General features: G+C 40.0%; 51 protein-coding genes and 2 tRNA genes (1 of these 53 running past the window's edge). 46 read left to right on the top strand and 7 right to left on the bottom strand.

All coding sequences use genetic code 11. The features are described 5' to 3' along the window. The 7 genes from secD to BLS20_RS09780 all read left to right on the top strand — a co-directional run. Positions 1-1,202 carry the 3' portion of a protein translocase subunit SecD gene (secD, locus tag BLS20_RS09810; RefSeq protein ID WP_090174194.1) on the top strand. Its footprint begins 1,066 nt before the window's first position, so only the last 1,202 of its 2,268 coding nucleotides appear in the window; its start codon lies off the left edge, out of view; the stop codon is at positions 1,200-1,202. A 299-nt stretch (positions 1,203-1,501) separates the two neighbouring features. Further along, positions 1,502-1,846, top strand: a complete 345-nt coding sequence (locus BLS20_RS09805; RefSeq protein WP_090174193.1) for an Hpt domain-containing protein — start codon at positions 1,502-1,504, stop codon at positions 1,844-1,846. A gap of 1 nt (position 1,847) precedes the next feature. After that, positions 1,848-2,582 (top strand): hypothetical protein, encoded by a 735-nt coding sequence (locus BLS20_RS09800; RefSeq protein ID WP_090174192.1) that lies wholly within the window; start codon positions 1,848-1,850, stop codon positions 2,580-2,582. A 100-nt stretch (positions 2,583-2,682) separates the two neighbouring features. Beyond that, positions 2,683-2,913 carry an HPr family phosphocarrier protein gene (locus BLS20_RS09795; RefSeq protein WP_341443216.1) on the top strand — a complete coding sequence of 77 codons (231 nt, stop codon included), beginning with the start codon at positions 2,683-2,685 and terminating at the stop codon, positions 2,911-2,913. Positions 2,914-3,002: 89 nt separating this feature from the next. Next, the gene (locus tag BLS20_RS09790; RefSeq protein ID WP_090174191.1) at positions 3,003-5,384 is read left to right on the top strand and encodes an ATP-dependent DNA helicase; all 2,382 of its coding nucleotides are present in this window, start codon (positions 3,003-3,005) and stop codon (positions 5,382-5,384) included. Positions 5,385-5,420: 36 nt separating this feature from the next. Then, a complete protein-coding gene (locus BLS20_RS09785; RefSeq protein ID WP_090174190.1) occupies positions 5,421-9,224 on the top strand; it encodes a phosphoribosylformylglycinamidine synthase in 3,804 nt (1,267 codons plus the stop codon). Between the two features lie 205 nt (positions 9,225-9,429). After that, complete coding sequence (locus BLS20_RS09780) at positions 9,430-9,897, top strand: hypothetical protein (RefSeq protein ID WP_090174189.1); 468 nt, start codon at positions 9,430-9,432, stop codon at positions 9,895-9,897. Between the two features lie 103 nt (positions 9,898-10,000). Here the strand turns inward: BLS20_RS09780 and BLS20_RS09775 are convergent, their stop codons facing one another. Beyond that, complete coding sequence (locus BLS20_RS09775) at positions 10,001-10,804, bottom strand: glycogen debranching protein (protein ID WP_090174188.1); 804 nt, start codon at positions 10,802-10,804, stop codon at positions 10,001-10,003. Positions 10,805-10,935: 131 nt separating this feature from the next. Between BLS20_RS09775 and BLS20_RS09770 the strand changes: the two genes are divergently transcribed. From BLS20_RS09770 to BLS20_RS09710, 13 genes are all read left to right on the top strand, one after another. Then, positions 10,936-11,838, top strand: coding sequence for a LysR family transcriptional regulator (locus BLS20_RS09770; protein ID WP_090174187.1), 903 nt, complete (start codon positions 10,936-10,938; stop codon positions 11,836-11,838). 80 nt (positions 11,839-11,918) lie between these two features. Next, positions 11,919-12,707, top strand: a complete 789-nt coding sequence (locus BLS20_RS09765; RefSeq protein WP_090174186.1) for a hypothetical protein — start codon at positions 11,919-11,921, stop codon at positions 12,705-12,707. Between the two features lie 10 nt (positions 12,708-12,717). Beyond that, the gene (locus BLS20_RS09760) at positions 12,718-13,101 is read left to right on the top strand and encodes a hypothetical protein (protein WP_090174185.1); all 384 of its coding nucleotides are present in this window, start codon (positions 12,718-12,720) and stop codon (positions 13,099-13,101) included. Positions 13,102-13,440: 339 nt separating this feature from the next. Continuing rightward, positions 13,441-14,835 (top strand): GntP family permease, encoded by a 1,395-nt coding sequence (locus tag BLS20_RS09755; protein WP_090174184.1) that lies wholly within the window; start codon positions 13,441-13,443, stop codon positions 14,833-14,835. A gap of 248 nt (positions 14,836-15,083) precedes the next feature. Further along, a tRNA-Val gene (locus BLS20_RS09750) sits at positions 15,084-15,156 on the top strand. Positions 15,157-15,194: 38 nt separating this feature from the next. Continuing rightward, positions 15,195-15,268: transfer RNA gene (locus BLS20_RS09745), tRNA-Met, on the top strand. 158 nt (positions 15,269-15,426) lie between these two features. Beyond that, positions 15,427-15,624, top strand: coding sequence for a hypothetical protein (locus BLS20_RS09740; protein WP_090174183.1), 198 nt, complete (start codon positions 15,427-15,429; stop codon positions 15,622-15,624). 33 nt (positions 15,625-15,657) lie between these two features. Then, positions 15,658-17,724, top strand: a complete 2,067-nt coding sequence (locus tag BLS20_RS09735; protein ID WP_090174182.1) for an aminopeptidase — start codon at positions 15,658-15,660, stop codon at positions 17,722-17,724. Positions 17,725-17,728: 4 nt separating this feature from the next. After that, positions 17,729-18,238: a 5-(carboxyamino)imidazole ribonucleotide mutase gene (gene purE, locus BLS20_RS09730; protein WP_090174181.1), complete on the top strand. Its 510-nt coding sequence runs from the start codon at positions 17,729-17,731 to the stop codon at positions 18,236-18,238. Between the two features lie 16 nt (positions 18,239-18,254). Next, positions 18,255-19,280 carry a phosphoribosylformylglycinamidine cyclo-ligase gene (gene purM, locus BLS20_RS09725; protein WP_090174180.1) on the top strand — a complete coding sequence of 342 codons (1,026 nt, stop codon included), beginning with the start codon at positions 18,255-18,257 and terminating at the stop codon, positions 19,278-19,280. After that, positions 19,274-19,900, top strand: coding sequence for a phosphoribosylglycinamide formyltransferase (gene purN, locus BLS20_RS09720; RefSeq protein WP_090174179.1), 627 nt, complete (start codon positions 19,274-19,276; stop codon positions 19,898-19,900). Before purM ends, purN begins: the two co-directional genes overlap by 7 nt. 11 nt (positions 19,901-19,911) lie before the next feature. Then, positions 19,912-21,186: a phosphoribosylamine--glycine ligase gene (gene purD / locus BLS20_RS09715; protein ID WP_090174178.1), complete on the top strand. Its 1,275-nt coding sequence runs from the start codon at positions 19,912-19,914 to the stop codon at positions 21,184-21,186. 63 nt (positions 21,187-21,249) lie between these two features. Further along, positions 21,250-22,137: a substrate-binding domain-containing protein gene (locus tag BLS20_RS09710; RefSeq protein WP_090174177.1), complete on the top strand. Its 888-nt coding sequence runs from the start codon at positions 21,250-21,252 to the stop codon at positions 22,135-22,137. 80 nt (positions 22,138-22,217) lie between these two features. Here the strand turns inward: BLS20_RS09710 and BLS20_RS09705 are convergent, their stop codons facing one another. Continuing rightward, positions 22,218-23,075, bottom strand: coding sequence for a MerR family transcriptional regulator (locus BLS20_RS09705; protein ID WP_090174176.1), 858 nt, complete (start codon positions 23,073-23,075; stop codon positions 22,218-22,220). 191 nt (positions 23,076-23,266) lie between these two features. On the opposite strand from BLS20_RS09705, the gene BLS20_RS09700 reads away from it, so the two are divergent. Genes BLS20_RS09700 through BLS20_RS09690 form a run of 3 tightly spaced genes read left to right on the top strand, consistent with a single transcriptional unit; the run spans position 23,267 to position 24,691 of the window. Continuing rightward, a complete protein-coding gene (locus BLS20_RS09700; RefSeq protein WP_090174175.1) occupies positions 23,267-23,626 on the top strand; it encodes a hypothetical protein in 360 nt (119 codons plus the stop codon). Between the two features lie 13 nt (positions 23,627-23,639). Next, positions 23,640-24,116 (top strand): cyclic pyranopterin monophosphate synthase MoaC, encoded by a 477-nt coding sequence (gene moaC, locus BLS20_RS09695; protein ID WP_090174174.1) that lies wholly within the window; start codon positions 23,640-23,642, stop codon positions 24,114-24,116. Positions 24,117-24,139: 23 nt separating this feature from the next. After that, complete coding sequence (locus tag BLS20_RS09690; RefSeq protein WP_090174173.1) at positions 24,140-24,691, top strand: hypothetical protein; 552 nt, start codon at positions 24,140-24,142, stop codon at positions 24,689-24,691. Between the two features lie 60 nt (positions 24,692-24,751). Here BLS20_RS09690 and BLS20_RS09685 read toward each other — a convergent pair whose 3' ends face one another. Next, positions 24,752-25,681, bottom strand: coding sequence for a LysR family transcriptional regulator (locus tag BLS20_RS09685; RefSeq protein ID WP_090174172.1), 930 nt, complete (start codon positions 25,679-25,681; stop codon positions 24,752-24,754). 461 nt (positions 25,682-26,142) lie between these two features. Here BLS20_RS09685 and BLS20_RS09680 point away from each other — a divergent pair, with 461 nt between their 5' ends. The 6 genes from BLS20_RS09680 to BLS20_RS09650 all read left to right on the top strand — a co-directional run bounded on the left by BLS20_RS09680 (position 26,143) and on the right by BLS20_RS09650 (position 34,488). Further along, positions 26,143-27,702, top strand: a complete 1,560-nt coding sequence (locus BLS20_RS09680; RefSeq protein ID WP_090174171.1) for a sodium:solute symporter family protein — start codon at positions 26,143-26,145, stop codon at positions 27,700-27,702. A 970-nt stretch (positions 27,703-28,672) separates the two neighbouring features. Then, the gene (locus BLS20_RS09670) at positions 28,673-31,276 is read left to right on the top strand and encodes a molybdopterin-dependent oxidoreductase (RefSeq protein WP_090174169.1); all 2,604 of its coding nucleotides are present in this window, start codon (positions 28,673-28,675) and stop codon (positions 31,274-31,276) included. A 30-nt stretch (positions 31,277-31,306) separates the two neighbouring features. After that, complete coding sequence (locus tag BLS20_RS09665) at positions 31,307-32,149, top strand: 4Fe-4S dicluster domain-containing protein (protein ID WP_090174168.1); 843 nt, start codon at positions 31,307-31,309, stop codon at positions 32,147-32,149. Positions 32,150-32,288: 139 nt separating this feature from the next. Beyond that, a complete protein-coding gene (locus BLS20_RS09660; protein WP_090174167.1) occupies positions 32,289-32,843 on the top strand; it encodes a flavodoxin family protein in 555 nt (184 codons plus the stop codon). A gap of 268 nt (positions 32,844-33,111) precedes the next feature. Beyond that, the gene (locus tag BLS20_RS09655; RefSeq protein ID WP_176762362.1) at positions 33,112-33,804 is read left to right on the top strand and encodes a GntR family transcriptional regulator; all 693 of its coding nucleotides are present in this window, start codon (positions 33,112-33,114) and stop codon (positions 33,802-33,804) included. A gap of 12 nt (positions 33,805-33,816) precedes the next feature. Further along, positions 33,817-34,488: a hypothetical protein gene (locus BLS20_RS09650; protein ID WP_090174165.1), complete on the top strand. Its 672-nt coding sequence runs from the start codon at positions 33,817-33,819 to the stop codon at positions 34,486-34,488. Between the two features lie 288 nt (positions 34,489-34,776). Here the strand turns inward: BLS20_RS09650 and BLS20_RS09645 are convergent, their stop codons facing one another. After that, positions 34,777-35,148 (bottom strand): recombinase family protein, encoded by a 372-nt coding sequence (locus BLS20_RS09645; protein ID WP_090174164.1) that lies wholly within the window; start codon positions 35,146-35,148, stop codon positions 34,777-34,779. A gap of 390 nt (positions 35,149-35,538) precedes the next feature. On the opposite strand from BLS20_RS09645, the gene BLS20_RS09640 reads away from it, so the two are divergent. The 3 genes from BLS20_RS09640 (at position 35,539) to BLS20_RS09630 (ending at position 39,305) form a co-directional block, all read left to right on the top strand. After that, a complete protein-coding gene (locus BLS20_RS09640; protein WP_090174163.1) occupies positions 35,539-36,657 on the top strand; it encodes a sugar ABC transporter substrate-binding protein in 1,119 nt (372 codons plus the stop codon). A 97-nt stretch (positions 36,658-36,754) separates the two neighbouring features. Continuing rightward, entirely contained in the window at positions 36,755-38,308 is a 1,554-nt protein-coding gene (locus tag BLS20_RS09635; RefSeq protein WP_090174162.1) for a sugar ABC transporter ATP-binding protein, read from the top strand. A gap of 31 nt (positions 38,309-38,339) precedes the next feature. After that, positions 38,340-39,305, top strand: coding sequence for an ABC transporter permease (locus tag BLS20_RS09630; RefSeq protein WP_090174161.1), 966 nt, complete (start codon positions 38,340-38,342; stop codon positions 39,303-39,305). A 142-nt stretch (positions 39,306-39,447) separates the two neighbouring features. Here BLS20_RS09630 and BLS20_RS09625 read toward each other — a convergent pair whose 3' ends face one another. Continuing rightward, positions 39,448-40,737, bottom strand: a complete 1,290-nt coding sequence (locus BLS20_RS09625; protein ID WP_090174160.1) for a sensor domain-containing diguanylate cyclase — start codon at positions 40,735-40,737, stop codon at positions 39,448-39,450. Positions 40,738-40,771: 34 nt separating this feature from the next. Further along, entirely contained in the window at positions 40,772-42,316 is a 1,545-nt protein-coding gene (locus BLS20_RS09620; RefSeq protein WP_090174159.1) for a polysaccharide deacetylase family protein, read from the bottom strand. A gap of 143 nt (positions 42,317-42,459) precedes the next feature. On the opposite strand from BLS20_RS09620, the gene BLS20_RS09615 reads away from it, so the two are divergent. Genes BLS20_RS09615 through BLS20_RS09605 form a run of 3 tightly spaced genes read left to right on the top strand, consistent with a single transcriptional unit; the run spans position 42,460 to position 45,234 of the window. Then, the gene (locus BLS20_RS09615; RefSeq protein WP_090174158.1) at positions 42,460-43,665 is read left to right on the top strand and encodes a pyridoxal phosphate-dependent aminotransferase; all 1,206 of its coding nucleotides are present in this window, start codon (positions 42,460-42,462) and stop codon (positions 43,663-43,665) included. Beyond that, a complete protein-coding gene (gene hisC, locus BLS20_RS09610; protein WP_090174157.1) occupies positions 43,662-44,717 on the top strand; it encodes a histidinol-phosphate transaminase in 1,056 nt (351 codons plus the stop codon). Before BLS20_RS09615 ends, hisC begins: the two co-directional genes overlap by 4 nt. Before the next feature lie 10 nt (positions 44,718-44,727). Beyond that, positions 44,728-45,234 (top strand): COG2426 family protein, encoded by a 507-nt coding sequence (locus tag BLS20_RS09605; RefSeq protein ID WP_090174156.1) that lies wholly within the window; start codon positions 44,728-44,730, stop codon positions 45,232-45,234. An 86-nt stretch (positions 45,235-45,320) separates the two neighbouring features. Here the strand turns inward: BLS20_RS09605 and BLS20_RS09600 are convergent, their stop codons facing one another. Then, positions 45,321-45,563: a hypothetical protein gene (locus BLS20_RS09600; RefSeq protein ID WP_090174155.1), complete on the bottom strand. Its 243-nt coding sequence runs from the start codon at positions 45,561-45,563 to the stop codon at positions 45,321-45,323. Between the two features lie 222 nt (positions 45,564-45,785). Here BLS20_RS09600 and BLS20_RS09595 point away from each other — a divergent pair, with 222 nt between their 5' ends. The 11 genes from BLS20_RS09595 to BLS20_RS09545 all read left to right on the top strand — a co-directional run bounded on the left by BLS20_RS09595 (position 45,786) and on the right by BLS20_RS09545 (position 57,278). Further along, positions 45,786-47,228 carry an Ig-like domain-containing protein gene (locus BLS20_RS09595; RefSeq protein ID WP_090174154.1) on the top strand — a complete coding sequence of 481 codons (1,443 nt, stop codon included), beginning with the start codon at positions 45,786-45,788 and terminating at the stop codon, positions 47,226-47,228. Positions 47,229-47,261: 33 nt separating this feature from the next. After that, positions 47,262-48,110, top strand: coding sequence for a thymidylate synthase (gene thyA, locus BLS20_RS09590; RefSeq protein ID WP_090174153.1), 849 nt, complete (start codon positions 47,262-47,264; stop codon positions 48,108-48,110). Between the two features lie 12 nt (positions 48,111-48,122). After that, the gene (locus tag BLS20_RS09585; RefSeq protein ID WP_090174152.1) at positions 48,123-48,611 is read left to right on the top strand and encodes a dihydrofolate reductase; all 489 of its coding nucleotides are present in this window, start codon (positions 48,123-48,125) and stop codon (positions 48,609-48,611) included. A gap of 26 nt (positions 48,612-48,637) precedes the next feature. Beyond that, positions 48,638-49,591 (top strand): AEC family transporter, encoded by a 954-nt coding sequence (locus tag BLS20_RS09580; RefSeq protein WP_090174151.1) that lies wholly within the window; start codon positions 48,638-48,640, stop codon positions 49,589-49,591. A gap of 28 nt (positions 49,592-49,619) precedes the next feature. Further along, the gene (ilvB, locus tag BLS20_RS09575; protein WP_090174150.1) at positions 49,620-51,362 is read left to right on the top strand and encodes a biosynthetic-type acetolactate synthase large subunit; all 1,743 of its coding nucleotides are present in this window, start codon (positions 49,620-49,622) and stop codon (positions 51,360-51,362) included. 19 nt (positions 51,363-51,381) lie between these two features. Beyond that, entirely contained in the window at positions 51,382-51,879 is a 498-nt protein-coding gene (ilvN, locus tag BLS20_RS09570) for an acetolactate synthase small subunit (protein WP_090174233.1), read from the top strand. Between the two features lie 111 nt (positions 51,880-51,990). Next, positions 51,991-53,052 carry a branched-chain amino acid aminotransferase gene (locus BLS20_RS09565; protein ID WP_090174149.1) on the top strand — a complete coding sequence of 354 codons (1,062 nt, stop codon included), beginning with the start codon at positions 51,991-51,993 and terminating at the stop codon, positions 53,050-53,052. A gap of 253 nt (positions 53,053-53,305) precedes the next feature. Further along, complete coding sequence (locus BLS20_RS09560; protein ID WP_090174148.1) at positions 53,306-53,494, top strand: hypothetical protein; 189 nt, start codon at positions 53,306-53,308, stop codon at positions 53,492-53,494. A 1-nt stretch (position 53,495) separates the two neighbouring features. Continuing rightward, on the top strand, positions 53,496-55,259 hold the full coding sequence (gene recJ / locus BLS20_RS09555; RefSeq protein WP_242870573.1) for a single-stranded-DNA-specific exonuclease RecJ: 1,764 nt from the start codon (positions 53,496-53,498) through the stop codon (positions 55,257-55,259). 74 nt (positions 55,260-55,333) lie between these two features. Next, a complete protein-coding gene (locus BLS20_RS09550; RefSeq protein WP_090174147.1) occupies positions 55,334-56,302 on the top strand; it encodes a methyl-accepting chemotaxis protein in 969 nt (322 codons plus the stop codon). Continuing rightward, positions 56,295-57,278 carry a DUF1002 domain-containing protein gene (locus BLS20_RS09545; protein WP_176762361.1) on the top strand — a complete coding sequence of 328 codons (984 nt, stop codon included), beginning with the start codon at positions 56,295-56,297 and terminating at the stop codon, positions 57,276-57,278. The genes BLS20_RS09550 and BLS20_RS09545 overlap by 8 nt, the downstream gene beginning before the upstream one ends. The last annotated feature ends 393 nt before the right edge of the window (positions 57,279-57,671 follow it).

The raw sequence follows: 57,671 nt of genomic DNA, 5'->3' as shown, positions 1-57,671 counted from the left end.
CTGTGTTAGGAGCAAGAGGTTCTGGTTCCGTGCGAGGATTTGCTGCAACACTTGCGATTGGTATTGTTCTTTCTATGTTTACAGCACTGGTTATTTCTAGAATTTTGATGTTATCATTCTATGGCCTTGGGGTTAAGAATGAGCGTGCTTATCGGAAAGCGAAAGCAAGAAAGACCATTAATTTTATTGGAAAAAGAAGAATCTATTTCCTTGTTTCGATTGTGATTATCGTAATCGGATTCGGTTATATGGGTTACCAAAGCAATCAGGGCAATGGTGCACTTAATTATTCCCTTGAATTTGTTGGCGGTACCTCTACAACAGTTGAGATGGATAAGGACTATACAGTAGAAGAGTTAGAGTCTGAGGTTGTACCGGTTGTCAGTGAAGTAACCAATGACAGTGCGATTCAGACGCAAAATGTTAGCGATTCGAATGCGATTGTGATTAAGACTAGAACGCTTGACTTAGAAGAGCGTGAGGAATTGAGCACAGCGCTTCAGGAGAACTTTGGAGTAGCAGAGGAAGATATTCAATATACAAATATCAGTTCTACCATCAGTTCGGAAATGAGAAGCGATGCATTATGGGCGGTTATTATAGCTGCAATCTTAATGCTGATTTATATCTGGTTTAGATTTAAGGATATTCGATATGCTTCTTCAGCAGTACTTGCTTTGGTACATGATATTTTGATTGTACTTACCTGTTATGCGCTGACGAGAATTTCAGTCGGAAGTACATTTATTGCATGTATGTTGACGCTGATTGGTTATTCCATCAATGATACCATCGTAATCTTTGACCGATTCAGAGAGAACCTGACAAATGCAAGAGAGAAAAAGGATGCGGATGCCGTAATGGAAATTGGTAATAAGAGTATTACGCAGACGATTACGCGTTCGATTATGACTTCTTTGACTACATTTGTTATGGTATTTGTATTATATCTTCTTGGAGTGGCAACGATTAAGGATTTTGCATTGCCATTAATCGTAGGTATTATCAGTGGTACGTATTCTTCAATCGCAATTGCATCGGGACTTTGGTTCTCGTTTAAGTTGCATATCGGTAAGGAAAAGCTGGTAAGAATACCAAAAGCTGTGAAGCAACCGAAAGAGGAACAAAAAACAGAAAAAGAAGAAACGGAGCCAAAGAAAGAGCTTGTTTCTCAAAAACGTAAGAAAAAGAAAAGAAGATAAAAACGGTATGTGAGTCTTATATGCCCAATCAGGTTATCATGCAATCTGATTGGGCTTTTCTTTTAAAACACGCTGCGTAGCATGCATACTTGCGCGAAAAGAAATTGCAACAATATTAAGCCGCAAGAGACGTTCTGTTTTGGTTGAGATATTTTCAGGAAGTGTTATAATTAATAAAAAAACATGGGAAAATAGTATTAGTATTATGCATGTAAAACATGCCAGCGGAGACGACATGGATTCTATGCTGAGTTGTGCGGGATGAGACAGGAATATTTGGAGGAGATGAAGGGGTTTTTATGGACGGGTTCGTATTAAAATTGAAAAATTATGGGGCAGATGTAGAAGGTACATTGGAACGTTTTCTTGGGGATGTTGATTTGTATAAGAAATGTCTGGATGATTTTTTGGAGGATCAAACGATGTGCAAGTTAAAAGAAGCAGTTGAGGCAGGAGATACACATACTGCTTTTTTACATTCACATGCGCTAAAAGGAGTTGCCGGAAATCTCGGGCTTACGCCGCTCTATGAAAGACTGATTGAAGAAGTAGAACCGCTTAGAACAGAGAATGCTGAAGATATGATGCGATTGTATCTAGAAGTTGAGAAAGAATACGAGCGATTGAGACAGGAGGTATTGTGACATGGTGATTGTAAATGAATTTTATGATGGAATGATAGAGGAAATGCCGGCAGAAGTGCTGCATGATTTTTTTGTAAGTGAAATACGCGAATTTCTCGAGGATAAAATCAGCAGTGTTTTGGGAAAATTACTTAGTAATGATCCGGTTTCGGCTGAAGAAGTGATGACGCTTCTAGATCGCAGTTTTGATGATACGGATTTTATGAAAACATTTGTGCTGACCAGGCTACGTGATTTTTCGGCATCTTGTAAGACGAAGAATGCCTCGAATCAATGGGTGCTTGATTACTTCTATTTATGTGGTCTAAAGGAGCTGTTGCAACTAAAAAAAGTGGAAAAGGTAACGAAGACGCCGGAACTTGCAGACCGAATTAATGTAACAGTGTCGCAGATTGACACTTGGATTTCAAAACTTGAGGTACCGTCATCGGGATTATTTAAAAAGAAGACAGATACAATGGTTGAAAATATCGATGCGGATGAATTGTATAATACGATGACCAATCTTACGGCAAATGTGTTTCAGGTATATCATTCTTTGATTGCGGGAAAGGAAAAAGAACGCAATGATGTGAATTATGCGTATAAACTTTCGATTGATGAAGTGGATTTTGATGATGTTGATTTGGATGATATCAAAGACGCCGTCAAAGCGGCGAAAATCCAAAAAGGAAGTATGGCCTTAAATGTATTCGAGAATATGCTTGCATTGTTTTATATAAGGCAGTGTAGATAGTACCAGATATTGGGAGCAAAGTACATCTTGTGTGCTATATCTATGCGTAGTATAATGACCATCAAGTGAGTAGTTAATTCATTTGAAAGGAGCCATAATTGTGAACAGATGGAAGATCCGACTTGGTGCACCAGGTGATGTTGAAGAGTTTGTTGGTGCAGCCGGCAAGTGTGATTTTGATATTGACGCAGGATTTGGTCATATTATCATTGACGCGAAGTCGATTTTAGGGATGATGGGATTAGGCTATTCAAGAGTACTTGATGTGACATGCAGAGGTCAGAATGAGGAATTTGAGAAAGTTCTGAAGAAGTTTGCTGTTATGTCATAATAGAAAGCATGTTAAGGAGAATCATGGATGATTCTCCTTTTTTTATAATAGAAAGTTAGAAAGAAGTTTTCGTTCTTTGTGAGGCGGTTATGGAGAAGATTAGAATATCGGTTCGAAATTTCCTTGAGTTTTTGATGAGAAGCGGAGATATTGACCAAAGAATATCAAAATCAGGGCAGACACAGGCAATGCTTGAAGGGGCTAAGTTGCACAGAAGAATCCAAAAAAGTATGGGTTCGACCTATGAAGCAGAGGTGCCACTTAAGATAGAAGTGTGTAGAGAGGAATATATTCTTTCCTTAGAAGGAAGAGCCGACGGAATAATAAAAGAAGACCCGGTGATAATCGATGAAATTAAGGGAATGTTTTGCGATGTTATGAAAATGGAAGAACCGGTGGCAATCCACCTAGCTCAGGCAAAATGTTACGCGTATATGTATGTGAGATTATTTGACCAGGAATGCATCAAGGTGCAGATGACATATGCAAGTTTAGGAAGAGACGAAGAAGAAATTAAGTATTTTACATATACTTATTCGGCAGAGGAATTAGAATCGTGGTTTATGAATCTGGTTCTGGAATATGACCGCTGGGCAGTAGAACAGATGCACCAAAAAGAACAAAGAAGAGCATCAATCGAGAAACTGCAATTTCCGTTCCCTTATCGAGAGGGACAAAAGCAGCTTGCGGCGGCGGTTTACAGAACGCTTGAAGAGGGCGCGCAGCTATTTGTTGAGGCGCCTACCGGAGCAGGAAAGACAATGGCATGTGTTTTTCCGGCGGTAAAGGCTGTGGGAGAAGGCTATGGGGATAAGATCTTTTATTTGACAGCCAAAACGATTACAAAAAGTGTGGCAAAAGAAGCATTTTACGTATTAAAAGACCATGGATACGCAGGAAAGCTGCTTGAGATAACGGCCAAGGAGAAAATCTGTCCGATGGACGATATGCTCTGCAATCCTCAGGCGTGTATGTACGCAAAAGGTCACTTTGATCGGGTGAATGATGCCCTTTTTCATGTGTGGACAACGAAGGACGTCTTTCTTCGTAAGCAGATACAAAAGGCAGCAGAAGAATATAAAGTATGTCCTTATGAATTTCAATTAGATCTTGCGCAGTGGGCGGATGATATCGTATGCGATTATAATTATGCATTTGATCCTAATGCACATTTGAAACGATTTTTTTCAGAAGGTAGTAAGGGCGATCATCTGTTTTTGGTCGACGAAGCACACAATTTGGTGAATCGCGCCAGGGAAATGTACAGCGCGACGTTGATAAAAGAAGATTTTTTGCGTGTCAAGAAGATCTTGAATTCTCATAACAAGAAAATCACAAAGCAGTTAGAAGCTTGTAATAAGGTGCTTTTAGAATGGAAACGACAGTGTGATGGTTATATGGTACATGAGCAGATTAACGAGCTTATATTCAAGTTGCTTCGTCTTGCAAGTACGATGGATGAATTTTTAAGAGAAAGTGATGAATTTGCAGGAAAAGAAGAAGTGGTAGAATTTTATATGACACTTCGTGGGTTTATGATGATTTATGACCTTTTGGATGAAAACTACGTGATTTATTCGGAAATCACACCGGAGGATGAATTTGCATTGCATCTTTTTTGTGTAGATACAGCAAGCAATCTAAAATCCTACTTAGATCGAGGAAGAGGCGTGATATTTTTCTCGGCAACTTTTCTGCCAATTCAATATTACAAGCATCTGCTTAGCACATATGAAAATCCCTATGCAATCTATGCAAGGAGCACATTTTCAAAAGAACAAAGCTGCGTTTTGGTCGGAGCAGATGTGAGTAGTTTGTATTCACGCCGGACGAGGGAAGAGTTCGAACACTTCGCAGAATATCTAAAAGGAATGGCGCTTTCTAAACAAGGAAATTATATTGCATTTTTCCCATCTTATAAGATGATGCGTCAGGTTTACGAAGTGTTTATGAACCTTGAAGAAGCAAAGCAGGTAGAAGTGGTTGTGCAGGAGCGGCGCATGTTAGAAGCGGACAGGGAAGAGTTTTTGGAAGCGTTTGAGAAGAAAAGAAATCAATCTTTGCTTGCATTTTGTGTTTTGGGCGGAATATTTTCGGAAGGAATTGATCTAAAAGGAAGCCGTCTGATTGGAGCCGCAATTATCGGAACGGCGTTGCCTATGGTATGCAATGAACGAGATATTTTGAAAAATTATTACAGCGAACAAGGAAAAAACGGATTTGATTATGCATATACCTATGAGGGGATGACAAAGGTGCTGCAGGCGGCCGGCAGGGTGATTCGCACAAAGGAAGATTATGGGGTTATTTTGCTTTTGGATGAACGGTTTATGAGAAATGATATGCAAGGGTTATTCCCGATGGAGTGGTCGCACAGGCAGGTATGCAATCTAACAAATTTTAAAGGAAAATTAGAGAATTTTTGGAAGACTTCGTTATTGCGAATTGAAGACGAAGAAGGTATGATATAAGTAATGTGTCTTAAGACGATTAAGGAGGATAAACGAATGGGTAACGTCAGACGTATCTATGTGGAAAAGAAAACAGCCTTTGCAGTAAAGGCAAGAGAGTTGAAGGCTGAGATTCGTAATTATCTTGGAATTGAAGAAGTTACAAAGGTTCGCGAACTGATTCGTTATGATATTGAAAATGTATCGGATGAAACATATCAAAAGGCATTGGTAACGGTATTTTCTGAGCCACCGCTGGATCATGTATATGAGGAGACCTTTGATGCTGCAGGCGGCAAGGTCTTTAGTGTGGAGTATTTGCCGGGACAGTTTGATCAAAGAGCGGATTCTGCACAGCAATGTGTAAAACTGTTGGCAGAAGACGAAGAACCGGTTATTCATACAGCAACTACCTACGTGATAAAAGGGGATTTGACGGAGGAACAATTAGAGGCAATTAAGGATCATTGCATTAATCCGGTTGACTCAAGATGTGCACTCGAGGAAAAGCCGGATACTTTGGTAGTAGATTATGAAGAACCTGCGGATGTGCTGGTTTTTGATGGATTTATAAAAATGTCAGATGCGGAGCTTAAGAAGCTTTATGAGAGTCTTGGACTGGCAATGACCTTCGAAGATTTTAAGCATATTCATAATTATTTTGCCAATGATGAAAAGCGAAATCCGTCTATGACAGAGATTCGTGTGCTAGATACCTATTGGTCAGATCATTGTCGTCATACAACATTTTCAACAGAACTTTCGAGCGTGAAGTTTGGAAATGGCTATTACAAGAAACCAATTGAAGAAACCTATCAGGATTATCTGAATACCCATAAAGAATTATATAAAGGCAGAGATGATAAATTTGTCTGCCTTATGGACATCGCACTTTTGGCGATGAAGAAATTAAAAGCGGAAGGCAAAATGACCGATCAGGAAGAATCGGATGAAATTAATGCCTGCAGTATTGTAGTTCCGATTGAAGTAGATGGTAAGGAAGAAGAGTGGCTTGTAAACTTTAAGAATGAAACACATAATCATCCAACAGAAATCGAGCCGTTTGGTGGAGCTGCAACTTGTCTTGGCGGGGCAATCAGAGATCCGCTTTCCGGACGTACTTATGTCTATCAGGCGATGCGCGTTACGGGCGCAGCAGATCCGACACTTCCGGTTGAGGATACTATGAGCGGTAAGTTGCCACAAAGAAAAATCGTGACAGAAGCAGCCAGAGGATACAGTTCATATGGTAACCAGATTGGACTGGCAACCGGTTATGTTAAGGAAGTATACCATCCGGATTATGTTGCAAAGAGAATGGAAATCGGTGCTGTAATGGGCGCTGCTCCAAGACGTGCAGTGCAGCGACTGAATTCGGATCCGGGTGATATCATCATTCTTCTTGGTGGAAGAACAGGACGCGATGGTTGCGGTGGCGCAACCGGATCTTCTAAAGCGCATACGTCAGAATCGCTTGATACATGCGGTGCAGAAGTTCAAAAGGGTAATGCGCCGACAGAACGTAAGATTCAAAGATTGTTTAGACGTGAAGAAGTCAGCTTTTTGATAAAGAAATGTAATGACTTTGGCGCAGGTGGTGTTTCGGTAGCGATTGGGGAACTTGCAGATGGACTGAAGGTTAATCTGGATAAGGTTCCAAAGAAGTATGCCGGTCTTGATGGAACCGAACTTGCGATTTCTGAGTCTCAAGAGCGTATGGCGGTTGTGATTGATCCAAAAGACGTAGAGCAATTTTTGGCATATGCCAAGGAAGAGAATCTTGAGGCGACTGAGGTTGCAGTGGTAACAAAAGAACCTAGACTGATCTTGACCTGGCGTGGCAAGGAAATCGTGAATTTGAAAAGAAGTTTTCTAGATACAAATGGAGCTCATCAAGAGACCAGTGTGGAAGTTGAAATTCCAAAACAAGAAGAGAATTTCTTAAATAAGATTGCCATTAAAGAAGTTGAAGAGTCTTTAGAGGATGATGAATTCTACAGTGCCTGGATGAATACTTTGGTGGACTTAAATGTCTGCTCGCAAAAGGGACTTGTAGAACAGTTTGATGCATCAATTGGAGCCGGCAGTGTGCTTATGCCATATGGTGGTAAATATCAGATGACAGAAACACAGAGTATGGTGGCAAAAATTCCTGTTCAAAACGGTACCACAGATGCTGTTTCGATGATGGCTTATGGATTTGAACCTAAACTGTCTTCGTGGAGTCCATATCACGGCTCAGTATATGCGGTATTAGAATCTGTAGCAAGAATTGTGGCAACCGGTGGCGATTATAAGAAAATTCATTTTACCTTCCAGGAATATTTCAAACGCATGACAGAAGATCCTAAGCGTTGGAGTCAGCCATTTAGTGCACTCCTGGGTGCATATAAGGCACAGATTGGTCTTGGCCTTGCTTCTATCGGCGGTAAGGATTCCATGTCCGGAAGCTTTAATGAGATTGACGTTCCGCCTACACTTGTTTCTTTCAGTGTGGATGTTGCAAATGGCAGTGACATTATTACACCGGAACTTAAGAGAATGGATTCGGCCATTGTCTTATTTGAAATTAAGAAAGATGAATATGATCTTCCTGATTTTGAGCAGGTTAAGGATTTATATGAAACTTTTACACAGCTTGTTCGAGAAGGTGCCATTACTTCTGCTTATGCGGTTGATGCTTATGGTATTGCAGCAGCTCTTGCGAAGATGTCCTTTGGTAATAAGATTGGACTTACATTTGAGTCTGATTTGGATGCCAAGAAAACCTTTATGCCTGGATTTGGTAATCTTGTAGCAGAAGTTCCGGCAGCAAAGGTGGCCGGTCTTAAGGATGTGATTCGCCGTGCTAATTTAGAAAAATATGTTAGTGTAATTGCTCATACGAATTTTGAAAAGAATATTAAATATAAAGCAGAAGTGATTGAGCTTGAAGATGCGATAGAAGTTTGGACTTCGAGACTTGAAGGAGTTTATCCGACAAGAGAGTCACAAGTGCGCAAGCAGCTTGGAGATCCACATTTTGAAGCAGAGAAGATTTATGTATGTAAACATAAAGTGGCGAAGCCAACGGTATTTATACCGGTATTTCCTGGAACAAATTGCGAGTATGATTCTGCAAGAGCATTCAAAGAGGCCGGTGCAGATGTTATCGTTAAGGTGTTTAAGAATTTAAATGCGCAGGACATCAGAGATTCTGTTGAGGAATTTACAAAGGCAATTCGCCAGTCACAGATTTTGATGTTCCCTGGTGGATTTTCTGCCGGTGATGAACCGGAAGGTTCTGCGAAGTTCTTTGCTACAGCATTTCGTAATGAGAAGATGAAAGAAGCTGTAATGAAGCTTTTGAATGAAAGAGATGGATTGGCACTTGGAATCTGTAATGGATTCCAGGCTCTGATTAAGCTGGGGCTGGTTCCTTATGGTGAAATTCGTGCGCAGGATGAGAACTCTCCGACTTTGACTTATAATACGGTAGGTCGTCATATTTCTAAGATGGTATATACGCAGGTTGTTTCGAATAAGTCGCCATGGCTTATGAAAGCACCGCTAGGTCATACATTTGTGAATCCTGCCTCTCATGGAGAAGGTCGATTTGTTGCACCGCAAGAAGTATTGCAAAAGCTTTTTGATGAAGGTCAGATTGCTACAAGATATGTGGATGCATTCGGAAAACCGACGACAGACGAGGAATGGAATGTGAATGGTTCTTATCTGGCTGTTGAAGGAATTACTTCTCCGGATGGTAGAGTGCTTGGAAAGATGGCGCACTCAGAACGACGAGGAAAAAATGTTGCCATTAATATTTATGGAAAACAGAATATGGAATTGTTTGAGTCAGGAGTAGAATATTTCAAATAAAAACTTATTTACAGATATGATATGTGGATGCCGCTTTGTATTGTACAGGCGGCGTCTTTTTATTTATTATTATTATTATTTTTTTTTTTTTTTTTTTTGATAAAATAATAGTATCAAGTGGAAAATGATAAATAGCCTGCAAATAAAAGGGGAGGTGGGGGCACGAATCCATTTGATATTTTATAGAAAGCGGAGGAGATTAATTATGAAAAAACAAAAAACAAAGTTAGGAATTGTGTATGCCATTATTTATGTGGTGATTATTATTGCGCTAGTATATACAGATATAACGAATGCGCTGACAGAACTATTTACGTTATATGATTTTGCATTGATTCTAATTGTGACTTTTGTTGCTTTATTTGTGGGAGGCAATTTTATATCGTTTTGGAAAAGTTTTGTGCTTTTAGGGGATGCATCTGCGAGCAAAAAACAGCTGCAAGAAAGCATTGATGCAATCAGCTTTTCGATAAAGGCAGTATTGGCTTCAGGAGCATTTTTTTCAGCAGCATTTTTCTTCCTCATCTGCAATGAGGATTTTGATAATACAATTACAAGAATTGTAAATTATGGAGGCTGCGGTCGGACACTGGTTCATTCTTTTTTCCTTGTATTATTATTGCTCCCTTTGCTGTATCGATTAAAAAAACAAATGATACGAAAAGAAGAATAGTTCCTTTGAGAGGTGGCACAAATTGGAATAAAGCGTCAAGAAATGATTGCGAAAAGTTGGATGATAAAAAAGCTGTTGCACGGGTATGTGCAGCAGCTTTTTGTTAGATGTGAACAGGTCCGTTTTGGGCAACGTAATGATACTTACCATCATCGCCCATGTAGCATTCGAGATTACATGGGACATTTTGAGAAGGATCCGGATGATTTTTCCAAAGTTCATAAAGCGTTGGAAGAAAGATCGGCCATTGGCTTGCTTCGTAATCCTCATGATCAGTTGCCCAGTTGGGAGTTGGTTTAAAGTCCGGATTCTCTTTTAACATATCGAGGATGAATCCTGGTGGCATGGTGCAGCGGCTGTTGGTAACCGTTGCAGTAATATGAACGCATCCGCCCGGTACATCTTCCCACATATGAATTGTGGAATCTACAAGTTCCCCGATATCATTAAATACACCTTCGCAAATGACATGTTTTAAACAGGTCTTAAGCGGGAAAAAATCCGTAAGATGTAGTCGATGGATTTCTACTCCTTCGCCGCCAAATACCGGAATCCCCTTGCCGACAGTTTCGGCAATCATATGAACCGAATCTTCAAATCCGTATTCTTGGGGAGATTTAATCCAGGTGAATTTTTTATGAGAGCCGGGTGCCCATAAGTAATACCCTTTTTCCATATTGGCCCAAAACCAGTCAAGCATCTTTGAAGTTATACCCGGGAGAAAATGCTGCTTTTGAGAAGGGAGTTCGTAGCCCTTTGCAATAGCTTCATCGGTTAATTCGACCTTGGATAAAAGTGGATTAGGTTTGGCAGGCGGAACAAATGGTACAAGGTCAATGTTAATATTGTCTTTGGCAGGCAAATGAGTCTGCCCTGCATTAGGAATATAATTAGTATTTGTCTTCATACATCACTCTTCTTTCTTTTGATACCTAAAGTATATCGAAAGAGATGGTGCGAGGCAAGAAGGGAAAAAGTATTGGTAATATAGATACATAATCCGTATAATGTTAAGTAGGAGTATTTGGGAGGTGAATTATGACATCAAAGCAAATGGAAATCTATCTGGAAGTGGCCAGAACGGAAAGCTTTACGATTACGGCAGAACGGTTGTTTATGTCCCAGCCGACGGTGTCGAGGCAAATGGCTCTTTTGGAGGAAGAGACAGGATGTTCTTTGTTCGTTAGGGGCAGTAATTTTGTGAAACTTACTCCGGAGGGAGAAGTCTTAAGAAAGAGTTTTGAGAAAGTGCAACGGATTATGGAACGCGGCTACAAAGAGATTGCATCAATTAGGGAAGGAAATCAAGGACATTTGGTATTGGGATTCATATCAGATATAGGAGTTCCGGATAGTCTCCTAAGCGTAATAGATGTATTTGGAAAACGTTATCCGAAAGTAGATATCACTTATGTGGGAAAACCTTTTACGGATTTTGCAAATGATTTAGAGGACGGTGCAATTGATGTGCTGCTATCACATGAGATGGAATTGGTTCGAACGGAAAAGTTAAACTCCATGTACGTAGGAGAAGCTTCTTCGTTTTTGTATTACGGTATACGAAATCCATTGGCTAGAAAAAAAGATCTTAAGGTGGAAGATTTTTTTGACAATCAGATTCATTGGGCACCGGTTGCGGCAAATACGGAAAGTCAGAGAAAACATTTGAAATCAATTACATCCTATTATCAGCGAGATGAAATTGATACGCGTTATGTGGATTCCACAAATACCACACTGTTTCATATTCGAATGGGAGATGGATATGGAATTATGGATCCTTTCGTATTACCGGTTGTGCCAAAAGATGTGCTGATGATTCCTTTTGAAGAGGGGGTTGTAAAAGCAGTGCAGAAACTGTTTTGGGGTGCAAATAATACGAATCCATGCATAAAACAATTCTGCGATTGCGTAAAAGAGTATTTTCCGGCGTATGTATGATAAAAGTATAGTCGCTTATGCAATTATTAAATCCAGATAAGTTAAGGAAATCGGTATAATAATTGTGGAGGTGTATTATTATGACAATGGAAAAAATGGTGATATTTCATAATTTGCTGGATGAAAATGCGAGACCGGCGATGGAACGATGGTTTCGAAGATCTCATGTGCCGGATGTGTTAACACAATATCCGTGGACCAATCGATATCTGCTTTATCGACCGGTTCCGGCACCGAAGGAGGCAATCGATGCGGGTTTATATACGTATCGGATTCATGAAAACTGGGCATATGACTTTCATGAAAGACGTGGCTCTAAAGGCTTGATTGGAATGACGCCGGAGCCGTGTGACAATGTAATAAAGGCAGACATCGTACACATTCCGGCTGAACCAACGGAAGATTTTCTTGGAAGCGACTGGTCTTACGAGCAGCATCCGATTCTTAGATGGGTAATTGCCTATCGCTATCCGATTGGCGCTGATAAAGAGGAGTGTGATCGTTTTTTTCTTGAAACACAGGCAAAAGAAATAATGAAAATGCCGGGGCTGATTCGTTTCTTTTCTCATAAGGCGATTGAATTTGAAGGAAGTCCTCTTCCAATTACAACGGAAGATAATAAAGAAGAAGGCGGAAAAAAGCTTGCGAACTTTATGAGACATTGGGATCGATTGAGTGAACTTTGGTTTGAATGTAATGATGATTGGACAAATGCACTGATTAAGAATCCGCCGGCATTTACCAAACCAAAATGGGCTTCGTCGGATAGATTTCCGTTTCTAAAGCCGGGAGATGATTTTATTCATACCTTTATTTTGGAATCGCCGGATAATGATTTTACGAAGACATTTAGCCCGCTATATTACTAAGGAGTAAAAAATGGCAAAAAAAGATAGTAATGGAATGGAAGTTCTGATTGCGGTTTATACAACGCAGGCAGCAGATTCGTTATCTGCGGAATTGGCAGCGCAAAGAGTCCATTACCTAAGGAGAAAGATTGGATCGGGAGAACATGGTAATTTTTTGATGTCCATGCGAAACTTTGGAGAAGAGATTTTGGTAGATCGACAAGATCTTGAGACTGCAAAAGCAATTCGAGAGGAATGGATCAAGAACGTAGATCGCTTTTCTAATACCTGGGACGGTCCAAAAGAGGTAGCCTCTGTACCGGGGAAGTTTGATAAAAGAACCTTGTATGCAAGAATTGGAGCAGCGGTGGTACTTGTGATTATGGTGGTTTGGTATATAGCCACCAGAAGTTGAACTCAGTCGGGGTACAAGCTCCGACTGAGTTCAACGCTCCGCGAGGATGCGCACGGATTCGGACAGGAATTTGTCTGCTGAAGCAGACCCGAATCCGGCGCACAAGACTCGCGAGCGAGTCTTGACTTTAAAAAATGAATGCAGGTATGCGAGAAGTAAATGCAGATCTACAGAAAGTGTAAAAAAAGTATAAAGTGAATGTAAAAACAATATAAATTATTGTGAAAAAATATCAAAGAGCGTGTAAAACCGAATGAGCACATGCAATAAGTGAATCCGGTTTTGGCGCTCTTTTTTGTATAATAATTTTGGATAGTAAAAGTAAGAGGAGGTATGATTATGGCTATCGGAATTATTGGTATTATTGTTGCACTTGCAATCTTTTTGTATGGTGCATACAAAAACGTATCGGTACTGTATCTTGCACCGCTTTGTGGTGTAATCGTTGCAGTAACAAACGGACTGAATGCAACAGAGGCTTTTACCAGTTTGTTTGTAGGTGCCGTAGAAGAAAACCAGGCAACCGGTGTATGGGAAATCGGTGGATTGTGTGGAATGATTACGGCAGTATTTCCAACTGTTTTTCTAGGAGGTATCTTTGGAAAGGTATTAGGAGACAGTGGAGCGGCGCAATCCATTGCAAAGACACTCGTTAACAAGTTTGTTATGAAACAGGAAGATAAGATTAAGCAGGCGAGAAGAGCGGTTTTGATTATGCTTATCATTGAATGTATCCTAACATACGGTGGCGTAGATGGATTCGTTGCAATCTTCGCAACGTTCCCAATCGCAATGTATATGGCTCACAGAATTGATATTCCAAGACGTTATGTACCGGCAATGCTGGCGCTTAGCTGTGGTGCAAACTCAGCACCGTTCGTGCTTAGTATTAACAATATCATTTGTATGAGTATTCTTGAGACTAGCCCGGGAGCAGCACCGATTCCTGGATTTATCAGTTTTATAGTCATCGAAGTTGGAATTTACTTCATTTGCTCATCATTTGTTGTAAGAGCAATTAAGAAGGGTGAAAAATTTGAGTGGGGAACTTGTCAGCCGCTTCCGGAAGACGATAAGGTGAAACTTCCAAACTTTTGGCTGTCACTTCTTCCGCTTGTGATTGTATTCTTGCTGTTTGCAATCGTGCAGAATGCATCATTAGCACTTGTTTGTGGTATTGCCTCAGCGGTTTTGCTTCATGCACCATATTTCAAAGATCATGAAAGAAAGGGATTCTTTGGCTGGTCAGGTAAAGTGTTAGGATCACTGAATATTGGAGCGACAAATGGTGCAACTGCAATTATGACTCTTTGTTCAGCGGCGGGATTTGCAGCTGTTGTACAGCACACGGATGCATTTAACGGACTTGTTGGTACACTCTTTGGAACTGGCATGGCGCCGCTTGTTATGGGAATTGTCCTTTGTATTATCGTCGTAGCATTTACATCATCACCGCCGGCAGCACTTGGAATTGCGCTTCCGATGGTGGCAGCTGCTTATATATGGGTTGAGGTGCCGGCCGTAAATCCGGCGGCATTGGCTCGTGTGTCCGCAATCGCAGTATCGACATTTGAGACGCTTCCTGTTAACGGATTGATTCTTCTTACGACAGGGCTGGCGCAGGTTAAAATCAAGGATGCATATGGTCCTATGTTCTTGCAGACGGTTATTATGACTTTGGTTGGTACTGTTCTTTGTGCAATTGTTCTTACGGTTGCACCTGGATTGGCATAGGGAATTATTGGAATATTGGAATAGGAAATCGGAATCGGGCGCTGCTTTGTGTGGCGCTCGAAATCCATGATAATAGCTGTTTAGGTGTTGGCAATATTGAGGATCATTTATTGCTCTAAGGAATCTATCATATATGTGCTTTGAACAAGTAAAATAACAAAAAATAAAAAATATGAAAAAAGTGCTTGACTTAGGACGGACGGAATAGTATACTAACGAAGTCGGTCAAAACGAGCGGCACGGCACATGGGATCTTAGCTCAGCTGGGAGAGCATCTGCCTTACAAGCAGAGGGTCACAGGTTCGAGCCCTGTAGGTCCCATTTAGATATCTTATTTAGATATTTAATTTCATAAATATGGCGAGATAGCTCAGCTGGCTAGAGCACACGGTTCATACCCGTGGTGTCGAGGGTTCGAGTCCCCCTCTCGCTACTTGGAAAGTCTGAAAGAGTATATCGATTTCAGACTTTTTCTTTTTTGGTTATTCCTTGTACAATGTGAATGAAAAGTAGTATAATACCTCTGTATAGATAATAATAGGGAGATTATGTGATTAACCTTTTTTGCAGCCTTTACGAGGAGGAAATGTCATGAAAAAATTCACAAGAGGAATTTGCGTGATTGCAGCAATTGCAGTTCTTGGATATTTAGCTTATAAGTTATTTGAACATTTTTCGGATGGGACTTGTTTTATTGACTACGATGGTGAGGAAAATCAGACAAAAGAGTCCGTTGGCAAGAAAGTAAAAGGCACAATTTCGAAAGTGAAAGAAAGCCTTACGAAGTAATATGGACAGGAGTAAGCCGCAAGGCGATTGGATATGGAGTATTTAAATCAGTATAAGCAACGCAATGAACAAGCATTTGAGCGTTATGAACTGATCAAAGAACGGATAATACAAATTAAGGATGAACGTCATGCGACGGCATCGGATTTTTTTGCATTTAATGCAGCATTTATTGAGCGGATTTTGGAGCTGTATGAAGAAATTGAAACGGGAAAGTATTTTGATAAGAGCATAGAGGAACTTGAGAAGGATAATCATGAACTTTATGAAGATATTTTGCCGGAGAATTACGAGCGCAGTTATGCCAATCCTACATATGCGGTATCGAAGTTTGGGGCCCAGATGGGAAGCTTATTGAGCTTTTTGCAAGCGCAGCTTCGATGCATGATTTCGTATGCCTTTGAACGAAAAAAAGCGTATCTTACGATTTATGCAGAATTATTTGTGGAAATCTATAATTTGTTTGAAGAACAAGAAGTGGATTTAAAGGAAGTGCGGATGAGCATTTACTGGTTTTTCCATGATTATATTGAGTGGTTCGTAACCGATGCGGTTGTGTCGAATATTGATGCTCGTCAGGATTTCTTTACGGAAATAATTATGACAAAAGACCTTAAAGATCTTTCTTATCTTTACTATTATGGATCGTATATCAGTGAGAATGAAAGACAGATGGCTGCTTATATGAATACACTTTCGCAAGATGAAATCCAGCAGATGGCAGATACGTTTACAGAAGGGTACCGAATTGGCTTTGAAGTGACAGGAAAAGATTTGTCCAAGAAGAAAACAACCATGATTTATTATCCGATTGGCTTTGAGAGAATGGTTAAAAAAGCGGTGGATAATTTGGAAAAATTGAATCTAAAGCCGACGGTGTTTCGAGAACGTATTTCTTCACACGAGGGAATTCGGATTTCTAAAAATGGTTGTTATTCAAGCAGTCCAAATCCGCAGTATGATTATGACCATCAATTTGATATGGGACTGTATTTTGATAAATCCTTTGCAAAAAGGCGTCTTGAAGTGATGAAGACGGCTTATGAAAATCATAAGGAACTGGCAGAAAAGATGGCTGGCCCGGCTGTCATTGAGGTTTTTGGAGAAGAACCTTTTACGCCAAAGGAGACACCGCAGAGAATTACATTTTCAAAAGAACAGCTTGATGAGCATGTGACATATCAAAGTGCAGCGAGTCAATTAGTGAATCAGTATATAATTGGAAGCGAGAGAAGTTATACAATTATTGCTTTTCCAATTCCGAAGATCGGTAAGGATTTTGACAAAATATTTAAGGAAACAATCAAAATCAACACACTGGATTATGAGACTTATTTGACGATTCAGCAAAAGATGATTGATGTGCTGAATCAGGCGAAAGAGGTGCAGATAACCGGAAAAGATGCGAATGAAACTTCTCTTACAGTAGCAATCTATCCACTAGAAGATTGCGAGAAGCAGACCGCATTTGAAAATTGTGTAGCGGACGTCAATATTCCGGTAGGCGAGGTGTTTACATCGCCGGTGCTTAAGGGAACAAATGGAATTTTGCATGTTAGTGAGGTCTTTTTAAATGGCCTTCGATATGAGAATTTAAAGGTGAACTTTGAAGATGGAATGACAACGAGTCTTGATTGTGATAACTTTGAGGATGAACAAGTAAATCAAAAGTTTTTGAAAGAAAATCTGTTGTTTGGACATGAAGCATTGCCGATGGGAGAATTCGCAATCGGTACCAATACGATTGCATACCAAATGGGGAAAAAGTTCGGAATCTTTGATAGATTACCGATTTTGATTGCGGAAAAGACAGGTCCGCATTTTGCAATTGGCGATACCTGTTATTCTTATGCGGAGGATATACGCGTCTATAATGCAGATGGCAAGGAGATTGTCGCTAAGGAAAATGAAGTATCCGCAAGGAGAAAACAAGACCCTTGTGCGGCATATTTTAACTGTCATACCGATATTACGATTCCATTTGATGAACTTGAATCGATTACAGTTATCAGACGGGATGGAACTAAAGAGGATATTATTCGGGACGGGTTATTTGTTGTACCCGGAACAGAATTGTTAAATGAACCACTAGGAGGATAAAAGAATGGCTAAAGTAGGAATTGTTATGGGATCTGATTCGGATATGCCGATTATGGCAAAGGCTGCAGATATTTTAGAACAGCTTGGGATTGAGTATGAAATGACAATTATTTCTGCACATAGAGAGCCGGATGTGTTTTTTGAGTATGCGAAAACAGCGGAAGAAAAAGGCTTTAAGGTGATTATTGCAGGCGCAGGAATGGCAGCTCACTTGCCGGGAATGTGTGCAGCAATCTTTCCGATGCCGGTAATCGGAATACCGATGCATACGACATCGCTCGGAGGAAGAGATTCGCTTTATTCCATTGTGCAGATGCCATCCGGAATTCCGGTTGCGACAGTTGCAATTAACGGAGGCGCCAATGCAGGACTTTTGGCAGCGAAGATACTAGCGACATCTGATGCAGCGCTTCTTGATAAATTAAAGAAATATTCCAAGGATCTGAAAGAACAGGTGCAGGCAAAGGATGCACGTCTTCAGGAAATTGGTTACAAAAAATACCTTGATAAATAAAACGGAGGATATATTAATGGATTACAAGAATGCAGGAGTAGATATTGAAGCCGGTTATAAGTCGGTGGAACTGATGAAGAAACATGTTCAGGAGACCATGCGCCCTGAGGTTTTGACAAACCTTGGTGGGTTCTCAGGCGCTTTTTCCATGAGTCAGTTTAAAGATATGGAAAAACCGACATTGGTATCCGGAACTGATGGTGTGGGAACAAAACTGAAACTCGCGTTCTTATTGGATAAGCATGATACCGTTGGTATTGATTGCGTTGCAATGTGTGTAAATGATATTGCATGTGCAGGCGGAGAACCGTTATTCTTTCTGGATTATATTGCATGCGGTAAGAATTATCCGGAAAAAATTGCGACAATCGTAAGTGGTGTAGCGGAAGGTTGTAAGCAGTCTAATGCAGCTTTAATTGGTGGAGAAACAGCAGAAATGCCGGGATTTTATCCGGAAGATGAGTATGATCTTGCAGGATTTGCGGTCGGTGTGGTTGATGAAAAGAATATCATCACAGGCAAGTCGCTAAAGGAAGATGATGTGCTCATTGGTATGGCGTCTTCCGGCGTTCATTCCAACGGATTTTCACTTGTGCGTAAAGTGTTTAGAATGGATCAGGAAACATTAAATACGTATCATGATTCTCTTGGAAAGACATTAGGAGAAGCATTGATTGAACCTACTAAAATATATGTAAAGGCACTGAGAAGTGTTCGCGAGGCAGGCGTAACGATCAAAGCTTGCAGTCATATTACGGGAGGCGGATTCTATGAAAATATTCCGCGTATGCTTCCGGAAGGAATTCGTGCTGTAGTGAAAAAGGATTCTTATCCAATTCCTCCGATTTTTGATCTGATTGCATCAGAAGGAAAGATTGAAGAGCAGATGATGTACAATACATACAATATGGGACTTGGTATGATTTTGGCAGTGGATAAAGCAGATGTAGATCGTACGATGGAAGCAATTAAAGCTGCCGGAGAGACCCCTTATATTGTTGGACATATTGAAAATGGAGAAAAAGGAGTTACTTTATGTTAAGAGTGGCTGTGCTGGTATCCGGCGGCGGAACGAATCTGCAGGCAATTATAGATGCAGTAGAAGAAAAGAAAATTACAAACACACAGATTGCCTGCGTCATCAGTAACAATAAGAATGCATATGCGCTCGAACGCGCCAAAAAACATGGAATTACAGCAAAATGTATTTCTCCGAAGGATTATGATCAGCGCTGTGAGTTTGAAGATGCATTATTGCAGGAATTGTTGGATTTGGAGATTGATTTGGTTGTGCTGGCAGGCTTTTTGGTTGTCATACCGCCAAAGATGATAGAAGCATTTCGAAGTCGCATTATTAATGTGCATCCATCACTGATTCCGGCATTTTGCGGAACTGGATTTTACGGACTCAAAGTGCATGAAGGCGCGCTGGAAAGAGGCGTAAAGCTGACAGGAGCAACGGTTCATTTTGTAAATGAAGAAACAGACGGAGGACCGATTATCCTGCAAAAAGCCGTTGAGGTACAAGAAGATGATACGCCGGAAACATTACAAAGACGTGTCATGGAACAGGCGGAGTGGAAGTTGCTTCCGCAGGCAATTGATTTGATTGCGAATGATAAGGTAACAGTTAATGGTAACAAGGTAAATATTTCGAAATAAAAGGGGACATCATGAAAGTATTAATCGTAGGAAGCGGTGGAAGAGAACATGCAATTGCAACTAGTGTTGCGAAGAGTGACCGTGTGGAGAAGATTTATTGTGCTCCGGGAAATGCTGGAATAGCGCAACTGGCGGAGTGTGCACCGATTGGCGCTATGGAATTTGATAAGTTGATTGCATTTGCACAAGAAAAGGAAGTGGATCTGACAATTATCGGAATGGATGATCCGCTGGTTGGCGGAATTGTAGATGCGTTTGAGGAGGCTGGACTTCGTGTATTTGGGCCGAATAAGGCGGCAGCAATTCTAGAAGGAAGTAAGGCTTTTTCAAAAGATCTTATGAAAAAATATAATATCCCGACAGCAGCATATGAGAATTTTGATGATGCGGAGAAAGCAATAGCATATCTAGAGACAGCTAAGATGCCAATCGTGTTAAAGGCGGATGGACTGGCGCTTGGAAAAGGTGTTCTTATTTGCAACACGAAGGAAGAAGCAATCGAGGGTGTTAAGACCATCATGCAGGATAAAAAATTTGGTGAAGCCGGTAATACCATGGTAGTAGAAGAGTTTATGACCGGACGAGAGGTGTCTGTCTTATCTTTTGTTGATGGAGACCATATTAAGATTATGACCTCTGCACAAGATCACAAGAGAGCTTTAGATGGCGACCAGGGGTTAAATACAGGCGGAATGGGAACCTTTTCACCAAGTCCGTTTTATACAGATGAAGTGGATGCATTTTGCAAAAAATATATTTATCAGGCAACAGTGGATGCCATGAAAGCAGAGGGACGTCCGTTTAAGGGAATTATTTTCTTTGGCCTTATGTTGACAGCAGATGGACCTAGAGTCCTTGAGTATAATGCCAGATTTGGTGATCCTGAGGCGCAGGTTGTCTTGCCTCGTATGAAAAATGATATCATTGAAGTAATGGATGCATGTATCGATGGAACGTTAGATCAGATTGATTTGCAATTTGAGGATAATGCGGCAGTATGTGTAGTGCTGGCATCTGACGGATATCCGGTTAAATACGAAAAAGGACATATTATAACCGGCTTTGAGAATTTTGAAAATAAGAAAGGTTATTATTGTTTTCATGCTGGAACGAAGTTTTCGGATAATGGTGCAATCGTAACAAATGGGGGACGCGTCCTTGGCGTAACAGCAAAAGGTGCAAGCCTGAAAGAAGCTAGAAAGAATGCCTATACAGCGACTGAGTGGATTGAATTTGCGAATAAATATATGAGGCATGATATTGGAAAAGCAATTGATGAGGCATAATCTGTATTAAAAAGAGTATAAAAAGAAAGACAGCTAGGGGAAATAATTGGAAGGAGTAGTATCATGGAAAACCAATTTTTGACACCGGTTGAAGTGGCACAAATGCTTCAGCTAAAGAAAAATACTGTATATGACATGATTAAGCGGGGGGATTTGAAAGCCACAAAAATGGGAAAGCAATTTCGCATTACTCTGAAAGATGTCTATGAGTACATGGGGGCGGATATGCCGGGAGAACAAGAGACGGATCTTGTATTATGCGGACAGGATGCGATTTTGGATATTTTGAGTGCAATGTACAATCAAGGGCTGAAAAAAGATGCGAAGCGTTTGCTACGCTCGCCAATGGGAAGCTATAATGGTTTGTTTGAAATGTACCAAAATGAGGGATATATCGCGACGGCTCATTTATGGGATGGCGAGACAGATTCGTATAACATTCCATATATGAAAAAGATGCTTCCGGGAGAGCAGATTGCAGTATTTCATTTGGTTGATCGAATGCAGGGACTTTATGTGGCAAAAGGCAATCCTTTGGGAATCTGTAATATTGAGGATATCAAAGCAAGCAATGCAACTTTGGTTAATCGGGAAAAGGGAAGCGGAATTAGAGTATATTTGGATGAGAAGTTGAAACAACTTGGAATCATGCCAACGGAAATTAATGGGTATTATACACATGTGGCGACTTCGCATATGCAGGCAGCTGCGATGGTGTCTCGTGGAAATGGAGATGTATCCATGGGAAGTCAGCGAGTTGCGATTCAGGTTCCGGAGATCGATTTTATACCGCAGAAAAGAGAAAGCTATGATATTGTGTTTAGAGAAGCGGATTTGAAAAAAGAAAGCGGTAGAAGAATTCTGGATATCCTAAAATCTGATGAGTTTAAATGTCAGTTAAATGCATTTGAGGGATATTATACAGATGGGATTGGAGAAAGAATTTTTTAACGAAGTTATAGTGCGAACGGAAACGTTTATTGAATCATAATGAAAAAGACTTCTATCATTTGAGATAGAAGTCTTTTTCATTATGATATTTTATTTACCGGTACTTGAATTTCACAAAAATCCAATTCTTCTTTTCCACCATAGAAGATTGCATCAAGCAGGCATTCGTCATAGATGTCACCACATACTTCATAATGGTTATCGGTAATCCATTGCATCAACCGGAAGAGATGTTTTTCGTCATATGGCATTCCGAACTTTGGCATGCAGACATATTCACCGGCCGGAAGAGTGATAAGCTGAGCTTTTTTGTCAAAGACAGGAAGTGTAATCTGTTTTGGAAGTACACAGCATCCTCCTGCATGACGGAATGGATCGCCGCTTTTTAGGTCATTCTGAAAAATAAGTGCACCCCAGTGGCGACTTGGAAGAAAGCCGGCGCCCTCTGTAAGGTTCCAGATTTTCATCAAGGTAAGATGCAGTTCCTGGCGTGTATATACGCCATCTTGCCAAGGATAAAAAATCAAATAACGCTCCGGAAATTCCTGAATATGCGGTTTTAAGTCTTCGTTTTCATAATCACTTGCCCTACGGTAAACGGTAACGCGTTGCTCAATCAGTTCTTGCTGCCTTTTCAAAGTGGCAATTTTTTCTTTAATCTTTTTGTCTTGTGCCTCTAAAAGCTCAATCGAACTAAGAAGATTATTCTGTGTATTGTGTGTTCTGATTGCATCGAGTGGCATTCCGATTGATTTTAAAAAACAGATTTCTCTAAGTAGAGGAATCTGAAGTGTGCTGTAATAGCGATAACCGGTTTCTTCGTCGACAAAAGCCGGTTCAAACAGACCAATCTTATCGTAGTAAATAAGAGTTTGGCGTGAGATGTCATGAATCTGTGCCATCTCGGAAATCGATAATCTGCGATTAATTGATTCCATGTATTTATACCCCTTTTGTTACAATTTTATAATAAAAACTGTATAATCATCCTTCATAATTATACAATAAATGACTTTAAAGCACAACGAACAAAATGGCTTAAAAAAAGCTGGAGGATATGATATAATACTACGCATATGGCATTGGTAGAGGTGTGCTGAATGAGAAAAATCAAGAAGGGAACTTTATTATGAGTGAAACTAATTTGAAACCTGTAAAGGTTCATTGGGAAGCAATTGAAAGATATGTTGTGTTTTCAGTTTTTCGTTTTGCAATTAAAGATGGGGAAGAAGAGATTGGCTACTATCGTATTTTTTCTGAGCCAAACAGTGACAATGTGGCGTATTATGGAAAAGAAAAAGAGGATAGAAGAGGCATTCTTCCGCCGGAGCAATACAAAGCACATGAGAATAATCGAAAGATGATTCGATTGATTGAAAAAGATTTAGAAGAACATGGTTATTATATTCCGGATGGTCATAAGAAGATTACGGATATGATGCTGATTGGAAAAGAAAAGTGGCCGCTTGATTGGGAAGTGCTGTATTAAGGAGGCAAAGTGCGTGGGAGAACTAACACATGTTAATGGACAAGGACGAGCCAAGATGGTGGACGTTTCGGACAAAGCAATTACCGATCGAATTGCGGTGGCTCGTGGGCATATAAGTATGTTACCGGAGACCTTTGATAGAATTAAAGATGGCGGCATCAAGAAAGGGGATGTGCTTGCGGTTGCGCAGGTTGCAGGTGTGATGGCTGCTAAGAGAACGTTTGAGATGATACCGATGTGTCATCCGCTGCTTCTTACAGGCGTGGATATCGCATTTTATCCAGATGAGCAAACACATGAGATCGAGGCTGTGGCAACTGTAAAAACCACAGGACAGACCGGTGTTGAGATGGAAGCACTTCATGCGGTATCGCAGGCATTGTTAACTATTTATGATATGTGTAAAGCGATTGATAGAGGGATGAGTATCCATAATATTTGTTTGCTGGAAAAAGATGGAGGAAAGTCTGGGCATTATATCAGACAGTAGCCTGACTTGGAAAGAGGGAAAGAATGGAGATTTCGAAAATTATCTTTGTCATTGTTATGGCTGGGATTATGGCGTTGGCAGGCTGGTTGTCTACCATGCGGTATAAAAAGATGAGAGAGGAAGTAGAATCTGAGAAAGAAGGGCTGATGCTTGATAGGCTCAGCTGCTATCAGACCGTGTTTGTTGTAATGGTTATTTATCTGTTTTTGAATTGGATATTTGCCCTTACTACAGGTTTGAACTGGGCGGATTTGTATACGCTTTGCTTTATTGGATTTTTGCTTATGATGTATTTGTTTATCACGCTTGCAATGAAGAGAAAAGCGTATGGTGTTTTAAATGAGAATCTTAGACCAAGACCGTTATTTATAGCCATTGGATTTGTTGGAGCGATTTATTTGGGTCTGGCACTTGTAAATATTATTTATAATGTCAATTATAAAGTTGTTTACGATGGGACGCTTACCTACCTTTCGGCGAATCTTGAACTTGGAATTATGCTTTTGGTTTTGGCTGTGACACTGCTGGTCATTTTACATCAGCAAAAAATCGAAAAAAAGAATATTGCGTCATAGGATGAGCGAATATCCGATGACGGAAAGAAATAAAATAAGAAGCCGTGTGGCTTCTTATTTTTATTCCTTGATATCCAGTTTCGTTGTGCCTTCCATCGTAGCTTTCAGTTTGGCAAATTTAAAGAAATCGTCCAAAAACTTGTTGGTGTTGTTGGATTTCTTGGTCAGCTCCATAGGAAGGTATTTTTGCGGAAATTCCTCTTCAATCGGAATGAATCTTAGATTTAAGTTGGAGGTGATTTCTGTTTCTTCGTAAATCAAAGAAACTCCAACACCTGTTTCAATCGCAAATAAGAAATCTTCAAAGTCTTCATATTCTTCAACAATATGAGGTTCAAAGCCAAAATTTTTGCAAATAAGATATAAATAATCACTTTTCAGTGGGATTTCAGTTGGCTTATATCGGATAAAAGCCATATCAGCAAAATCACTAAGTGAAACGTCTTTCTTTCGGAACAATGGATGATTACGGTGAATTGCAATTCCGACACGAGAATAAAACAAAGCCTGTGTCGTTATACCACTAAGCCATCGTACATCATGATCGGCTATCAGGATAGCATCATAATAATCCCCATTTAATCCTTCAATGAGCTGCTTTTGCGTATTTCGTTCTTTGATGATTTGAATCTCAGGACGTTGTTCATGAAATTCGGCAAGAAATCTTGAAAGATAACTATTGGTCTTTGCATGGAGCGTACATCCGATACGGATAGAACCGGCAAATTTTTTTGCAGAATTTCGTGCTCTAATTAAAGCCTGGTTCCATTCCTGCGAAAGATTGGTGAGCGTTTCGGCAAGAATCTCGCCTTCGTGCGTTAGCCGAACCCCCTTTGTATTACGCGTAAACAAACTAAGCCCCAGTTCTTCTTCAAAGGCAGAAACCTGCCTGCTGATGTTGGACTGGGAAATAAATAAAGCCTTTGCTGCGTTGGTAAAGTTAAGATGTTCAGCAACTTCCAAAAAGCAGCGAACTTGTAAGTCAGTCATAATCGACCCTCCAAATATTATTTCACACTATAAATATTATATGACAACTAGGTGGGGGATAGTCAAGATGAAATCTGGATAATTCGGTTGTAAAGATGTTATTTTGTCCTCGTAAAGCACGCATTGCAGCTTAAACGAATAAAAAATATGGGAGATGATTTGTGTATTTGTGTAAAACAGGTATACATCAAAAGGGAAAAAACGAATTATAGGTAGAAGCAGTTTGCATAAAAAAACATATAAAAATCTGGTTGTATTGTGCAAAAGAAATAATGAACAAAAATAATTAATAAAAATTGTATTAAATTTACAAAAAAAATATTAATTATTGACTGTATACCACGAATATATAACACAATAATTTTCGAGTAGAGGAACTTATAATTTTTAATTCGATTACGTTCCTGGTAATCGAGATCTAAACTAATCAAATCGTATTATTTAGAGGGAGGTTTTTTAGGATGGCTTTAGTTATCGCACTCGTGTATTTTGCGGCATTAATTATCGTGGCTTCATTATATGCGAAGAAAAAAGTAAAATCTGCAGAAGATTTTGCAAATGCAGGCGGAGGAATGGGCTGGATTATGGTAACATTTTCTTTCGTACTTGCACCTTTAGGATCCGGACATACCATGTCGCTTTGGGAGAAAGCAGCTGGTGGCGGATTTACAGATTGGGCAGACTTCACAGGTATCGGAGCAGGTGCCATGTGGTGGGCAATCGGAGCCGGTGGTGTTTTCTTACCAATCGCAATGTTGTGGATGGGACCTTTGTATAAGAGAATCGGTGAGCCGACAGCTCCGGCAGCACTTGCAAGAATTTTCGGTAGAAAACTTGGTTGGTTCCATGCCGGATTCCAGACAATGACTTGGACAGGTATCGGATGCTCAGAACTTGTTGCAACTGGTACAGCTATTTATACACTTTGTAATGCGAGTGGAATCCCGCTTAACATTTATCAGTCAATCATTCTTGGTTTTGTTTTGATTGTATGTTATGTATTCTTTGGTGGAATGTTACAGATGGCTTGGCTGAACTGTATTAATGCCATTGTTATGTTGATTGCTTCATATTCAGCAATTGCAATAATTGGAGTGAATTATCTTGCACAGTTCGGCGGATGGTCAGGAGTTATGAAAGTATATCAGGAGGCTGGTTATAGTTCATTCCTTACGCAGACCGGAACAATTGGACTTTTCCCTGTATGGGTTGGCGTTATCATTCCGGTAATCGTTCTTCATACTACTGCAGGTGCGGTATCGCAGACAATGATGCAGCCGTTCTTCGCAGCAAAAGATGAGCATGCTTGCCGTAAGGGTGTATTCCTTGGATGCTCCTTGAATATTATGTCATCATTACCTTGGATTTTCCTTGGTATTGCGGCAATGTCAATTCCGTCTATTGCATCTCAGGTTACACCGAATGGATTAACTGCTGTTCCGACAATCGCACAGCAAGGTCTGCCGGTTCCTGCAATTGGTTTGTTGATGGTGGCATTGCTTTCAGCTACACTTTCAACAGGTGGCGGTGTAGTACTTGCTAATTCAAATGTTATTGCCAATGACATTGTAATTCATTGCTGTATGCCGGATGCAGATGAGAAGAAGAAGATTCGTGTCAACAGAATCTGCGTAATTGTTGCAGCAGCACTTCTCCTTCCTGGAGCATTGATCATGGCAAATGAATTTGTATTTAACTTATTCTTATGGGTATTCTCGTTTGGTATGCCGGTATTTATTGTATTCATAATCGGATATAACTTTAAGGTAAGTAGAACAGCAGCATGGCTGACAATTATTCTGTCATATATTGTTGACTGTATCTGGACCTTCTGTCCGATGAGCAAATTGCTTGGTGAAGGAAGTATCTGGGCAATGAACTTGTATGCAACAATTGTAGCATCTCTTGTATTCGGTATTATCTTGCATTTGGTAATTCCTGGAGAACCTGGATGGAAGAAGACTCATAAGCGAGTGATTGAAAAGAATCTTGCAGATATGGCTGCCAAGGCAGCACAATAAAGGAGGGGTAAATATGTGGATATTACAGGACATTATAACCCAGTATGTGATTGGTATTGTGTTATGCGCAATTATCTTTGGAGTTTGGAAAGCAAATCATAAAAACGAGAAATTATAAGGGGGTTCACTTATGGCAATAACAATCGTAAGTATTTATCTTCTTGCATTGGCAATTGTTCTTGTGGCAATTTGCTTTATCGGTGGAAAAAAGAATAATCTTCAGGATATGCATGAAGAAGATCAGGATTAAGATTTGAAATGTTAAGATAACATGAGAGTGTTTTAACCCAGTCGGAGTACAAGCTCCGACTGAGTTAAACGCTCCGCGAGGATGCACACGGATTAGGACAGGAATTTGTCTGCTGAAGCAGACCCGAATCCGGCGCGCAAGACTCGCGAGCGAGTCTTGACCAAATTAATAATTAAGAAAAAGTTCGGTGCTTTTTGGAGTGCCGGACTTTTTCGCTTTTAATAGGAAGAGTTGCCTTAGCAGGACGTAAAATGATTAAGAAACAGAAGGTATACCAAAGGAATCTGTATAGTAGCCATACAGAAAACCGGGTGAAAAATGAAAAGAAATTGTATAGATACAACAAAGTGTGTTATGCGCAACTAACACAATGTTGTAATAGTTGCACAAAGAGAAATGCTGTTTGTTGTGGAAAAATAACAATGATATGCACCAAAATCAAAAAAATAGAGCAAAATCTGGAAGGAAGAAAAAAATGGCTTTTATTTTTTTGACAAAAATTTTAAAAAGAACAAAATTTTTTATAAAATTTTACAAAGAATTTAACTTTGACTGTATAAAAACTATACAGTTTAGACTTTTTTTAGAAAGCAGTTGTGTGCTTTTTTGATACGTAATATACAGCAGACGCAACCTCTACTCACTATTGTCTGCTGAATTAAAAGGTACAAATTAACATTGCTTTTTCAACTTATTTCATTAATTTAAGGAGGTCTTATAATGGAAGGCGAAATTCGTATGACTAACTCCAGTACCGGTGGTCCTGTTTTCGTATACGTAAAAGATGGTAAAATCGTACGTATGACACCAATGGACTTTGACGAAACAGATCCGGAAGGCTGGACAATTCACGCTAGAGGCAAAGAATTCAAAGCACCTAGAAAAACAACTATTGCACCGTTTACGGCTGGCTTCAAATCCATGATTTACACAGACAGACGTAATCTTTACCCAATGAAACGTGTGGACTTTGATCCTAACGGAGAAAGACATCCGGAGAACCGTGGTATTTCCGGATATGAAAGAATTTCATGGGATGAAGCTACAGACATCGTTGTAAACGAAATTAACCGTATAAAGAGAGAAAGTGGCCCGGCATCTATCATGTCAACACCATCTTCTCACCACTTATGGGGTAACGTAGGATATCGTCATTCTACATATTTCCGTTTCATGAACCTTATGGGATTCACTTATGCAGACCATAACCCGGATTCTTGGGAAGGTTGGCATTGGGGCGGAATGCATATGTGGGGATTCTCTTGGAGACTTGGTTGCCCAGAGCAGTATGATCTTCTCGAGGATGGTCTTAAATATGCAGAGATGATTGTATTTTGGTCATCTGACCCTGAAGTAAACTCAGGTATTTATGCAGCATATGAATCACATATTCGTCGTCGTTGGTTATTAGACTTAGGCGTAGATATGGTATTCGTAGATCCGTTCTTCAACCACTCAGCTAATATGTGGGGAATTAAATGGTGGTCACCAAAGGTTGGTACAGACCATGCACTTTCTTTCGCTATTGCTAACGTTTGGATTAAAGAAGATCTGTATGATAAAGAGTATGTAAAGACTCATGCATATGGATTTGAAGAATGGGCTGATTATGTAATTGGTAAAGGCGATGACGGAGTAGATAAGACTCCTGAATGGGCTGAAAAAGAATCTGGAGTACCAGCTGTAGAAATCAGAGCTCTTGCACGTCAGTGGGCTAAGAAGAATACTTACCTTGCTGCCGGTGGTATGGGCGGCTGGGGCGGTGCCTGCCGTGCTACTCATGGTATTGAGTGGACTCGTGGTATGATCGCTCTTGCAACAATGCAGGGTCTTGGAAAACCAGGATCTAACATCTGGTCTACAACACAGGGTGTTCCAACTGACTATGAATTCTTCTTCCCAGGATACGCTGAAGGTGGTATCTCAGGTGACTGCGACAACTCAGCAGCAGGATTCAAGTTTGCTTGGAGAATGTTCGATGGTAAGACAACATTCCCGGCACCGGTTAAAGTTAATAATGCACAGGGTCAGCATATTCCTCGTCTGAAGATTCCTGAATGTATCATGGATAAGAAGTTCGAGTGGTATGGTAAAGGATTCTGTGGTGGCGCAATTGAGTATCAGTTACAGCCATATCATTATCCGGCAAATGGTTACGGAAGAATCAAGATGTACTGGAAGTACGGCGGACCACATATCGGTACTATGACCGCTACTAACAGATACGCTAAGATGTATACAGATCCAGGACTTGAGTTCGTTGTATCTCAGTCAATCTGGAACGAAGGTGAAGTTCAGTTCGCTGACGTTATCCTTCCTGCTTGTACGAACTTTGAACGTTGGGATATTTCCGAATTTGCTAACTGCTCAGGTTACATTCCTGACAACTTCCAGATGGCAAATAACCGTGTAATCTCACTTCAGTGCAAGTGTATCGAGCCTCTTGGAGAATCTAAATCTGACTATGAGATTTATGCAATGCTTTCTAAGAAGCTTGGAATTTATGATATCTTTACAGAAGGTAAAGACGAACTTGATTGGGTTAAGCAGTATTACAATGCAACGGATTGTCCGAAGGTTATGCCTTGGGAAGAGTTCTTCAAGAAGGGTTATATGGTAGTACCTGATAATCCAGATAGAAAGAGAACTCCTGCACTTCGTTGGTTCGCTGAGGATCGCGTACGTGATACACCTGACTGGGGTCCTGCTCCTAACCAAACAGTTGGACTTAAGGGTCTTCAGACAACAACAGGTAAAATCGAGTTCATTTCAACTTCTCTTTCAAGATTTGAAGAGCAAGGATATATTGACGAGTATCGTCCTGCAATGCATAAGTATGTACCTGCTTGGGAAAGCTGGCATGCAGAAGTAGCTAAGAAGTACCCACTGGGAATGTTATCACCTCATCCAAGATTCTCTATGCATACAATGGGTGATGGAAAAGATTCCTTCATGAATGATATCAAGGATCATCGTGTGGAAGTTGATGGCTGGAAGTATTGGATTATCCGTATGAACAGTGTAGATGCTGAAGCAAGAGGAATCAAAGATGGTGACCTCGTTCGTGCTTTCAATGACAGAGGATCAGTTATCCTTTGTGCACAGGTTGGAGAGCGTGTACAGCCAGGTACAGTTCATTCATATGAATCTTGTGCTGAGTATGCACCACTTGGAAAACCTGGATGCTCTGCAGACAGAGGTGGATGCGTAAACATCCTTACACCAGACCGTTACATGTCTAAGTATGCTTGCGGTATGGCACCAAACAGTGCTCAGATTGAAGTAGAAAAATGGGATGGAGAAAGTATTTACGAAATTTACTAATCCGTAAATACTCCACGAAAGGAGAATAAAATGAAACAGTGGTATTTAGTTCAAGATGTCAGATGGTGTCATGACTGTAACAACTGCTTAATGTCTTGTAAAGACGAGTTCGTTGGAAACGACTGGCCAGGATATACAAAACCACAGCCACGTCATGGACATCGCTGGGTAAACGTTCTTAGAAGAGAACGTGGTAGATATGCGCGTAATGATTATATTTATCTTGCTACAACTTGTCAGCATTGCGAGGATGCTCCTTGTGAAGCTGCAGGTAAGGGAGCAGTTTATCGTCGTGAAGATGGTATCGTAATGATCGATCAGGAAAAAGCTAAGGGAAATAAAGACTTAGTAGATTCTTGCCCATACGGCGCAATTTATTATAACGAAGAAGAGGATGTAGCTCAGAAGTGTACAATGTGCTCTCATCTGTTAGACGATCCTGATTGGACACCGGGTGTGCCAAGATGTGTACATTCTTGCCCAACAGAGTCTTTGAAAGCATTTTACATTGAGCCGGAAGAAATGGAAGCTATGATTGAGTCTGAAAATCTTGAAGTATTCCATCCGGAATATGGCACAAAGCCTCATGTGTTCTATAAGAACTTATTCATGTTCACAAAGAACTTCGTTGCAGGTGGCGTAACAAAGAATAAGAATGGTGTTGACGACTGTGTTGAAAATGCTACAGCTATTCTGAAAGACGCTAAGGGAAATATTGTTGAAGTACAAAAGACAAACTTCTTTGGAGACTTCAAGTTTGATGGTCTTGATGACGGAGATTATGTTCTTGAGCTGAATGTAGAAGGCGAAGAGAAGAAAATCGACGTTAAGATCGAAGGCAAATCTCTCAACCTTGACTATATTGCTTTCTAATAGTCAGGTGATTTGTGAACGCAGTTGAAACTGTGTTTTATACCCACCCTACGAAAGGGTCACTGCAGAGGTTTTTCCTCTGCAGTGAAACTTTCAATTTTTATACTAAGTGATTTTTAAGAGAAAGGATGCTGACATTATGAAAAAAATTGTGATTTATAATGGAAGTCCGCGTAAGGATGGGAACACGACAACAATTTTGGATATGATTGCAAGAGGCGCAAGAGAGCATGGTGCTGAGGTTGAATATAAGATTTTATTTAAAATGAAATTTATGGCCTGTCAGGGATGTTTTAATTGCCGCATACACGAAAATTGTGCAATCAATGATGAGCTGACAGCAACTTTGAATAAATTAAAGGATGCTGATGCCGTTGTAATCGGATCGCCGGTTTATTTTATGCAGATGACCGGACCGGTTAAAAACTTATATGACCGTTTATTCCCGCTTATGGGAGAGGATGGAACTCCAAGATATAGTCAAAAGCAAATCGCAACTGTTTATACACAAGAGTTTGATGATCCGCACATGTTTGATGATTATTTCAATTATGTGGCAGGAACATTTCCTTCATTCGGCTTCGTGAACGAACGAAGACTGGTCTGTACGGGTGGTAATAATCCTGAATCTGCTGAAAAGAATCAGGAAATAATGCAGAAAGCATACGAATTAGGAAGAATTTTAGCTCAGTAGGTAATGCAAATTACCGCGATTTGAAATAAATTACGTGTTTAAACCGGAAGGGGACAAAATAATTCCCTAGCCAAATAATATACCTTCTATCTGAAAAATAGAAATGTCCCCTTTTGGTTTAAATTTTTAAATTGAAGACTCAAGCTTGTTTTTTTTAAGTCTTTTTTTAGAATAAGGTTTAAAAAAAGCAAGTTTTTTTTTATAATTTACTATGGGATTTTTTATCAGAGTCGGGGGACGAGACTTGAATGTAAAGGAGATGCAAATCATGTTAGAACCGGAAAAGAAATATAAAATGATTAATCAATCATCGGATACAAAAGAAACTTATGTTTATGAAAAAATCAAAGAAGGAATTATAAAAAATGAATTTCCACCTGGTACCGTAATGGTAGAACGTAAATTATGTGAACTGTATAATGTTTCGCGTTCGCCGATTCGAAATGCACTTCGGCAGTTGTCCACGGAAGGGCTTTTGGATGTGGAACAGGGAATAGGAATTGTAGTTCCAATCTATACACTTGAGGACATTTTGGAAGTATATGATTTGCTGGAAGTTTTGCAGGTTTATGCAATCTCCACTTCGCTCAAAAATTATGATGATATTGCGATTGGTATGTTAGAAACAATTATAGAAAATACCAAGCTGCAATTGACAGACGGCGATTTAAATCAACGAATGGATTGGGATGTAAAATTTCATGAATATATTATACATCGTGTTGGAAATAAACGATTGGATATGATTTTTGAATTGTTGTTGAATCAAAAGAGACGATTTGATATTACTTCTTTGAATGATGTTGATCATGCGACTGATGCGACGGGGCAGCATGAAGCAATTTTGGAAGCAATCAAAAGCGGAGATGTAGAAGAAAGCTGTAAAGCAATAAAAGAACATCTGTCATATATAAAGAAGTATTATATTAATAAACTTGTGACAGGAAAATATAATATCTAAGGAGATAGAACAGTGGTTGAAGAAAAAGAGTTATTGGGACATGCAAAATATGATAAGGGTGTCATTCTCGATTTTTATGTATATCGCCATAAAAAGGATGGAAGAAACTGCGTTAGCTTGTCCTATATAGAAGAAGGAAAAGAAGAAGTATGGTTTCGGGATTTCTTTTATGATGATGCGGCTTGTGCCTATCAAAATGAGTATTTAAGCTGGTACAATCTTATATTTTGCAGTAACAATTACGGACCGATTCCGGTTGTGAAATACATGAATCATGCAGTGCAGGATGGAAAGAAAATTGCAGCCACGGTATATCCGGTGGATTCGAATGAATATATGACAATTATGAGGGAGACATTCGAAGATTATTACTGTTTTCCGTATAATGTTGAAGAATATTCATTGATGCTTTATGTTTCAAGGAAGGGAACATTAAATGATTATTTTGATAAAGATGCGATTATGAAGGTTTATAAGGATTGCGATATAGATCTCGACAAGGAGCGCATGGACGAGTTGTTTTCTTTGGAACTGAAGGATTTTGCCAAAAAAGAGACTTGTGGATTTATGCTCCATGAATGTTATGGTAGTGAGAATCTAGCTGTCTTGGGATTACTGTTTGGTTATCCAATCGAAAGTACAATTGCATTATTAAAAGATGATATTACAATGCTTGATATTTAGGTTGGAAAGAGGATTCTAACTCAGTCGGAGAAATCCCCCACCTCACTAAGCGTAGGTGGGGGTTATGACAAACTATACTCAGTCGGGGTACAAGCTCCGACTGAGTTAAACGCTTCGCGAGGATGCGCACGGATTCGGACAGGAATTTGTCTGCTGAAGCAGACCCGAATCCGGCGCGCAAGACTCGCGAGCGAGTCTTGACAAATTTTTTTAACTAAAGATTTGAACGGTAAAAGCCGCTGTATCATAGGATGCAGCGGCTTTTGTGTGAATAATAATATTTAGAGATTAAGCATAAAATCCATGGTTAGGATCTGCTTTAATCGCTTTTTGACCAACAATCAATGCGTTCAAAGCTGCCTGTCCAGCTTCGCTTTGATCTACTGTTAAATGATCTGTGATAGATACAAAACTGATTTTTCTGTCATTAAGAATCTTAAGAGTATCAACAAGATCTGTAAGTCCTGATGCAAAACGAGAAACGCTGTATGCGTATAAAGTATCGCCTTCTTTTAACGTTTCCATTAATTCTTTGAAGTTTGGACGATAGCTTAAGTGATCAACGATTACTTTTTCGGCTTTCTTTTTTACTTCAGCTACTTCAGTATCTAAATCCTCCTCGATGTTTGAAATGAAATAGTTCACATACCCATAGTTCATAATAAAAATCTCCTTTTTTAAGTGTTTTATAGTACATGTTCAGTATAAAAGAAGATAGACCATATAGTTATGCATTATAGGTGTCAAGTCATTCGAGTTATGCATAACTAAAAGATAAAAAAAGGAACAATAGTAAAAATATGTTAGATACGACTTGCTAAAAGGAGAGTTTTTACAATAAAAATAATGATATTTTCGTTTGTTGTGAAAAATTCATAGAAATAGTAACAGTGATTATGATATAGTTGTACAAAAGACATGACATACTTGTGGTATACAATGATTATGATTTGGAATAGTTGCTAAAATTGTTTGCATAACTACTACAATAGTTTTGAATTATAATAAAATTATCAAAAAACAATAATATGTAATTGGAGGGAAACTAATATGAAAAAGAATGTTTCAAGAACTTTAGCAGCAATTTGTGCTGGTGCTATGGCTGTTTCACTTGCAGCATGCGGCAACACATCACAGGAAGGAACAGCGTCTTCCTCAAGCAATGAAAGCACAACAAAGTCTGATATGAAAATCGGTATTGTAGTTAAGACAGCTACCAATGCTCATTTCCAGGACATCTCTTACGGTGCAATGATTGCAGGAGAAGAAAATGGTGTAGAAGTAATTGTACAAAATACAACAACAGAGTCTGATATTGATGGACAGATTCAAAAGTGTGAAGACCTTGTATCTCAGGGTGTAGATGCGTTAATTCTTACAGCAAACGATTCTGATGGTGTATCAGCAGCTGTTCAGAACGCACATGACAATGATGTTAAGTTCGTTACAGTCGATACCGAAATTACAAATGACTGGGGCGATGATGTTGCAGAATATATGCCGGTATACATCGGTGTTGACCATCAGGCAATGGCAAAAGAAATGGCAGAAAAAATCTTCGAAGCAATGGGCGGAGAAGGTAAGATTGTAATTCTTCGTGGAGTAGATGCTGCTTCTTCATCTCAGGAAAGAACAGCTGGATTTAAGGAAGCTCTTGAAGAGTATCCAAACATTGAAGTAGTTGCTGAGCAGAGTGCTTCTTACGATCAGGATACTGCTACTCAGAAGATGTCTGATATTCTTCAGAAAGAATCTGATATTGATGCAGTTCTTTGCTGTAACGATTTGATGGCAGCAGGAGCAATTACAGCTCTGAAAGAACAGGGTATTGAAGTAGGTGGAGATGAAGGTGTTAAGGTTGCCGGTATTGATGGTAACGTAATTGCACTTGAGTCTATCGAGGCTGGTGAAATGTATTGTACAGCATATGACTGGTCAATCCTTCAGGGATATTATGCAGTAGAGCAGGCAATCAATCTTGTAAACGGTGGAGAAGTTGAAGATGATACTATGATGACACCGGATACAATTATTACAGCAGATAATATTGATGAATATTTACAGCATGGTGAAGAGTTATCAAAGTGGTCAATGGGCGATGCTGTTGGACAGCTTTCTGATTATATGACAAACTTTATCCAGATGGGTAAGGATCTTGGCGTTGAATAATTAACTGCCGGGATAACTTATAAAATGAAATAATGATGAATTGTGCCCGGTCAGATATGGCCGGGCTCATTCAAAAAACTCGGAAAGAGGAAACTTTATGGATAGTGGTAAGACAATGAGTCACGATATGAAAAAAGAAGAGAAGAGACTTGCAAAGCTTGGAGAAACCATTCTTAGAATGGAACATATTGATAAAGGCTTTGGTGGAGCTCCGGTATTGCAGGATGTACATTTCGATTTGAAAGCGGGAGAAGTACATGCACTTATGGGAGCGAATGGAGCCGGCAAGTCAACTCTTATGAAAGTTTTGTGTGGTGTTTATCTTCCGGACAAAGGAACGATAGAACATAATGGCCGCGTGGTTCCCTTGAAAGGTACTGTTGCTGATGCACAGGCTGATGGAATCGCAATGGTATTTCAGGAATTGAATATTTTGCCGCATCTTAGCGTGCTTGAAAATATATTTATTGCAAATGAAATCGTCAAAAAAAGTGGTATTTACGATTGGAAAGCCATGCGCAAACGTGCGAAAGAAGTTATGGCAGAGGTCGGGATTGATTTGGATCTTGATGTAAGAGCCGGAGAACTGCCGGTAGCAATGCAACAAATGGTCGAAATCACAAGAGCTTTGAATCTCGAATCTAATGTATTGGTTTTGGATGAACCGACATCGTCACTCACGATGCAGGAGACAGAGCAGCTGTTCGATTTGATAGCGAGATTGAGAAAACGTGGTGTGGGAATGATTTATATTACACACCGAATGTCAGAAGTATATCAGATTTCGGATCGTATTACACTTCTTAGAGATGGCAAGAATGTCTTTACAGACGAAATTGCAAATGTTACAAATCAAAGATTGCTTGAAGGAATTGTTGGTTCAAAACAGACGAATCAGTTTCCGGAGAAAAACAGGGAAATCGGAGATGTTATCTTTGAAGCAAAGAATGTGACGGTTCCGGGACTTTATGAAGATGTAAGCTTTCATTTGCGAAAAGGTGAAATCCTTGGATTTGCAGGATTGGCAGGAGCAGGAAGAACGGAAATTGCCAAAACAATTTTTGGCGTATATCACCAAACTAACGGCGAATTTATTTATAATGGTAAAGTGCTTAAAGTGCACAGTCCGGTAGATGCAGTGCGACAGGGAATCGGATATGTTAGTGAAGATCGAAAAGCCGAGGGTATCTTGGCGGTTCGTCCGATTCGTGAAAATATGTCTGTTGCCAATATGCATCATCTTACCGGTAAGATAGGAATAAAAAAGGCACAGGAAAAGAAGGAAACCCAAGAAGAAATCGATGGTTTGAAAATCAAATGTGCCGGTATGGAACAAACGATTGAAAGATTAAGCGGTGGTAACCAGCAGAAAGTATGTCTTGGAAAATGGCTGATGTCGAAACCGAAATTATTATTACTCGACGAGCCGACCAGAGGTGTTGACGTTGGAGCAAGAGCGGATTTTTACAGGATTATTCAAAATCTTGTAAAAGAGGATATCGGAGTAATCGTTATATCTTCAGAGGAAGATGAGCTGATTGGTCTTTGCAACAGAATAATCGTTATGCGTGAAGGCAAGAAGGTTGGCGAATTTGATGATACTGAGACTGATCTAAAGCAAAAGATGCTGAAACTTATGCTTGATATCTAGTTAATGTGTGAAGAAAAGGGAGGACTTTTTTATGACAACGTCAAGAGGAAAACAATTTTATAACAAATGGGGTACTTATATTATCCTGATTGCACTGATTGTATTCTTTTCAGTAGCAGGAAATGGATTTTTTAGTGTTTCGAATCTTACTAATATTTTGAGAACAGCTGCTGTTTATATTATATTTGGATGTGGAATGACATTCGTTATGATTTCCGGTCGTATTGACCTTTCGGTAGCGTCTATTGCAGCTTTGTCGGGATGTTCTAGTGCCATTATGATTGAAAATGGAATGCACCCGCTTATGGCGGCAATTATGGGATTGATTATCGGTATTATATGTGGTTTCGTAAATGGACTTTGTATTGCGAAATTAAAAGTACCGTTTTTCATAATGACAGCAGGTATGATGTATGCAGCGAATGGTCTGGCACTTGTTATTACAAAAGAAACATCAATTGGTATTCATGTAGATAGAGAAAAGTTCAATATTGGATTTGATTTTTGGGGATCTAAGACCTTTGGGATTATCCCATCGCAGTTTATTGTGGCGATTATCTTCTTTTTGATTTGTTTCTTCTTAATCAAAAATACAAAGATGGGTCGTTACACTTATGCGATTGGTAGTAATGAGAAGACGGCAAGACTGTCAGGTGTAAATGTTGATTTATATACGATTATTATCTTTACCTTAAATGGACTTGCTTCCGCACTTGCTGGTATGGTACTTGCTTCAAGACTTCGTACGGGTTCACCGAATATTGCAGATGGTGGTTATAACATTCTTGCTATCGCAGCTGCTGCGATTGGTGGTACTTCCTTAAATGGTGGTGAAGGAAAGCTTGGCAAGACTTTGGTCGGAGCATTTGTTATCTGTGTAATCAGTACAGGACTTAATATTATGGGTATTTCTTCATCAAATCAGAAGATTGTTATTGGAGCAGTGCTTGTAATTGTAGTTGCGGTAGATATGATTGATAAACATGGAGATAACTAAACAATTACATAGTTAGAAGACTTTTAGGCTGGTGCCTTGGATGCGTAATCATCCAGGCACAGCTTTTTTGGTGAGCGGGGACAAGAAAAGCGCCGCTCATTTTTATTTGGCGGCGCAAGAGGTAATGAGAATATCTGCGGGGTTATTTGGCAACAATCTGGTTTCGTCCCCCTTCTTTGGCTTCGTAAAGATTGGCATCGGCAATCTGTAGAAGTTCATCAATGTCGGAATCTTTGAAAGCCTGAGTAAGACCAAAACTCATCGTAACTTTTATTTGGTCGAATTGATGTTCCACAGTGTGATTTCGAATCTGCATAAGGGTTTCTTCCAACTTTTGCTTAGAGGAGGCAAGATTCATGCCTTCGAAGACAAAAAGAAATTCTTCGCCGCCCCAACGAGCAACAAAAGATTTTCCAATCATGTTGCGTTTAAGGATTGCAGCAACATCGCGCAAAACTGCATCGCCGGCATCGTGACCATAAGTATCGTTGACTTTTTTGAAAAAATCGATATCGCCGATTCCAACACAGAAATCATTAGCACCCTGTCCGGAATTAGAATAGACATTTTTGAGGTGGATGCTTCCGTAACGCCGGTTAGGAATTCGAGTCAGAGTGTCATAGTTGACAAGCTGTTCAAGCGCGTATCGCATCTGATCGCCGCTTTTGGCGAGTAAACTTATTTCATCTTCGGAGTTAAGAATCGTTTCCGGAAGCTGGGCTTCTAGATGTCCGTTGGAAATTTGATTCATGAATCGTTCGATGAATTTGATTTTTTTGACGATTTTTTGTGAAAAATAAATACTGTAAAATGCAATCAAAACCGTTATAATTGCAAAAACAATCAGCATTGGAAGTACGGCGGTTAAGACCTTTTGGTTAATATCTTCTAAAGAGCGGTAGATGGCGACCATGCCAAATACGGAATTGTCAGAGGAATGGATCGGAACAAAAAGAGCGATGCATTCTTCGTCATTCATGGTGAGATTTTTGTAAAAAGCAGTTTTGTTGCCTTTGAAAACATCTGCGTAAGCATTTTTTGGAGACTCGGTAAGAAGCCAGCGCTCTCCGGATTCATCCTTCATAGTGGTTTTTACGCAGATATTACCGCGGAAGATGGAATACTCATTTTCATAGGAAGACTTCATATTATCAATGAGAGTGTTATCCTCTGTGATATCGTATTCACCTTTGTAAAGTTTGTAAGTGGTGTCATTTAAGATTTCAACCTTAAAATTTCCGGGGTAAACTTCGTTTAGTTCAGCCATCATATAGATGCATTGTTGGCGCATGTCGGATTCGAATTCGTCGATAAGAGTGTTTTTCATTTGAATGAATGCGGCAATCATAACAGCAATGCCTAAAATGATAATTGGTACAACCGTAGATAAGAGCATCTTACCTCGGAGAGAGTTTTTTAATGTTGGTTTCATAGCTCACCTCTGATGTGATAATTTGTATGTATTTTTAGCGCAGGCTGTGGTAAACATTTCCTTTTTTTAAGTTATAGCCTCGATATTGAGCGAGTTCGCTGACGGTAACTAGCTGATACCCCTTCTTTACCAGACGCGGAACCATTAAAAGAACAGCATCTTTGGTCGGCTTATGAATATCATGCATTAAGATGATATCGCCGTCCTTGGCATTGTTCATAACGCAGTTTAGTGTTTGGGAGGTGCTTCGTGTCTTCCAATCCAATGTATCAACGGACCAAAGGATAATCGGTTTACCGACGGAGGATTTGACTGTTGAGTTGAAAGCACCATAAGGTGTTCGCATTAGGGTTGTTTTGTGCCCTGTTGCACTTTTTACAATACTGTCGGTTTTGCTCATTTGTGCTTTCACACCTGCTGCGCTAAGATGGGACAGATATGGATGAGAGTAGGTATGATTGCCGATTTCGCATCCTATAGAATCTGCCTTTTTCAAAATGCTTTTATAATTTTTGGCATTGGAACCAACGACAAAGAATGTTGCTCGTGCATCATATTTTTTTAGGCAGTTTAAGATCGCGTTTGTATAAGGACCAGGGCCGTCATCAAATGTCAAAGCAATCATTTTGCCGTTTGGATCAATCTTGTTGCAGCGAAGCTTTGTAATATTGCTAGAATCGCTTTTGATTTTTTTGCCATCGGCTTTGTAGATGGCGATAACCTTGTATTTATAGATTTTGCCAACATCGACATGTTTGTCGGTATAGGATAGTTTTTTGCTCTTTTTAATCAGTTTGTACTTAGAACCGGCGACTTTTCTATAGATAAAATATTTTTGTGCGCCGCTGACTTTGGTCCAGCTTAGATAGATTTTACTGTTGCGTGAAGAAGCAGATACAGTTGTTGCGGCCGGTTTTTGGTAAGCAGCTGCAACTTTCGAGTAGGCGCTTTTGGCCCAGGAAGCGGATGTTTTCTTTGCAACAACTTTATAATAAAAAGCCTTGCCGGCGGTTGTGGATTTATCGATACAAGAAGTTTTGGTAGTTGTTTTCAGTTTTTTGTAAGTGCCGGATTTGGAAGTGCTTTTATAGACGACGTATTGATCGGCGCCTGTAACAGCCTTCCAGCTAATCTTTACTTTTTTTGTGGATTTGATTTGGGTTTTGACGGAAGTTGGCGCAGACAGAACAATCTTAACGCAAATTGGCTCAGAGCTTACTGCGATGGTATCGTCGATAATCTGATCAATGCGATAGTAGTAGATGTTGCCTTCGCTGATTGATTTGTCAATATAAGAAACGTCTCCTTCTAAAGAAGTGAGCTTTTGAATCTCCAGGTAATCCCCGTTTTTGGAGTAGGACCTTTTGATGGAATAGCAGTTGTCTGAAGAACTTGCAGAAAAAGAAATGGTAACACCGGTGCTGGCCGTGTACTTAGCCGTTGCGGTAATGGATTCCTCTTCGACAATGTCTGCTGCTACATGAAAATTCATTGTAAACAGTAATAAAAAGGCAAAAAATATTCCCATTAATAAGAAACGGATTTTGCCTCCTAAAAGCAAAGAACGTACAAGTTTCATAATCTTATTCCCCCTTGTCAGAATCTAAAATAAGTATAGCATACTTGCGGTCGTTAGTCTTTACTTTAACGCACAAAAGTGATAAAGTTAAGAACGTGAATGCGCCTGTTTGGCGCGAAAAGTTAGGAAAGAAGGAAATGAAAATGCTGTCGAAACAAATTCAGGAAGATGTGGCAAATAGTTCTGCGATTCGTGCAATGTTTACAGAAGGAATGGAACTTGCCAAAAGGGTGGGAAGTGAAAATGTATATGATTTTTCACTTGGCAATCCGGTTACACCGGTTCCGGAAGCATTTACACAGGCAATGCTTGATATTATTGAAGAAGAAAAAGACACCACAAAGTTACATGGATATATGGATAATGCCGGATATCCTGAGGTGCGTAGTGCAATTGCTAAGCATCTGAACAAGCGATTTGGGGTTTCTTTGAATCAGCGAAATATAATTATGACAGTAGGTGCAGCCGGAGCAATCAATGTGATTTTGAAGACGATTATCGATCCTGGCGATGAGATGGCAGTATTTGCACCGTATTTTACGGAATATAGAAATTATATCGGTAACTGGCGAGGCAATCTTGTGACGATTGATCCGGATTATGAAACCTTTCAACCGGATTTTGAGGATCTGAAAAGAAAAATCTCTCCAAAGACGAAAGCGCTTATTATCAATAATCCGGTAAATCCAACGGGTGTAGTGTATTCGGAAGAGACGATTAAGAAGATTGCAGCAATTCTGGAAGAAAAACAAAGAGAATATGGTCATGAGATTTATATAATTTCTGATGAACCGTATCGGGAATTGATTTATGATGGACTTTCTACTGTGTTTTTGACGAAGTATTATGCAAATACGTTTGTGACATATTCGTTTAGCAAGTCCTTGTCTTTGCCGGGAGAGAGAATCGGATATATGGTGATTCCGGATGAAATGGCGGATTTTGATGCGATGATTGCGGCGCTTACGATTGCAAACAGAATATGTGGATTTATCAATGCACCATCTTTGATGCAAAAGGCAGTTGCGCGTTGCCTGGATGAAAAGACGGATGTTGAATTCTATAACCGTAATCGGAAAGCCTTATATGAAATGCTGACAGAGCTTGGATTTGAGTGTGTGTATCCGCAAGGGACATTTTATTTGTTTGTAAAGTCACCAACTAGAGATGAAAAAGCTTTTGTGGAAGCAGGAAAGAGACATCATATTATGATGGTGAATGGAACAACATTTCACTGTCCGGGATATGTAAGACTTGCATATTGTGTACAACCGGAAGTGATTGAACATGCCAAAGATGCATTTGCTGCGTTAGCCAAAGAGTACAATTTGAAAGGAAAAAAATCATGAGTGGATATGAAAGGTTTGTTCGCAGGGTAGTGCCGTATACGCCGGGAGAACAGCCACAAATCAAAGATAAAATTAAATTAAATACAAATGAGAATCCTTATCCGCCTTCTCCAAAAGTGGAGCAGGCTTTAAAACAGATGGAAATGGATTCGATGCGGATGTATCCGGATCCGGCTGCAAGCGATTTGGTTGAAGCTATTGCGGATTATTATCACGTAAAGCCGTCACAGGTATTTGTTGGCGTTGGATCGGATGATGTGCTTGCAATGTCATTTTTGACTTTTTTTAACAGTGACAAGCCAATTATCTTTCCGGATATTACATATTCATTTTACGATGTATGGGCAGATGTGTTTCGGATTCCTTATGAGACGAAGCCGCTTACACAGGATTTTGAAATTGATATTGAGGATTACAAGACGGAAAATGGAGGAATTATCTTCCCGAATCCAAATGCACCGACGGGAGCACAGCTGCCAATCGCCGGTATTGAAGAAATTGTCGCTGCGAACCCGGATGTTGCAGTGATTGTGGATGAAGCATATGTCGATTTTGGCGCTGAAAGTGCGTTGTCACTTGTTGGAAAATATGATAACCTTTTGGTTGTGCAGACAATGTCAAAGTCACGGTCTATGGCAGGAATGAGGATTGGCTGGGCAATCGGCAATGAGAAGATGATAGGATATCTTAATGATGTGAAGTATTCTTTTAATTCTTATACGATGAATCGAACTTCTATTGTGATGGGCGTAGAAGCCATAAAAGATGATGTGTATTTTGAACAGACCAGAAAGAAAATTATTGCAACCAGAGAAAGGACGAAGGAGCAACTGCGCGAATTGGGCTTTGTCTTTCCGGATTCTAAGAGCAATTTTATTTTCGCATCACATCCGAAATATGAAGCGAAGAAGCTGTTTGAGGCGTTAAAAGAGAAGCATATCTTCGTTCGTTATTTTGATAAACCGAGAATTGATAATTATCTTCGAATTACGATTGGAACAGATGAAGAGATGGAGAGGTTGTTTGAATTTTTGAAAAATTATATGAGATAGGAGAATTATAGTGGAGAGCTTAGTAACATGGTTTACCATGCATTGGGGGCAGTACATATCAAAGGAAGTTTTATGTTTTATCATTTCGATGTTTCCGATTGTGGAATTGCGAGGCGGAATCCTGGCATCTACGTTATTGCAGATTCCGATGGCGAAAGCGATTCCAATCTGTATTGCTGGTAATATTGTTCCGCTTCCGTTTGTTTTGTTGTTTATTAAGCGAATAATTAAGGCAATGAAAAATTCGCGACTTCGTTTTTTTGCAAAAGTAGGAAACTGGATAGAAGATAAGGCTGTTAAGAATAAGCATAAGATTGAGAAATATGAATTTTTGGGGCTGTTTTTGTTTGTCGGGATTCCGATTCCGGGAACCGGCGGATGGACAGGTTCGCTTTTGGCAGCAGTTTTTGAAGTGAATACGAAAAAAGCAGTTCTTGCAATTTTGCTTGGATTATGCATGGCGACCGCTATCATGTGTATCGTATCTTACGGTGTGATTGGTAATGTGGTTTCGTAAATAAAAAAATCCTCTCGAAATGTAGTGATTGTACTGACCAAAAAGTTAGACTTTTTGGGGGCTCACATTACATTCGAGAGGATTTTTTATTCTTCTGTATCTGTACCGTATAAGTAGTCTGTCAAGGCATCCAGATTCACATAAGTTTTAGTGACTTCTGTGTTGGATTCGATGTAGCTTTTTATAGAAAATACTGCCCAGACAACAATTGCAGCAAGAATTAAAAGAAAAATCAGTTTTCCGAAAAAACTCTGCCTTTTTTGCTTTGCCATAATCTGCTTGCGATTTGCTTTTTCTTGTTTATAACGGTCTACCTTAGCCTGACTCATAGGAATTCTCCTTTAATAGTTGAAATAATGAACATCGTAAAAATGTTCATGAAATATTATACACAATATTGTTCAAAACGCAAAGTCTTTTCCTGAAATACAGGAAAAAACTGTTGATATTCCCAATCCCTTATGCCTTGCAGGAAGTAGGGCTTAGAGTGTATAATATAGAGGATTGTATTTAGAAAAGTGGGTTGAAATAGTTATGCGAAAGGTTAGGTTATGATGAAGCTAAAAACAAAATGTATAGCAGGGTTATTAATGGTAACATTATTGGTTGCTACAATAGGAGCAGGTTTAATAACCGGAACAACGGTAAGTGCAATAGAGACACCGGACTCAGGAGACATTGTATCAACAATCACCGGGAACACACTTGAACTTGATTATGATGTAAGTGGTGTGCTGAAATTTGATGTTGATCTTAGTGAAGTGCTAACATCCGATGGCAGTCAAAAGTATGCAAACTATGATTCGAATTCTAGTGTCTACGTAACCGGGTATACCGTGAATAAAGAATCTGTGATGACAGTAGACAATCAGGGAAAGTATACCACGCTTAGCGAGGGCGTAACGAATCTTACGGTTGAAGGATACTATTATTATTGGGAGAATAGCAGTTGGGAAACGGAAACATTCAGCTATTCGGTAACGGTTGCGGTATTTAAAGATTTGAGTACGCTGGCTCTTAGTTCCACAACCTTGAATGTTTATAGCGATAAGAATAGTTCTTCGACGGTAAAGGGAAGCGTATCTTTGGTCGGCACGCATTATACATTTTCAAAATCGGACATTACTTTGACCGAGTCAGCTTCTACTTCAAAAATTTCATCCTGGACGATAGCAGATAATAAGATTACATTTGTCTTTAAAAAGACCGGTAGCGAGACTATAACGTTAAGTTTTTATAACAGGGCGGATAATTCTTATGTGAAATTAAAGCTTAAAGTCAAGATTTCAAAATGTTATATTTCCAGCACATCGGTTCTTATGTATACGGGTCAGAAAGTGACACTTAAGATGAAGTCGACGGACAGTAGTTCGAATACGGTGGACAATAGCGCGATTACATGGACATCTTCGAATACGAAGGTGGCAACCATCAATAGTAGCGGTAAGATTACCGCCAAAAAGGCCGGGACGGCAATTATTACAGCCGTGGTTAACGGAAAGAAATACGGAAGTGCCGTTAATGTAACGTCAAAGAAGAAATATAAGGCAATTAAGAAAGCGAAGAGTATATACAGTTCCAGCTCATATTCACAGGCAAAACGAATGAGTAAAGGTTATTATGATTGTTCTTCGCTGGTATGGAGAGCATATGCACCGCAGGGAATCTATTTTGGTGTGAAAAAAGGTTGGGCACCGGTTGCGGCAAGTATTGCAAAGTATTTAAGTAAGCATGGTAAGCTGAAAGGAAAGATTACGATATCGAAGATTAAGAAATATGCTTTACAGGCGGGCGATGTAATTTTTAAGACCGGCGAAAGTAATGGACGATATAAAGGAATCTATCACATTGAGATGTTTACCGGATATCGTTTCACATCATTTAACAGCGATGGAAGTGCCAATGTAACGACAACATGGGTTGCCAGATATGATGGTTATCTGGAGTATTCTATTGCGACGGAATCAAGAACACCAATCTATGGTCGGCCATAGTTTATAGGAACAGGGAAAAGGAGTAGGGAAATAATGAGCGCAGCAGATCAGATTTTTGTTGATATGTGCAAGGATATTTTGGAAAATGGATGCAGCACAGAAGGTGAAAAAGTACGTCCGGTCTGGCCGGATGGGACAAGTGCTTATACGATTAAGCAGTTTGGGGTTGTCAATCGTTATGATTTATCGAAGGAATTTCCGGCGATAACGCTCAGAAAGACAGCAATTAAGAGTGCGACAGATGAGATGCTTTGGATTTGGCAAAAGAAGTCTAATAATATTCAAGATCTTAATTCTCATGTCTGGGATGAATGGGCAGATGAGTCTGGATCAATTGGAAAGGCCTATGGATACCAGATGGGAGTAAAGCATCAATATAAAGAAGGCATGTTCGATCAGGTGGATCGAGTGTTATATGATTTAAAACACAATCCGTTTTCAAGACGAATCATGACAAATATTTATGTGCATCAGGATTTGCATGAAATGCATCTTTATCCTTGTGCATATAGCATGACATTTAACGTCACGCAGAAAAAAGGAGACGACAAGCTTACCTTAAATGGAATTTTGAATCAAAGATCACAGGATATTCTGGCTGCGAATAATTGGAATGTGTGTCAATATGCGATGTTGCTCCATATGCTGGCACAGGTAAATGATATGCGGGTCGGAGAGTTTGTGCATGTGATTGCGGATGCGCATATCTATGACCGTCATATTCCGCTTGTGAAAGAATTGATTACACGGGAGCAGTATCCGGCTCCAAAGGTAACCTTGAATCCGGACATAAAAGATTTTTATCAGTTTACGACAAAGGATATTACAGTGGAAGATTATGTAACCGGACCACAGATTACAGATATTCCAATTGCAATCTAAGGAGAAAGAATCATGAATTTAATTGCAGCAGTAGATAAGAATTGGGCAATCGGGTTGGATAATAAACTTTTGGTCAGTATACCGGAGGATATGAAGTTCTTTCGGGAGCATACAACCGGTAAAGTGATTGTGATGGGGAGAAAGACGCTAGAGTCATTTCCGGGTGGTAAACCACTTCCAAAACGAGTCAATATCGTGCTCACACGTCAGAAAGATTATCAGCCTAAGGACGTAACGGTAGTTCATTCGCAAGAAGAACTAAAGGAAGTATTGGCGGCATATCCGTCTGAGGATGTTTATATAATCGGCGGAGAGACCATCTACAAACAATTGGTGGACTGGTGTGAGGTAGCACATATTACAAAGATTAATTATACTTATCAGGCAGATGCATATTTTCCGAATCTTGATGAAAGCAAAGACTGGGAAGTGGCCGAGTATAGTGATGAGAATACATACTTTGATTTGGAATATACATTTGTAAAGTATGTACGAAAATAACAGAAAGATTTAGGAAGTGTAAGTTCATGGAGAATCTGCTTTTTAGTTTAAACACGACAATACCAATCTTTCTGGTAATGGTTCTGGGATATTTTTTGCGAAGAATCAACCTTTTGAATGATAATTTTGTTACGATTGTTAATAAATTTAATTTCAAAGTTACATTACCGGTGTTATTGTTTCGCGACTTATCAACCGTTGATATCAGAGCCGTGTTTGACATAAAGTATGTATTGTTTTGTGCGATTGCAACGTCACTATGTTTTTGGGTGATATATGCAGTCGCAAAATTTGTGATGAAGGATAAAACGATGGTTGGTGCATTCGTGCAAGCTTCTTTTCGAAGTAGTGCAGCGGTGATGGGACTGGCCTTTATCCAAAATATATATGGAAGTTCGGCAATGGGACCGTTAATGATTATTGGAGCCGTTCCGCTTTATAATATCTATTCCGTGCTTGTGCTGACTTTAGAAGCAAATGATTCGAATGGAGAGTTGGACAGAGCAAAGCGATTAAAAAGTGCGGGAATTAATATTTTGAAGAATCCGATTATTATTGCAATTGTCATTGGTATAGTGGTGGCATTGCTTAGGATTGACTTTCCAAAGATGATTGATACATCAGTTAATTCCGTAGCGGCAATGGCAACTCCGTTGGCACTTGTTGGATTAGGAGCCGGATTTGAGGGCAGAAAGGCGATTAAAAAGATTAAGCCGACGCTTGTAGCAGCGGCGATTAAGCTTGTGATTCAGGCGGCAATATTTTTACCGCTGGCAATCTGGATGGGCTTTAATGGCGAGAAGATGATTGCTCTTGTCGTGATGCTTGCGGCACCGGCAACGCCAAGCTGCTATATTATGGCGAAAAACATGAAAAATGACGGAACGCTTACGGCAAGTATTGTCGTGGCGACAACACTTTTAGGGGCATTTACTTTAACAATGTGGATCTTTATCTTAAGAACACTTGGGTTATTGTAAAGCCCATTTTGTAAAGGGGATCATATAAATGGATATTACAGGAAGAAAGCTTTTTGTAAAAGCATTACAGGAAGAAAAAGTTGATACAATATTCGGCTATCCGGGAGGAACCGTAACGGACCTTTTTGATGAGCTGAAAAAGCAAGATCAGATTCACGTAGTCCTTGCGCGACATGAACAAGGGCTTGTTCATGAGGCGGAAGGATATGCGCGTGCAAGTGGAAAACCGGGAGTATGTCTGGTTACGAGCGGACCGGGAGCAACGAATACCGTGACAGCCATCACAGACGCATTTTATGACAGTATTCCGCTTGTTGTCTTTACCGGTCAGGTACCATTGAATCTAATCGGGAATGATGCTTTTCAGGAAGTAGATATTATGGGAATGGTAAAAGGAATCACGAAGTATGCAGTGACAGTACGTTCTAGGGAAGAACTTGGACCGATTATAAAAAAGGCATTTCATATTGCAACAACCGGGAAGCCGGGACCTGTGGTAATCGATTTGCCAAAAGATATACAGGTAGCCAAAGGACCGGCAGAGTATCCGGAGAATATTCAGATTCGTGGATATAAGATTAATGAAAATGTTCATGTTGGGCAACTGAAAAAGGCATTCAAATTGCTGCAAGGCGCAAAAAGGCCAATCATTCTTGCCGGAGGCGGAGTGCGAATTGCAAAAGCAGGAAAACAGCTTGAAAAGTTTGTGAATGCAACAAAGATTCCTTTGGTAACTACGGTTATGGGAAAAGGAATTATTTCAGAAGAAAATTATTATTATATTGGAAATTGCGGTATGCACGGCCGGTATGCGGCAAATAAGGCGGTAGGAGAATGCGATTTGTTATTCTCAATCGGAACAAGATTTAACGATCGTATCACCGGTGATTTGAATGAGTTTTGTCCAAAGGCAAAAATTGTACATATTGATATTGATACGGCATCAATTTCGAGAAATGTCGTAGTGGATGTTCCGATTGTGGCAGATGCAAAAAAAGCACTTGATAAGCTTGCGGAATGGGCAGAGCCTTTAGACACCGGAAGCTGGATGAATGAGATTTATCATTGGGAAGAAGAATATCCATTGGAAATGTCAAGAGACAAGGGAATGTCTCCGCAGATGATTATGGAAGGCTTAAATGCAGCATTTGATAAAGCAATCTATGTTACGGATGTGGGGCAGCATCAGATGTGGGCCAGTCAATATCTTCGTTTGGAAGGTAAGAAAAGCTTCATCACATCGGGCGGACTTGGAACAATGGGATTTGGCTTTCCGGCAGCAGTCGGTGCAAAGATTGCACAGCCTGGCACGCCGGTTATTTGTATTACCGGCGACGGTGGATTTCAGATGAATATGCAGGAGATGGCTACGGCAGTGATAGAAGGTGCGCCGGTAATCGTATGTATTTTAAATAATTCGTATCTTGGAATGGTACGCCAGATGCAACAGCTGTTTTATGGAAAACGCTATGAAGCAACTAGCCTCACTTGCAAGGTGGACAATAATACAAAGAATAAAAAGGGCAGAGACCATGAAACGGATGATGCAGCGTCTAAGCTTCCATATATTCCTGATTTTATGACTTGGGCACAAAGCTATGGTGCAATGGGAATTCGTGTTGAAAAACAAGAAGAGATTGCACCTGCCATTGAGAAAGCAAAAAAGAATCAAAAGACTCCAACCGTTATAGAATTTATGATTGATTGGCATGAGATTGTACTTCCTATGGTACCGGGAGGTAGTCCGATGAGCGAAATGATTTTAAATTAGGAGGGAATTGATGATGGAAATGAAACTAAGATGGATTGCTTTATATGTGGAAAATACTGTCGGAGTTCTCTCGAAAGTTTCAGGCTTGTTTTCCGGTAAGTCTTATAATTTGGGCAGTCTTACGGTTGGTGTTACGGAAGATGAGACGGTTTCTAGAATGACAATTTCGGTAGAAAGTGATGATGTGACTTTTGAACAGATCAAAAAGCAGCTGAATCGTATGGTAGAAGTCATTAAGGTGATTGATATTACGGATGTGCCGATGCATTTAAAGGAGATTTTATTTGCAAAGGTAAAAAAATGCACGCCGGAAGATAAAGCAGAGGTATTTCGTGTTGCACAGACTTTTCGGGTAAAAGTAGTGGATATGGGAGAAGACAGCGTGCTTTTGGAATGCTTGCTACCGGTTCGCAGAAATAATGAGTTGATTGTTTATTTAAAGAGCCATTTCAAAGCAGTTGAAATAATAAGAGGTGGAGCTGTTGCGGCAGAATCCATCAGTACTTCATGCCGTTAATGCGTTAATGCTTGACACTTACAGACAAAGGTTTATAATAAAAAACATGAGTGCGCTGCGCGGGGACAATGGTGTCTTGACGGGGGCGCATTTTGTGTGGAGGAAAATATCATGGATATCAAATTTGTTAAAAGAGACGTATTAAAAGAAAAGCCGGATCAGAAGAATCTTGGATTTGGAAAATATATGACCGACTATATGTTTGAAATTGATTGGATCAGAGGAGAAGGATGGGTGAACCCACGAATTGTTCCTTATGGACCAATCGAGATGGATCCTGCAGCAGTAGTTCTTCACTATGCACAGGAAACATTTGAAGGATTAAAAGCATATCGTACTAAGGATGGCACGATTCAGTTGTTTAGACCAGAGATGAATGCGCGTAGAATGCAGCGTTCAAATGAAAGACTTTGTATGCCGTCACTAGACGAAGAAACATTTGTAGAAGCAATAAAAGCATTGGTCAATGTTGAGAAAGACTGGGTGCCATCAGAAGAGGGTACATCACTTTACATTCGACCGGTTGTATTTGCAAATGAATCTGCACTTGGTGTTCATATGGCGAATGAATTTAAGTTTGTTATCATGTGTTGCCCGGTAGGCGCTTATTATCCGGAAGGAATCAATCCAATCAAGATTCTCGTAGAGGATGAACTTGTTCGTGCCGTGAAGGGTGGAACCGGATTTACAAAATGCGGAGGTAACTATGCAGCATCTATCTTAGGACAGGTAAAGGCTGAGAAGATGGGATGTACTCAGGTTCTTTGGCTTGATGGTGTAGAACGTAAATACGTTGAAGAAGTTGGAACCATGAATATTATGTTCAAGATTGACGGAGAGATTTATACTGCTCCAATCGATGGTACAGTACTTCCGGGTGTTACCCGTGATTCTATGCTTCAGATTCTGAAAGAATGGGGTTATAAGATTCATGAGGAACATGTAGCAATTGATGATATTATGAAAGCCGGCCATGAAGGAAGACTTGAAGAAGTATTCGGAACCGGAACAGCGGCGGTAATTTCTCCGGTTGGTGAACTGGTATATAAAGATGATTCTGTTACAATCAATGATTTCAAAATTGGTGAATTAACACAGAAATTGTATGATGAGTTGACCGGAATTCAGTGGGGCAAATTAGAGGATCGATTTGGTTGGACACAGACGATTTAACCTTTCGCTTAGTTGGATTTTAACTCAGTCGGGGTACAAGCTCCGACTGAGTTAAACGCTCCGCGAGGATGCGCACGGATTCGGACAGGAATTTGTCTGCTGAAGCAGACCCGAATCCGGCGCGCAAGACTCGCGAGCGAGTCTTGACAGATTGATTAATAACATCTTAAGAAATTAATCACATTACGTTAACGAAATAATCACCTCCGGATGATAAGATTTCATCAAGAACTTGTCATTAGGAGGTGATTTTATGTTTGAGCAGGATGAACTTGGATATCTTGTAAAACCGAGAAGAATAGGCAACGTACTGATTCTTCTTGTTGTTTTGGCAGCAATTATTCTAGGTGGTTGTGCTGTGGCGAAAAAGATGGCGGCTAGAACCAACCAGCAGCTTGTATTTGAAACGCAGGCAGTGGAGTCGGATATAGGAGAAGCATAAAATGAAAGTGGACAAGACCTGGATAGGGCAGATGAAGAGAGCTGATTTTACGGCGATAGCAAAACGATTTGGTATTGATCCGGTAACGGCGCGCATAATAAGAAACAAGGACATTGTGACGGATGAAGAGATTGATAGATACTTGAATGCAAGTAAGGAGGACTTATATCATCCGGCGTTAATGAAAGACATCGGCCTTGCAGCAGGAATCTTGCAATGTAATATAAAGGAACAAAAGCATATTCGTATCATAGGAGATTATGATGCAGATGGAATTAATGCAACATATATTTTATACAAAGCCTTATCTGATTTGGGCGCACAGGTATCCTGGGATATTCCACATCGAATCCATGATGGTTACGGAATCAACGTTCGCATGGTGGAAAAAGCAGACAAGGATGGGGCAGATACGATTATCACCTGTGATAACGGGATTGCGGCAAGAGAGGCAATCACTAGAGCAAAAGAATTAGGTATGACAATCATTGTTACCGATCATCATGAACCACCGCTTGATGAGGATGGACAACAGATAATATATGAAGCGGATGCGCTCATAGATCCAAAGCAGGATGCGTGTAACTATCCCTATAAAGATTTATGCGGGGCGGCAGTGGCCTATAAATTGATGTGCTATCTTTATGAACAGATGGGACGAGACGCAGAGCAGATGGATGATTTGCTGGAAAATGTTGGAATCGCTACCATAACAGACGTGATGCCTTTAACCGGTGAAAATCGTATTTTGGTAAAAGAAGGTCTTAAACGACTGGCACATCCTCGTAATCCCGGAATAAAGGCACTGATGTATCAGCTTGGGATTGAACCGGAAGGAATTCGTCCCTATCATATTGGCTTTGAAATCGGCCCTTGTCTAAATGCAACCGGAAGAATTGACAGTGCATCTAGAGCTATGCAGCTGCTTTTGACACAGGAAGCGAATGTGGCGGGAACGATTGCAGCAGAACTTGTTGATTTGAATACCCAGCGAAAAGAAATGACAAGACAAGGAGAGTTACAGGCGATAGAGTATGTAGAAGAACACTTTGATGAGCATACACAGGTGTTTATCATATATCTTCCGCAATGTCATGAAAGCATAGCCGGAATTATTGCCGGACATGTGAAAGAGCGTTATCATAGACCGACAATTGTTCTTACAGATGCGAAGGCATGTATAAAAGGTTCGGGGCGTTCCATTGAAGAGTATAATATGTTCGAAGGCATTAATGAATGTAAGGAGACGTTACTTAAGTTTGGAGGACATCCTTTGGCAGCGGGTATTTCGCTTGCACCGGAGCAGCTTGCAGAATTTACAAAAAGAATAAATGAGAAGGCACAGCTCACAAAAGAGGATTTAAAAAAGAAATACTACATTGATGTGCCGATGCCGTTTTCTTATGTGACGCTTAATCTGGTTCGGGAGTTTTCGGTATTAGAACCTTTTGGAAAGGATAATGAAAGACCGTTATTTATGCAAAAGGATGCGCAGATTGTCAGCGCGCGCGTATTTGGCGAAAAGAAAAATGTTTTAAAACTTATGGCGGTTACACCGGAAGGAAACGGACGCTATGAGCTCATTGCATTTGCCGATCAGGCGAAGCGCTTTATGGAATATATGGATGAAAAATTTGGCGAAAATACATTTGAAAACATGTTGAAAGGACAGTGCATGCAGGTGGTTTCTTTTGTATATAGACCAAAGATTAATACCTATCGAGGCAGGGATTCCATACAGTTTGAGATTGTCGATTTTTTGTAGAATCCGATTTTACAATATGTTATTATTAAACTAGTGTCTAATAGCATATAGAATGTAGAAAATGAGGATTTAACATGTTTGGAAAGAAAGACCGCAAGAGAGAAATTGACAATGAAAAACAGCTGGTCCGTGAAGAATATGAGGCCAAATCAAAAAAAGCGTTTGGAGTAGCAGAGCAGATAAAAGGAAACTGCATAGTAGCCCAAGATAATCAAAAGCTTTTGGATCAGAATCTGACACAGATTGTGGATAATATTAAAGTCATGCACAATAAAGCCCGGTCGCAGGCAGATACGAATGCGAGATTGAGTGAAATTGCGGCGCAGATGTCCCGTGAAGCTCGAGAAGATATTGCAGGGCAGATGGAAATTATAGAACTTTTCGAAAAAGAAAAGGATGCATTATATAAAGTTGTGGATGCAAATAAGCATTTTACAACACCGGCAAAAGCTTTAAGTCAGTTTGGCTCACAACTAGATACACAGATGCGTCAACTTCGCAATTTGCATGAAAAGGCAGCGCAATTTTCAAAAGAGATGAGTGTGACCGCTTTGAATGCAGCAATAGAAGCCGGCAGATTAGGTAATGTTGGACAGCAGTTTATGATTGCGGCACAAGATGTTCGTGATCTGGCTGAAAATTATGAAAATATCACAAAGGGAATAAATGCTGCGATAAAGCAGATCGAAGAAGAAAAGGTGGAATACGAAAAACAGCTTTCTCATCTCAACAATTTACTAAAGGAAAATAATATTCAGATGGGAAAGAATGCAACTTCTTTCGAACAACTAGAGCAGAAGGTAAATACTTTGGAGTTAAATCCAATCGGACAGCTTGCACAGCAATTGGATGAACAAAGTGAAGCGCAACATGAATCAACTGCAGAGATTAATAAAGCAGCACAAGATTCTCTAAATAAGATTGAACAAACCGGAAGAGTATTTATTGAACAGATGGAAAGTCTGCAAGGGATGCAGCAACAGTCCGTGGAATTAATGGAAATGTTGGATGTTCCATCAGAAAGAGAGGAAGAGCATGAGTAATCTCAGATGCAATTTGATATTTAAGAAGATGGCAGCTGTTACTTTGACAGCGGCCATGTGTGCAGGAGCCGCAATGCCGGCAATGGCATCTTCGACAGATGAGGATACATCTTCAGAAGAAACAACGGATGAAGATACGGTAGTAGTGGAGGAAGATGATGAGCCGTATCTGGCACTAGGAGAGGATCTTACTTCTTCTCAAAAGTCGACCGTATTAGAACTTATGGGAATTGAAGAAGAGGATTTAGACGAGTACAATATTTCTTATGTGTCAAATGAAGAGGAATATGAATATCTCTCGTCCTATATTGATTCATCGAAGATTGGATCGAATGCTTTATCATCGGTAGTTGTGATGCAAGGCGATGATGGTGATGGCATTAATGTTACAACAAAGAATATTTCTTACTGTACAGAAGGTATGTATCAGAACGCACTTGCTACAGCAGGAATTGAAAATGCAGATGTAATAGTTGTAGGTCCGACATCGATTTCCGGAACAGCCGCTTTGGTAGGAATCTTTAAGGCTTATGAAGCTATGACAGGGGAAGAGATTGACGAGGATAGTGTTGATACGGCAATCAATGAGATGGTTATTACCGGAGAACTTGAAGATTCTGTTTCCGATGACGATGTGGATTCGGATACGGTAGAAGGGTTAATTGCTTATGTGAAGCAAAAAGTTGCCAGTGGTGAATTAGACACAGACGAGGAAGTGGATGCTGCAATTGATGAAGCTTGTGAAAAGTTCGATGTTACCTTAACAGATGATGAAAAGCAGCAGATTAAAGATTTGATGGAGAAAATTAATGCACTCAATCTTGACCCGGATCAGCTGTCGTCTGCTGTATCGGGAATTATGGATAATATCTCGGATATAATTGGGGAAACGGATTTATCATCGTCTGAAGCTAAGAATATTTTTACAAAGATTATTTCAGGAATTTCAGAATTCTTTTCTAATCTTTTTTCATAATCCGGGATAATGAAATGGCATGAAAGTTGTATGGAAATGTAAAGGAATGTCGCAGGTGGCATTCCTTTTTTGCGATGTGCGCCTTGCGGCGCACGTTTCTAACGGGTTCAAGTCCCGAATCCGCCCGGTAGTGGGAAGGATATAGCCGAAGGCAAGGGTGTCCGCCGCGAGGTGGAATCTGAAGGAAGCTGGATGTGGGGAACACACTAACCCACGGGCAAATCTCTGGTCTGACGAACAGAAATCTCATACGAGGTTATGCATGAGGGTAAGGCTGCAATCCAAGTCGAAGCCCAATAACTACACGGAATCATGCATGATAAATGAGGCAGATGGATGGAGAGGAAGAAACGTGTGGTACCTAGGGAGGTCTGTGTGAAATGCTCTGAAAGG

Origin of the sequence: Eubacterium oxidoreducens, assembly GCF_900104415.1 — a bacterium.
In the GTDB taxonomy this organism is placed as follows: domain Bacteria; phylum Bacillota; class Clostridia; order Lachnospirales; family Lachnospiraceae; genus Eubacterium_C; species Eubacterium_C oxidoreducens.
Note: the sequence above shows the minus strand (reverse complement) of the source record. Positions and strands in the feature narration are given on the sequence as shown.

Coding starts and splice junctions, on each gene's coding strand:
- BLS20_RS09740 (WP_090174183.1), top strand. CDS start 15,427: ATGAAAAAATTCACAAGAGGAATTTGCGTGATTGCAGCAATTGCAGTT.
- BLS20_RS09735 (WP_090174182.1), top strand. CDS start 15,658: ATGGAGTATTTAAATCAGTATAAGCAACGCAATGAACAAGCATTTGAG.
- ilvB (WP_090174150.1), top strand. CDS start 49,620: ATGGATATTACAGGAAGAAAGCTTTTTGTAAAAGCATTACAGGAAGAA.
- BLS20_RS09615 (WP_090174158.1), top strand. CDS start 42,460: ATGCTGTCGAAACAAATTCAGGAAGATGTGGCAAATAGTTCTGCGATT.
- BLS20_RS09550 (WP_090174147.1), top strand. CDS start 55,334: ATGTTTGGAAAGAAAGACCGCAAGAGAGAAATTGACAATGAAAAACAG.
- BLS20_RS09655 (WP_176762362.1), top strand. CDS start 33,112: ATGTTAGAACCGGAAAAGAAATATAAAATGATTAATCAATCATCGGAT.
- BLS20_RS09625 (WP_090174160.1), bottom strand. CDS start 40,737: ATGAAACCAACATTAAAAAACTCTCTCCGAGGTAAGATGCTCTTATCT.
- purE (WP_090174181.1), top strand. CDS start 17,729: ATGGCTAAAGTAGGAATTGTTATGGGATCTGATTCGGATATGCCGATT.
- BLS20_RS09780 (WP_090174189.1), top strand. CDS start 9,430: ATGAAAAAACAAAAAACAAAGTTAGGAATTGTGTATGCCATTATTTAT.
- BLS20_RS09635 (WP_090174162.1), top strand. CDS start 36,755: ATGGATAGTGGTAAGACAATGAGTCACGATATGAAAAAAGAAGAGAAG.
- BLS20_RS09705 (WP_090174176.1), bottom strand. CDS start 23,075: ATGGAATCAATTAATCGCAGATTATCGATTTCCGAGATGGCACAGATT.
- BLS20_RS09700 (WP_090174175.1), top strand. CDS start 23,267: ATGAGTGAAACTAATTTGAAACCTGTAAAGGTTCATTGGGAAGCAATT.
- BLS20_RS09665 (WP_090174168.1), top strand. CDS start 31,307: ATGAAACAGTGGTATTTAGTTCAAGATGTCAGATGGTGTCATGACTGT.
- ilvN (WP_090174233.1), top strand. CDS start 51,382: ATGAAACTAAGATGGATTGCTTTATATGTGGAAAATACTGTCGGAGTT.
- BLS20_RS09630 (WP_090174161.1), top strand. CDS start 38,340: ATGACAACGTCAAGAGGAAAACAATTTTATAACAAATGGGGTACTTAT.
- BLS20_RS09760 (WP_090174185.1), top strand. CDS start 12,718: ATGGCAAAAAAAGATAGTAATGGAATGGAAGTTCTGATTGCGGTTTAT.
- BLS20_RS09660 (WP_090174167.1), top strand. CDS start 32,289: ATGAAAAAAATTGTGATTTATAATGGAAGTCCGCGTAAGGATGGGAAC.
- thyA (WP_090174153.1), top strand. CDS start 47,262: ATGAGCGCAGCAGATCAGATTTTTGTTGATATGTGCAAGGATATTTTG.
- BLS20_RS09560 (WP_090174148.1), top strand. CDS start 53,306: ATGTTTGAGCAGGATGAACTTGGATATCTTGTAAAACCGAGAAGAATA.
- hisC (WP_090174157.1), top strand. CDS start 43,662: ATGAGTGGATATGAAAGGTTTGTTCGCAGGGTAGTGCCGTATACGCCG.
- BLS20_RS09545 (WP_176762361.1), top strand. CDS start 56,295: ATGAGTAATCTCAGATGCAATTTGATATTTAAGAAGATGGCAGCTGTT.
- BLS20_RS09670 (WP_090174169.1), top strand. CDS start 28,673: ATGGAAGGCGAAATTCGTATGACTAACTCCAGTACCGGTGGTCCTGTT.
- BLS20_RS09645 (WP_090174164.1), bottom strand. CDS start 35,148: ATGAACTATGGGTATGTGAACTATTTCATTTCAAACATCGAGGAGGAT.
- BLS20_RS09770 (WP_090174187.1), top strand. CDS start 10,936: ATGACATCAAAGCAAATGGAAATCTATCTGGAAGTGGCCAGAACGGAA.
- BLS20_RS09775 (WP_090174188.1), bottom strand. CDS start 10,804: ATGAAGACAAATACTAATTATATTCCTAATGCAGGGCAGACTCATTTG.
- BLS20_RS09620 (WP_090174159.1), bottom strand. CDS start 42,316: ATGAAACTTGTACGTTCTTTGCTTTTAGGAGGCAAAATCCGTTTCTTA.
- BLS20_RS09680 (WP_090174171.1), top strand. CDS start 26,143: ATGGCTTTAGTTATCGCACTCGTGTATTTTGCGGCATTAATTATCGTG.
- BLS20_RS09580 (WP_090174151.1), top strand. CDS start 48,638: ATGGAGAATCTGCTTTTTAGTTTAAACACGACAATACCAATCTTTCTG.
- BLS20_RS09765 (WP_090174186.1), top strand. CDS start 11,919: ATGACAATGGAAAAAATGGTGATATTTCATAATTTGCTGGATGAAAAT.
- purN (WP_090174179.1), top strand. CDS start 19,274: ATGTTAAGAGTGGCTGTGCTGGTATCCGGCGGCGGAACGAATCTGCAG.
- BLS20_RS09710 (WP_090174177.1), top strand. CDS start 21,250: ATGGAAAACCAATTTTTGACACCGGTTGAAGTGGCACAAATGCTTCAG.
- BLS20_RS09595 (WP_090174154.1), top strand. CDS start 45,786: ATGATGAAGCTAAAAACAAAATGTATAGCAGGGTTATTAATGGTAACA.
- BLS20_RS09640 (WP_090174163.1), top strand. CDS start 35,539: ATGAAAAAGAATGTTTCAAGAACTTTAGCAGCAATTTGTGCTGGTGCT.
- purM (WP_090174180.1), top strand. CDS start 18,255: ATGGATTACAAGAATGCAGGAGTAGATATTGAAGCCGGTTATAAGTCG.
- BLS20_RS09600 (WP_090174155.1), bottom strand. CDS start 45,563: ATGAGTCAGGCTAAGGTAGACCGTTATAAACAAGAAAAAGCAAATCGC.
- BLS20_RS09690 (WP_090174173.1), top strand. CDS start 24,140: ATGGAGATTTCGAAAATTATCTTTGTCATTGTTATGGCTGGGATTATG.
- BLS20_RS09790 (WP_090174191.1), top strand. CDS start 3,003: ATGGAGAAGATTAGAATATCGGTTCGAAATTTCCTTGAGTTTTTGATG.
- BLS20_RS09805 (WP_090174193.1), top strand. CDS start 1,502: ATGGACGGGTTCGTATTAAAATTGAAAAATTATGGGGCAGATGTAGAA.
- BLS20_RS09755 (WP_090174184.1), top strand. CDS start 13,441: ATGGCTATCGGAATTATTGGTATTATTGTTGCACTTGCAATCTTTTTG.
- BLS20_RS09585 (WP_090174152.1), top strand. CDS start 48,123: ATGAATTTAATTGCAGCAGTAGATAAGAATTGGGCAATCGGGTTGGAT.
- purD (WP_090174178.1), top strand. CDS start 19,912: ATGAAAGTATTAATCGTAGGAAGCGGTGGAAGAGAACATGCAATTGCA.
- BLS20_RS09565 (WP_090174149.1), top strand. CDS start 51,991: ATGGATATCAAATTTGTTAAAAGAGACGTATTAAAAGAAAAGCCGGAT.
- BLS20_RS09785 (WP_090174190.1), top strand. CDS start 5,421: ATGGGTAACGTCAGACGTATCTATGTGGAAAAGAAAACAGCCTTTGCA.
- BLS20_RS09685 (WP_090174172.1), bottom strand. CDS start 25,681: ATGACTGACTTACAAGTTCGCTGCTTTTTGGAAGTTGCTGAACATCTT.
- recJ (WP_242870573.1), top strand. CDS start 53,496: ATGAAAGTGGACAAGACCTGGATAGGGCAGATGAAGAGAGCTGATTTT.
- BLS20_RS09800 (WP_090174192.1), top strand. CDS start 1,848: ATGGTGATTGTAAATGAATTTTATGATGGAATGATAGAGGAAATGCCG.